At 57.2% G+C, this 57,016-nt stretch carries 58 protein-coding genes and 1 tRNA gene (1 of these 59 cut by a window edge); 48 read left to right on the forward strand and 11 right to left on the reverse strand.

Annotated elements, in window-relative coordinates; all coding sequences use genetic code 11:
* Positions 1-83: 83 nt before the first annotated feature.
* Genes ACFOFO_RS20785 through ACFOFO_RS20800 form a run of 4 tightly spaced genes read right to left on the reverse strand, consistent with a single transcriptional unit; the run spans position 84 to position 2,291 of the window.
* On the reverse strand, positions 84-596 hold the full coding sequence (locus ACFOFO_RS20785) for an RDD family protein (RefSeq protein WP_390325351.1): 513 nt from the start codon (positions 594-596) through the stop codon (positions 84-86).
* Between the two features lie 8 nt (positions 597-604).
* Positions 605-1,303 carry a DUF3106 domain-containing protein gene (locus ACFOFO_RS20790; protein ID WP_390325349.1) on the reverse strand — a complete coding sequence of 233 codons (699 nt, stop codon included), beginning with the start codon at positions 1,301-1,303 and terminating at the stop codon, positions 605-607.
* 11 nt (positions 1,304-1,314) lie between these two features.
* Positions 1,315-1,725 (reverse strand): DUF3619 family protein, encoded by a 411-nt coding sequence (locus ACFOFO_RS20795; RefSeq protein ID WP_390325347.1) that lies wholly within the window; start codon positions 1,723-1,725, stop codon positions 1,315-1,317.
* Positions 1,722-2,291, reverse strand: coding sequence for an RNA polymerase sigma factor (locus tag ACFOFO_RS20800; protein ID WP_390325345.1), 570 nt, complete (start codon positions 2,289-2,291; stop codon positions 1,722-1,724). The genes ACFOFO_RS20795 and ACFOFO_RS20800 overlap by 4 nt, the downstream gene beginning before the upstream one ends.
* A 504-nt stretch (positions 2,292-2,795) precedes the next feature.
* Between ACFOFO_RS20800 and ACFOFO_RS20805 the strand changes: the two genes are divergently transcribed.
* From ACFOFO_RS20805 to pssA, 6 genes are all read left to right on the forward strand, one after another.
* On the forward strand, positions 2,796-4,565 hold the full coding sequence (locus ACFOFO_RS20805; protein ID WP_390325342.1) for an acetolactate synthase 3 catalytic subunit: 1,770 nt from the start codon (positions 2,796-2,798) through the stop codon (positions 4,563-4,565).
* A 2-nt stretch (positions 4,566-4,567) separates the two neighbouring features.
* Positions 4,568-5,059, forward strand: a complete 492-nt coding sequence (ilvN, locus tag ACFOFO_RS20810) for an acetolactate synthase small subunit (protein ID WP_390325340.1) — start codon at positions 4,568-4,570, stop codon at positions 5,057-5,059.
* 61 nt (positions 5,060-5,120) lie between these two features.
* On the forward strand, positions 5,121-6,137 hold the full coding sequence (gene ilvC, locus ACFOFO_RS20815) for a ketol-acid reductoisomerase (RefSeq protein ID WP_390332706.1): 1,017 nt from the start codon (positions 5,121-5,123) through the stop codon (positions 6,135-6,137).
* 248 nt (positions 6,138-6,385) lie between these two features.
* On the forward strand, positions 6,386-7,150 hold the full coding sequence (locus tag ACFOFO_RS20820) for an SIMPL domain-containing protein (protein ID WP_390325337.1): 765 nt from the start codon (positions 6,386-6,388) through the stop codon (positions 7,148-7,150).
* Between the two features lie 6 nt (positions 7,151-7,156).
* Complete coding sequence (locus ACFOFO_RS20825; RefSeq protein WP_390325335.1) at positions 7,157-7,360, forward strand: hypothetical protein; 204 nt, start codon at positions 7,157-7,159, stop codon at positions 7,358-7,360.
* Between the two features lie 271 nt (positions 7,361-7,631).
* Positions 7,632-8,525, forward strand: coding sequence for a CDP-diacylglycerol--serine O-phosphatidyltransferase (gene pssA / locus ACFOFO_RS20830; RefSeq protein WP_390325333.1), 894 nt, complete (start codon positions 7,632-7,634; stop codon positions 8,523-8,525).
* Between the two features lie 248 nt (positions 8,526-8,773).
* Here the strand turns inward: pssA and ACFOFO_RS20835 are convergent, their stop codons facing one another.
* Positions 8,774-9,289, reverse strand: coding sequence for a hypothetical protein (locus ACFOFO_RS20835; RefSeq protein ID WP_390325332.1), 516 nt, complete (start codon positions 9,287-9,289; stop codon positions 8,774-8,776).
* A 168-nt stretch (positions 9,290-9,457) separates the two neighbouring features.
* Here ACFOFO_RS20835 and rpsO point away from each other — a divergent pair, with 168 nt between their 5' ends.
* From rpsO to ACFOFO_RS20960, 25 genes are all read left to right on the forward strand, one after another.
* Complete coding sequence (gene rpsO, locus ACFOFO_RS20840) at positions 9,458-9,727, forward strand: 30S ribosomal protein S15 (protein ID WP_390332708.1); 270 nt, start codon at positions 9,458-9,460, stop codon at positions 9,725-9,727.
* Between the two features lie 234 nt (positions 9,728-9,961).
* Positions 9,962-12,097 carry a polyribonucleotide nucleotidyltransferase gene (pnp, locus tag ACFOFO_RS20845; RefSeq protein WP_390325330.1) on the forward strand — a complete coding sequence of 712 codons (2,136 nt, stop codon included), beginning with the start codon at positions 9,962-9,964 and terminating at the stop codon, positions 12,095-12,097.
* 552 nt (positions 12,098-12,649) lie between these two features.
* Complete coding sequence (locus ACFOFO_RS20850; RefSeq protein ID WP_390328139.1) at positions 12,650-13,894, forward strand: cytochrome P450; 1,245 nt, start codon at positions 12,650-12,652, stop codon at positions 13,892-13,894.
* An 87-nt stretch (positions 13,895-13,981) separates the two neighbouring features.
* Positions 13,982-15,160 (forward strand): ABC transporter substrate-binding protein, encoded by a 1,179-nt coding sequence (locus tag ACFOFO_RS20855; protein WP_390328137.1) that lies wholly within the window; start codon positions 13,982-13,984, stop codon positions 15,158-15,160.
* Positions 15,161-15,404: 244 nt separating this feature from the next.
* Complete coding sequence (locus ACFOFO_RS20860) at positions 15,405-16,685, forward strand: NAD(P)/FAD-dependent oxidoreductase (protein WP_390325328.1); 1,281 nt, start codon at positions 15,405-15,407, stop codon at positions 16,683-16,685.
* Between the two features lie 35 nt (positions 16,686-16,720).
* Complete coding sequence (locus tag ACFOFO_RS20865; RefSeq protein WP_390325326.1) at positions 16,721-17,701, forward strand: NAD(P)H-quinone oxidoreductase; 981 nt, start codon at positions 16,721-16,723, stop codon at positions 17,699-17,701.
* A gap of 80 nt (positions 17,702-17,781) precedes the next feature.
* Positions 17,782-18,528: a triose-phosphate isomerase gene (gene tpiA / locus ACFOFO_RS20870; protein WP_390325323.1), complete on the forward strand. Its 747-nt coding sequence runs from the start codon at positions 17,782-17,784 to the stop codon at positions 18,526-18,528.
* Positions 18,529-18,604: 76 nt separating this feature from the next.
* Positions 18,605-19,039, forward strand: a complete 435-nt coding sequence (gene secG, locus ACFOFO_RS20875; RefSeq protein ID WP_390325320.1) for a preprotein translocase subunit SecG — start codon at positions 18,605-18,607, stop codon at positions 19,037-19,039.
* An 86-nt stretch (positions 19,040-19,125) separates the two neighbouring features.
* Positions 19,126-19,210, forward strand: a tRNA-Leu gene (locus tag ACFOFO_RS20880).
* 118 nt (positions 19,211-19,328) lie between these two features.
* On the forward strand, positions 19,329-19,688 hold the full coding sequence (locus ACFOFO_RS20885) for an NADH-quinone oxidoreductase subunit A (RefSeq protein WP_390332709.1): 360 nt from the start codon (positions 19,329-19,331) through the stop codon (positions 19,686-19,688).
* Between the two features lie 3 nt (positions 19,689-19,691).
* Positions 19,692-20,168: a NuoB/complex I 20 kDa subunit family protein gene (locus tag ACFOFO_RS20890; RefSeq protein ID WP_390325318.1), complete on the forward strand. Its 477-nt coding sequence runs from the start codon at positions 19,692-19,694 to the stop codon at positions 20,166-20,168.
* Between the two features lie 19 nt (positions 20,169-20,187).
* Positions 20,188-20,784, forward strand: coding sequence for an NADH-quinone oxidoreductase subunit C (locus ACFOFO_RS20895; protein WP_390325316.1), 597 nt, complete (start codon positions 20,188-20,190; stop codon positions 20,782-20,784).
* Positions 20,784-22,037: an NADH-quinone oxidoreductase subunit D gene (locus tag ACFOFO_RS20900; RefSeq protein ID WP_390332710.1), complete on the forward strand. Its 1,254-nt coding sequence runs from the start codon at positions 20,784-20,786 to the stop codon at positions 22,035-22,037. The genes ACFOFO_RS20895 and ACFOFO_RS20900 overlap by 1 nt, the downstream gene beginning before the upstream one ends.
* 40 nt (positions 22,038-22,077) lie before the next feature.
* Positions 22,078-22,563, forward strand: a complete 486-nt coding sequence (nuoE, locus tag ACFOFO_RS20905; RefSeq protein ID WP_390325314.1) for an NADH-quinone oxidoreductase subunit NuoE — start codon at positions 22,078-22,080, stop codon at positions 22,561-22,563.
* Positions 22,560-23,855 carry an NADH-quinone oxidoreductase subunit NuoF gene (gene nuoF / locus ACFOFO_RS20910; protein WP_390332713.1) on the forward strand — a complete coding sequence of 432 codons (1,296 nt, stop codon included), beginning with the start codon at positions 22,560-22,562 and terminating at the stop codon, positions 23,853-23,855. Before nuoE ends, nuoF begins: the two co-directional genes overlap by 4 nt.
* 23 nt (positions 23,856-23,878) lie before the next feature.
* Entirely contained in the window at positions 23,879-26,236 is a 2,358-nt protein-coding gene (nuoG, locus tag ACFOFO_RS20915) for an NADH-quinone oxidoreductase subunit NuoG (protein WP_390332715.1), read from the forward strand.
* The gene (gene nuoH, locus ACFOFO_RS20920; protein ID WP_390332717.1) at positions 26,236-27,309 is read left to right on the forward strand and encodes an NADH-quinone oxidoreductase subunit NuoH; all 1,074 of its coding nucleotides are present in this window, start codon (positions 26,236-26,238) and stop codon (positions 27,307-27,309) included. Before nuoG ends, nuoH begins: the two co-directional genes overlap by 1 nt.
* Positions 27,310-27,341: 32 nt before the next feature.
* A complete protein-coding gene (nuoI, locus tag ACFOFO_RS20925) occupies positions 27,342-27,830 on the forward strand; it encodes an NADH-quinone oxidoreductase subunit NuoI (RefSeq protein ID WP_390328134.1) in 489 nt (162 codons plus the stop codon).
* A 57-nt stretch (positions 27,831-27,887) separates the two neighbouring features.
* The gene (locus tag ACFOFO_RS20930) at positions 27,888-28,538 is read left to right on the forward strand and encodes an NADH-quinone oxidoreductase subunit J (protein WP_390332718.1); all 651 of its coding nucleotides are present in this window, start codon (positions 27,888-27,890) and stop codon (positions 28,536-28,538) included.
* A 15-nt stretch (positions 28,539-28,553) separates the two neighbouring features.
* Positions 28,554-28,862: an NADH-quinone oxidoreductase subunit NuoK gene (gene nuoK / locus ACFOFO_RS20935; protein WP_390325312.1), complete on the forward strand. Its 309-nt coding sequence runs from the start codon at positions 28,554-28,556 to the stop codon at positions 28,860-28,862.
* 39 nt (positions 28,863-28,901) lie between these two features.
* Positions 28,902-30,968, forward strand: coding sequence for an NADH-quinone oxidoreductase subunit L (nuoL, locus tag ACFOFO_RS20940; RefSeq protein ID WP_390332720.1), 2,067 nt, complete (start codon positions 28,902-28,904; stop codon positions 30,966-30,968).
* A gap of 26 nt (positions 30,969-30,994) precedes the next feature.
* Positions 30,995-32,485, forward strand: a complete 1,491-nt coding sequence (locus ACFOFO_RS20945; protein ID WP_390332722.1) for an NADH-quinone oxidoreductase subunit M — start codon at positions 30,995-30,997, stop codon at positions 32,483-32,485.
* Positions 32,486-32,536: 51 nt separating this feature from the next.
* On the forward strand, positions 32,537-34,021 hold the full coding sequence (gene nuoN / locus ACFOFO_RS20950; protein WP_390325308.1) for an NADH-quinone oxidoreductase subunit NuoN: 1,485 nt from the start codon (positions 32,537-32,539) through the stop codon (positions 34,019-34,021).
* A gap of 23 nt (positions 34,022-34,044) precedes the next feature.
* Entirely contained in the window at positions 34,045-34,362 is a 318-nt protein-coding gene (locus ACFOFO_RS20955) for a DUF2818 family protein (RefSeq protein WP_390332725.1), read from the forward strand.
* Positions 34,363-34,400: 38 nt separating this feature from the next.
* Positions 34,401-34,955, forward strand: a complete 555-nt coding sequence (locus ACFOFO_RS20960) for an NUDIX domain-containing protein (RefSeq protein ID WP_390325304.1) — start codon at positions 34,401-34,403, stop codon at positions 34,953-34,955.
* A gap of 51 nt (positions 34,956-35,006) precedes the next feature.
* Here the strand turns inward: ACFOFO_RS20960 and ACFOFO_RS20965 are convergent, their stop codons facing one another.
* A complete protein-coding gene (locus ACFOFO_RS20965) occupies positions 35,007-36,689 on the reverse strand; it encodes an electron transfer flavoprotein-ubiquinone oxidoreductase (RefSeq protein WP_390325302.1) in 1,683 nt (560 codons plus the stop codon).
* A gap of 162 nt (positions 36,690-36,851) precedes the next feature.
* Between ACFOFO_RS20965 and ACFOFO_RS20970 the strand changes: the two genes are divergently transcribed.
* From ACFOFO_RS20970 to ACFOFO_RS21000, 7 genes are all read left to right on the forward strand, one after another.
* Positions 36,852-37,628 carry an SDR family oxidoreductase gene (locus tag ACFOFO_RS20970; RefSeq protein ID WP_390328132.1) on the forward strand — a complete coding sequence of 259 codons (777 nt, stop codon included), beginning with the start codon at positions 36,852-36,854 and terminating at the stop codon, positions 37,626-37,628.
* Positions 37,625-38,041, forward strand: a complete 417-nt coding sequence (locus tag ACFOFO_RS20975; protein WP_390325301.1) for an acyl-CoA thioesterase — start codon at positions 37,625-37,627, stop codon at positions 38,039-38,041. The genes ACFOFO_RS20970 and ACFOFO_RS20975 overlap by 4 nt, the downstream gene beginning before the upstream one ends.
* A 246-nt stretch (positions 38,042-38,287) precedes the next feature.
* Positions 38,288-38,986, forward strand: a complete 699-nt coding sequence (locus ACFOFO_RS20980) for a CoA transferase subunit A (RefSeq protein WP_390332727.1) — start codon at positions 38,288-38,290, stop codon at positions 38,984-38,986.
* An 11-nt stretch (positions 38,987-38,997) separates the two neighbouring features.
* On the forward strand, positions 38,998-39,648 hold the full coding sequence (locus ACFOFO_RS20985) for a 3-oxoacid CoA-transferase subunit B (protein ID WP_390325300.1): 651 nt from the start codon (positions 38,998-39,000) through the stop codon (positions 39,646-39,648).
* 438 nt (positions 39,649-40,086) lie between these two features.
* Positions 40,087-40,962, forward strand: a complete 876-nt coding sequence (locus tag ACFOFO_RS20990; protein WP_390325299.1) for an alpha/beta fold hydrolase — start codon at positions 40,087-40,089, stop codon at positions 40,960-40,962.
* 58 nt (positions 40,963-41,020) lie between these two features.
* Positions 41,021-41,371, forward strand: a complete 351-nt coding sequence (locus tag ACFOFO_RS20995) for a RidA family protein (protein WP_390332729.1) — start codon at positions 41,021-41,023, stop codon at positions 41,369-41,371.
* 23 nt (positions 41,372-41,394) lie between these two features.
* Positions 41,395-43,641 carry a RelA/SpoT family protein gene (locus ACFOFO_RS21000; protein WP_390332732.1) on the forward strand — a complete coding sequence of 749 codons (2,247 nt, stop codon included), beginning with the start codon at positions 41,395-41,397 and terminating at the stop codon, positions 43,639-43,641.
* Between the two features lie 126 nt (positions 43,642-43,767).
* Here the strand turns inward: ACFOFO_RS21000 and ACFOFO_RS21005 are convergent, their stop codons facing one another.
* Positions 43,768-44,748 (reverse strand): cation diffusion facilitator family transporter, encoded by a 981-nt coding sequence (locus ACFOFO_RS21005; RefSeq protein WP_390332734.1) that lies wholly within the window; start codon positions 44,746-44,748, stop codon positions 43,768-43,770.
* On the opposite strand from ACFOFO_RS21005, the gene ACFOFO_RS21010 reads away from it, so the two are divergent.
* The 9 genes from ACFOFO_RS21010 (at position 44,680) to iscX (ending at position 51,187) form a co-directional block, all read left to right on the forward strand.
* Positions 44,680-44,919: a hypothetical protein gene (locus ACFOFO_RS21010; protein ID WP_390332777.1), complete on the forward strand. Its 240-nt coding sequence runs from the start codon at positions 44,680-44,682 to the stop codon at positions 44,917-44,919. The two genes, ACFOFO_RS21005 and ACFOFO_RS21010, sit on opposite strands and share 69 nt — an antisense overlap.
* A gap of 337 nt (positions 44,920-45,256) precedes the next feature.
* Positions 45,257-45,757 (forward strand): Fe-S cluster assembly transcriptional regulator IscR, encoded by a 501-nt coding sequence (gene iscR, locus ACFOFO_RS21015; RefSeq protein ID WP_390325297.1) that lies wholly within the window; start codon positions 45,257-45,259, stop codon positions 45,755-45,757.
* 13 nt (positions 45,758-45,770) lie between these two features.
* Complete coding sequence (locus ACFOFO_RS21020) at positions 45,771-47,033, forward strand: IscS subfamily cysteine desulfurase (protein ID WP_390325296.1); 1,263 nt, start codon at positions 45,771-45,773, stop codon at positions 47,031-47,033.
* Between the two features lie 84 nt (positions 47,034-47,117).
* The gene (gene iscU, locus ACFOFO_RS21025; protein ID WP_390332735.1) at positions 47,118-47,546 is read left to right on the forward strand and encodes a Fe-S cluster assembly scaffold IscU; all 429 of its coding nucleotides are present in this window, start codon (positions 47,118-47,120) and stop codon (positions 47,544-47,546) included.
* Positions 47,547-47,596: 50 nt separating this feature from the next.
* A complete protein-coding gene (iscA, locus tag ACFOFO_RS21030; protein WP_390325294.1) occupies positions 47,597-47,920 on the forward strand; it encodes an iron-sulfur cluster assembly protein IscA in 324 nt (107 codons plus the stop codon).
* A 136-nt stretch (positions 47,921-48,056) separates the two neighbouring features.
* Complete coding sequence (gene hscB, locus ACFOFO_RS21035; RefSeq protein ID WP_390332738.1) at positions 48,057-48,572, forward strand: Fe-S protein assembly co-chaperone HscB; 516 nt, start codon at positions 48,057-48,059, stop codon at positions 48,570-48,572.
* Positions 48,573-48,598: 26 nt separating this feature from the next.
* Complete coding sequence (gene hscA, locus ACFOFO_RS21040) at positions 48,599-50,464, forward strand: Fe-S protein assembly chaperone HscA (protein WP_390325291.1); 1,866 nt, start codon at positions 48,599-48,601, stop codon at positions 50,462-50,464.
* Between the two features lie 121 nt (positions 50,465-50,585).
* The gene (gene fdx, locus ACFOFO_RS21045) at positions 50,586-50,924 is read left to right on the forward strand and encodes an ISC system 2Fe-2S type ferredoxin (protein WP_390325290.1); all 339 of its coding nucleotides are present in this window, start codon (positions 50,586-50,588) and stop codon (positions 50,922-50,924) included.
* Positions 50,925-50,992: 68 nt separating this feature from the next.
* Positions 50,993-51,187 (forward strand): Fe-S cluster assembly protein IscX, encoded by a 195-nt coding sequence (gene iscX / locus ACFOFO_RS21050; protein ID WP_390325288.1) that lies wholly within the window; start codon positions 50,993-50,995, stop codon positions 51,185-51,187.
* Positions 51,188-51,297: 110 nt separating this feature from the next.
* Here the strand turns inward: iscX and ACFOFO_RS21055 are convergent, their stop codons facing one another.
* The 3 genes from ACFOFO_RS21055 to prfB form a co-directional block, all read right to left on the reverse strand.
* Positions 51,298-51,990 (reverse strand): outer membrane lipoprotein, encoded by a 693-nt coding sequence (locus ACFOFO_RS21055; RefSeq protein ID WP_390325285.1) that lies wholly within the window; start codon positions 51,988-51,990, stop codon positions 51,298-51,300.
* A gap of 213 nt (positions 51,991-52,203) precedes the next feature.
* Positions 52,204-53,760 (reverse strand): lysine--tRNA ligase, encoded by a 1,557-nt coding sequence (gene lysS / locus ACFOFO_RS21060; RefSeq protein ID WP_390325283.1) that lies wholly within the window; start codon positions 53,758-53,760, stop codon positions 52,204-52,206.
* A gap of 186 nt (positions 53,761-53,946) precedes the next feature.
* Positions 53,947-55,051, reverse strand: a protein-coding gene (gene prfB / locus ACFOFO_RS21065; protein ID WP_390325281.1) for a peptide chain release factor 2 whose coding sequence is annotated in 2 segments (ribosomal slippage) — positions 53,947-54,969 and positions 54,971-55,051 — 1,104 coding nt in all. Because the reading frame shifts where the segments join, the coding sequence is not laid out codon by codon here.
* Positions 55,052-55,277: 226 nt separating this feature from the next.
* Between prfB and ACFOFO_RS21070 the strand changes: the two genes are divergently transcribed.
* The gene (locus ACFOFO_RS21070) at positions 55,278-55,592 is read left to right on the forward strand and encodes an SDR family NAD(P)-dependent oxidoreductase (RefSeq protein ID WP_390325279.1); all 315 of its coding nucleotides are present in this window, start codon (positions 55,278-55,280) and stop codon (positions 55,590-55,592) included.
* Positions 55,593-55,616: 24 nt separating this feature from the next.
* On the opposite strand, the gene recJ is transcribed toward ACFOFO_RS21070, so the two are convergent.
* Positions 55,617-57,016 carry the 3' portion of a single-stranded-DNA-specific exonuclease RecJ gene (recJ, locus tag ACFOFO_RS21075; protein ID WP_390325278.1) on the reverse strand. It continues 295 nt past the right edge of the window, so the window shows 1,400 of its 1,695 coding nt (coding positions 296-1,695); its start codon lies beyond the right edge, outside the window — the gene reads right to left on this strand; it ends in the stop codon at positions 55,617-55,619.

Raw genomic sequence — 57,016 nt, forward strand, 5'->3', positions numbered from 1 at the left:
TGCCATGCAACATTCTTTCATAAAAAATGTTGCACTTGGAATTCGAGCGCGCCGCGGGTAAAAATTATACTGAAGCCAGTATATTATGAGGTCCGCGATGCTTGCGCGGGCACAGCGGTGACGTGAATCAGCCGTGTCCCGGCCAACCTGTCGTGCAGAAACTGGCGTTCCTTGTCGAATAGTGCGGTCATCGCCCATAGCATCAATCCGGCGGCGATCAGTGCCATGCTGGGCCAGCCTTTCAGGTCCAGTGCGTAGTCCAGCACCATCGCCGGCAGGAACCACATCCAGATCAACAAATAACGGACCACCGCCATGCGCAGCGGCAGGCGCGGCAAGCCCGGCGCGACCAGTTTCAGGCGCCAGGTCTTCATCGCCAGAGTTTGCCCACTGCGGCACCAGAAATAAATGAAATACGCACCCAATACCAGGAATAGCCAGAACTGGCGCGCGTTGCGCAGTTTCAGGGCATGCCGGCTCTGGGTCAAGGTGTCGAACAGCCAGCCGGCGATAAAGACGACGCCGAACAGCAGCAGCGCTTCATACACCATGCAGATCAGACGACGGCTTACCTTGGGTATTTCGGTGGGATTCAACGGCGTATTTATTTCGTGACGGGTGGCGCTGGTGGCACCGCTTGTTGTGCTGCCGGTGTCGCAGCCGGCGGATTTTGGACCGGCTGGATCGCCGATGGCCCGATACCTTGCGGCGTCAGGGATTTCTCCAGCAGCGGTTTCGGCGTCGATTTGATCGGTGGCACGGACTTCTGCTTGCTGGAGACTGGTGGCAGGTTGGCCACCTGCTTTTTGTGCTCGCTTTCAGCTGCCAGCTGTTTTTTTTGCTCTTCAGGCAACTGCTGATACTGTTCCCACTTGGCCGATTTCTGGTCAGGATTCAGTTTTTTGGCGCGGGAAAAATTTTCGCGTGCGACGCGGCGCTGCTCAGGCGTGAGTTTCACCCATTCGTGCATCCGTTCCTGCAAGCGCTGCTGATCATCCGGCTTCATTGAGGAGTATTTATTGCTGATCTCCAGCCATTTTTGCTTGCGTATTGGATCAAGCTTGTCCCATTCTGCCGCCAATGGCGCCAGCGCGGTTTGTTGCGCTGACGTCAACTCACGCCATAGCGGCTTGGAACTGATAGGGGCGGCGGTTTTGGCGCTTGTCGCCGCGGTCGTCGGTGCGACCGCAGGCTTGCCATTGTCAGCTGCAAAAGTGGCTGCGCCAGCCGCGCATAGCGCGCCTAAAAGCCATACCGCCCGCAATGGGCGGGCGGTGAGCAACGCATGCAGGCGGGGAATCATTCGCGCCACGCTTATTCGCCCCGCGTGCTGATGAAGGTGTTGAAGCCGTGGTCCAGATAAGCAGACACCGGCAGCTCATCTGACAGGACGGCTGCGTCGATGTCGGCGGTATCGCTGATGTGTTTTTGTTCCTCGAACTGATAAATGCCTATCAGGCCGGCGACCAGTGCCAGCAACGGCAGCGCAATGCCGATTCGGCCGAGCCAATCGAAAGAGTCACCAAAATGCCTGCCGGCGCCACCGGCCACTACTGTCCGCTGCTGCGTCGCCAACAGCCGCGGCGGATTGTCCTGCTTCTTGTGGCTCATCGCAATTTTACGTGCGGAAGCAAGACGATCCGCGGTCGATGCCGGCAGGTTGTCGAGATTTTCATTGAGAGCGTGCCGTACTTTATAGGCAAAATTGAGATCGCTGTTGTTCATAACTGTATTCCTTTTGCTTTTAACGCCTGGGCGAGGGTATGCGTGGCGCGAGAGCAGTGCGTTTTCACGCTTCCCTCGGAACATCCCATCGCAGTAGCCGTTTCGGCCACATCCATATCCTGCCAATAACGCATCAGGAACGCTTCTCGTTGACGCGTCGGCAGCTTTTGTACCTCTGCATCAATCAAGGTCAGGATCTGCGCTCGTTCGATCTTGTCGATGCTCGATTCCGTCGTCTGCGAACCTTCCTCGGACTCGTAGGATTCGAGCAGGTCAAAGTCGTCCTGATCATTGCTGCTGTTGCCCATGCTGGAGAACAGGCTGACCCAGGTGTTGCGTACTTTTTCGCGCCGGAAATAATCGAGGATGGTGTTTTGCAGGATGCGCTGGAATAGCGGCGGCAATTCGGCCGCCGGCCGGTCGCCGTATTTTTCGGCGAGCTTGATCATCGCGTCCTGAACGATGTCGAGCGCGGCTTCGTCCTTGCGCACCGCATAGGCAGCTTGTTTGAATGCGCGACGTTCGACGTTTTCGAGGAAGTCTGAAAGTTCTTTGTCAGTTGCCATGCGGTGCAGCCGCTGATCTTGGCGGCCGGGGGTGCGAGGTTGGAGTCCGGTAAGCTTGCGGCAGAATTCTAAACTGTGCGCATGCTAGCAAAAATAGGCATGTTTGTGGGCAAATTTTGCCTAAATGACTTGATTTTAAAAGGATTTTTAGAAATTTCCTTGACCTGAATGCTGCAATACATTAAGTTAGAAGCCACTTCGCATCCCGAAGATTCTATGGTCTCTTTGTGTCCGGCGCATAATGTCGAATTTCATCGAGACGCGCTTTAATTTGTTTGAAGCTGTTTGTTCTAACCCGCGCCACAAGCGCGAGAAATTGCCGTAGCACGACAGGAACTTTAGCTGAACGAGTTGCGTTTAGCGCCATTTTGTAACGTACCTACCGGGACGCATCGAAGTGACGTGATCGCAAAATAAAGGGACGCCGCCGTACTGTAGTTCTGCGCGATTTCGCCAGGAGAGAACATCCGATCAATTTCCAATGGACCTTGAAAGGAATGTTGTATGAGTAACGGAACCAATTCGCCTGCCAATTCCCCCGGCAGTGCTCCCAGCAATGCCAATACCCCCATCACCGGCGCCGAAATACTGGTGCGCTGCCTGGCCGATGAGGGCGTCCAGCACGTGTTCGGCTACCCCGGCGGCGCGGTGCTGTATATCTACGACGCCATTTACAGTCAGGACAAATTTCAACATATCCTGGTGCGTCACGAGCAGGCTGCGGTTCACGCGGCGGATGCTTATTCCCGTAGTTCGCAGAAGGTTGGCGTCGCCATCGTCACGTCCGGTCCGGGTGTCACCAATGCGGTGACCGGCCTCGCTACTGCCTATATGGATTCGATTCCGATGGTGGTGATCTCCGGCCAGGTGCCGAGTCACGCAATCGGCGAAGATGCCTTTCAGGAGTGCGATACGGTCGGCATCACGCGGCCTTGCGTCAAGCACAATTTCCTGGTCAAGGATGTCAAGGATTTGGCATCGACGATCAAGAAAGCCTTCTATATCGCCACCACCGGCCGACCCGGCCCGGTACTGGTCGATATCCCGAAGGACATTACCATGCACAAGTGCGCATACGATTATCCGAAGGAAGTCGAGATGCGCTCGTACAAACCGGTCGACAAGGGCCATTCGGGTCAGATCCGCAAGGCGGTGCAATTGCTGCTCGGCGCCGAACGGCCGATGATCTATACCGGCGGCGGCGTGATTTTGGCCAATGCATCGGCCGAGCTGAATAAACTGGTCGACCGTCTCGGCTTTCCGTGCACCAATACCCTGATGGGTCTGGGCGGGTACAGGGCGTCCAGCGACAAGTTCGTCGGCATGCCCGGCATGCATGGCACCTACGAAGCAAATATGGCGATGCAGCACTGCGATGTGCTGATCGCGATCGGCGCCCGCTTCGATGACCGCGTGATTGGCAATCCGAAGCATTTTGCGTCGCATCCGCGCAAGATCATCCACATCGACATCGATCCGTCGTCGATTTCCAAGCGGGTCAAGGTCGATATCCCGATCGTTGGCAACGTCAGGGATGTGTTGCAGGAATTTCTGACCCAGCTGGAGACGGCGGACGCGAAATTCAACCCGCGCGGCCTGGCCGACTGGTGGAAGCAGATCAATCAATGGCGTGAGCGCGACTGCCTCAAGTATTCACCGTCGGACGAAGTCATCAAGCCGCAATCGGTGATCGAAAAAGTCTGGCAAATCACCAACGGCGATGCGTTCATCACCTCCGACGTTGGCCAGCATCAGATGTGGGCCGCGCAGTACTACCGCTTCGACAAACCGCGGCGCTGGATCAATTCCGGTGGTCTTGGCACCATGGGCGTAGGGCTGCCGTACGCGATGGGCGTGCAGATGGCCAATCCCGATGCGACCGTCGCCTGTATTACGGGCGAAGGTTCGATCCAGATGTGCATCCAGGAATTGGCGACCTGCAAGCAATATCACCTGACGCCGAAGATCATCATGCTCAACAACCGGGCGCTGGGTATGGTGCGGCAATGGCAGCAGATCGATTACGGCTCGCGGTATTCGGAGTCCTATATGGATTCGCTGCCTGACTTCAATAAACTGGCGGAAGCTTACGGCCACGTCGGCATGAAGATAGAAAACCCGGCCGATGTCGATGGCGCACTGAAGGAAGCATTCGCAATGAAGGATAAATTGGTTTTCATGAACTTCATCACGGATCGCAGCGAAAACGTGTGGCCGATGGTGAAATCCGGCAAGGGGCTGTCTGAAATGTTGCTCGGCGCGGAGGATCTGTAACCATGCGCCATATCATTGCAGTCCTGCTGGAAAACGAAGCCGGCGCCTTGTCGCGCGTGGTCGGCCTGTTTTCGGCCCGCGGCTATAACATCGAAACACTGACCGTCGCGCCGACCGAGGATGCGACCTTGTCGCGGATGACGATCGTCACCAGCGGCTCGGACGACATCATCGAGCAAATCACCAAGCATCTGAACCGCCTGATCGAGGTGGTGAAGGTGGTCGACCTGACCGAAGGGGCGCATATCGAGCGCGAACTGATGCTGATCAAGGTCAGGGCGGTCGGCAAGGAGCGCGAAGAGATGAAACGCACCGCCGATATCTTCCGCGGCCGTATCATCGACGTCACCGAGAAGACCTATACGATGGAGTTGACCGGCAACAAGACCAAGCTCGACGCCTTCATCGATTCGATCGATCGCGCATCGATTCTGGAGACGGTGCGCACCGGCGGCTCCGGTATCGGTCGCGGCGAGCGCATCCTCAAAGTCTGATTTTTCGGCGATCCGCCGGCAACAACGCACAACTCAAACCAACCAATTTCTAGGAAAAATAATGAAAGTTTTTTACGATAAAGATTGCGACCTGTCCCTGATCAAAGGCAAAAACGTGGCGATCATCGGCTACGGCTCGCAAGGCCATGCCCACGCGCAAAATCTGAACGACTCCGGCTGCAAGGTCACCGTCGCATTGCGCAAGAGCGGTGCATCCTGGAACAAGGCCAAGAACGCCGGCCTGAACGTGGCAGAAGTCAACGACGCGGTCAAGGCGGCCGACGTCATCATGATCCTGCTGCCGGACGAGAACATCGCGCAGGTTTATAACGAAAACGTCGCACCGCACGCGAAAGAAGGCGCAGTACTGGCATTCGCGCATGGTTTCAACGTGCACTACGGCCAAGTGGTGCCACGCGCCGACCTCGACGTCATCATGATCGCGCCAAAAGCACCTGGCCACACCGTGCGCGGCACCTACACTCAGGGTGGCGGCGTGCCGCACCTGATCGCCGTGTATCAGGATAAATCCGGTAATGCGCGCAATATCGCCTTGTCGTATGCAATGGCCAATGGCGGCGGCCGCGCCGGCATCATCGAAACCAATTTCCGCGAAGAAACCGAGACCGACCTGTTCGGCGAACAGGCAGTGCTGTGCGGCGGTGCCGTCGAATTGATCAAGGCCGGTTTCGAGACCCTGGTCGAGGGCGGCTACGCACCGGAGATGGCTTACTTCGAATGCCTGCATGAACTCAAGCTGATCGTCGACCTGATCTACGAAGGCGGGATCGCCAACATGAACTACTCGATCTCGAACAACGCCGAGTACGGCGAATATGTGACCGGCCCGAAGATCGTCACCGAGGACACCAAGAACGCGATGCGTCAGTGCCTGAAGGACATCCAGACCGGCGAATACGCGAAGAGTTTCATCCTGGAGAACAAGGCCGGCGCGCCGACCCTGATTTCACGGCGTCGCCTGACCGCAGAACATCAGATCGAAGAAGTGGGCAGCAAGCTGCGGGCGATGATGCCTTGGATCGCCAAAAACAAGTTGGTCGATCAATCGAAAAACTGATCTATCGATTCGAGTTCGCCGGGCATCATCCGGCGTGCGCTGGCAGGCGCACGCACCTCGAGAGCTAAAAGTCGTGCATTTGCACGACTTTTAGCTCTCGAGGTGCGTGGATCGCCAAGAACAAACTGGTCGATCAATCGAAAAATTAATCTGAGTTTGAAATTGCATAGCAAGCAAATGTAATTTCTTGCTGATCAAAATTAATGGGGCGTACACTGGCTGTCGCCCCATTTTTATTGGAGAAATCTATGTCGCGATTCGGGCAAATACTATTGCCATTGCTGCTTTGCATGCCGCTGCTCGGGGCGCAGGCGCAGTCTCAACCATTGCTGCAGACGTCCGGCACCCTGGTCATTGTGCCCGCATTCGGCGAGGTCAAGCACGCCAACGATGAAGCGCACCTGACGCTGATGATCGAAGAGCAGGACAGGGACAAGGCGGCCGCAGCGTCGCGCGTCAATCAGAAAATGAAACAGGGTGTCGAGATCGTCAAGCGCGAGGATCCGCAGGCGACACTGAAGACACGTGGTTACTATACTTATCCGGTGTACCCGGAGGACCAGCCCCAGCCGCGCCCCAACAACAAGGTGCGGCAACCGGCCAGCTGGCGCGTCGGTCAATATCTGGACGTGACGACGACCAATCTGGCGACCCTGCCGAAGACCGTGGCAGCGACCCAGCGGCTGCTGGCGATCAATGGCTTGCGCTTCGGCCTGTCCGACGCCGCCAGTAGAAAACTGGACGAAGCGCGCATCGCCGCTACCTACAAGGATCTGACCGAACGCATTGCGTCGATCGCGAAGGCGATGGGGCGCAATCCTGCCGACGCGATTCTCGACACGGTCGATTTTGAAGGGTCCGGCGCCTATGCGCAGCAGCAGGACGGGTTTAATCCGAAAGTGATGAGCATGGCCGGCCGCGCGGCTGAACCAACACCAATTGAAGTGCCGAGCTTTGAGCCAGGCGAGACCACGCTGCAGATGCGCGTGGTCGGCAAAGTCAAGTTCCGGTAGCGCACGATGGAAAATGTCAAAACTGCCATCTGGACCATCCTGTCCGGCGTGGCCTTCGGCTTGTGCTTGTCCGGCTGCAAGCCTGACGGACCGCCACCCGACCTGCTCAAAACTCAGCGCGAGGCGTTGAACAAGGCCAAGGCGCTGGAGGGCCAGATGCAGCAGCAGGCCGATGAGCGGATGAAGGCGATTGACGACGCGCAGAAATGAGAATGCTTCATGCCGGTGCTAGACGCGTTGGGGGTGGCAGGGGGTTACATTTACCCTGAGCTCGTCTAGAATAGCGACGCTTTCCTAGTGGAATTATCAACTATCATTACCCGGGCGGGCGACCTTTCCGCCGCATCCTCAAGGCTCATGGCGCGATTTCGATCCGTCGTTGACTGCACCGCCAAAGGTCACGGTCGGCGATGAAATGTCGGCGACCGCTACAATTCCGGCCGAAATCCAACTACTGACAGCAGCATAGAACGGAATCCGCATGGCAACTTTCCACCGTCGTAAAAGCAAGAATAACGGAGCGCAATTTCCAAAGAAACCGCGTTTCGGCAAACTCGGGCTGCATCGCCCGCAGCTGGACGATGGCGAGCAGGCTGGACTGCCGCAGCGGCCCACGCTAAGGCGGCGCGGCATCTACCTGTTACCGAACGCGTTTACGACGGCCGCACTGTTTGGCGGCTTTTATGCGATCGTGATGGCGATGAACCTGAAGTTTGACCATGCGACGGTCGCGATTTTTATCGCGATGGTGCTCGACAGCATCGATGGCCGCGTGGCCCGCATGACCAACACTCAGAGCGAATTCGGCGCCCAATACGACAGCCTGTCGGACATGGTGTCGTTCGGTGTGGCGCCAGCGCTGGTGGTTTATGAATGGTCGCTGCGCGGTATGGGCAAGCTGGGCTGGCTCGCCGCCTTCGTGTATTGCGCCGGTGCGGCATTGCGCCTGGCCCGGTTCAATACCAATATCACGGTGGTCGACAAGCGCTATTTCCAGGGGATCCCCAGCCCGGCGGCGGCGGCACTGGTGGCCGGCTTCATTTTCCTGATGGACGATTTGAGGTTTGCCGGTGCCGACCTGCGCTGGGTGTCGTGGGCGATCACGCTGTATGCCGGACTGACGATGGTCAGCAATGTCCCGTTTTACAGTTTCAAGGATGTCAATTTCCGCAAGCCGGTGCCGTTCATCGCGGTGTTTCTGATCGTGGTGACCTTCGTGGTCGTGACGAGCGACCCGCCGAAAGTGCTGTTCGGACTGTTCGTGCTGTATGGGATATCCGGCTACTGTATTTATTTCTGGCGTCTGCTGAAAGGCAAGCCGGTCAGTATCGTGCAAGCCAAACCGGCGCCGGAGGAAGATAAGCCACAGGTGTGAACCGAAAATTGTTTGGAGTAGCGGTACCGCCCGAAGGCCTGCAGTTCTTGGGGGGCATCGAGCGGCATTGCCCATTGCCCATTGCCGTGACTGCCTGGAGCATGGTTGGGAGTATGTGTGAATTGCGTCTGAAATAATTGCGTAATCACGATACTGTCAAGACAGTATATTTCTTCGCATGAACTTTCCCGGGCCAGTCAAGACGCTACAAACAACGACCTTGTTGATGCCGAGTTGCGGTCGTTGCGCTATCGACGTCCGCCATCGGAGGAACGATCATGCTCTTCATAGCGCGGGTCGGGCCCGTTTTGCAGTAGGCGCACGATGCCGGACTTGTCGAAATGCACATGCATCATCGAATTCCAGACGTTGTTTTCCTTGTAACGATAAGACCAGACCTCCAGTTGCGGCAGCGTCAGGGTGGACACTTCGGCCGGTTGTCCGACGCTGCGCAAGACATCGGCCTTGGTCGCTTCACCGACTCTGATCGTGCCGAATTTCTGCATCGTCAGCACTTGCTCGTATGACATCAACCGGCCATCGGCGCCGATGCGCGCCATGTACGTCTGCTGTCCGGCCGGGCCGTGTCGGTATTCCAGCAATTGCTGGCCGCCGTCCTGGTATCGGGCAGTCGGCCGGCCCAGCTTCGAAATGACTTGCGCGTCACTGTCGCCGGGGTTGACCGGGGCCACCACCGAGCAGCCGGTCAGGCATATCAGGGCGGCAAAATGGGACCAAAAATAGGAACAGCACAATTTCTTCATCTCAACTCCGTGGTCAGCCCTGCGTGAGATTTCGAGGATCGCGCCAAGCATTTGAATGCACGCGCTAATTCCGCTATAATGCGCGTCTGGTTGATTTGACCAGTTCATTAACCGTATGTTCACGGTGCGTAGGGTTCAGACTCTGTGCATCGCATGTGAAAGCTTATTATGACAATTGAAAAAACACAGAAGGCCGCTATTGTTGCGGACAATGCTCGTGGCCAGAACGACACCGGCTCCCCGGAAGTCCAAGTTGCGCTGCTGACCGCACGCATTAACGACCTCAACGGTCACTTCAAGGCCCACGCCAAGGATCACCACTCCCGCCGTGGCCTGATCATGATGGTTAACCGTCGTAAGAGCCTGCTGTCCTACCTCAAGGGCAAGGATGCTACCCGTTATCGCGATCTGATCGTCAAACTCGGCCTGCGCAAATAATTGTTGCGATTCCCTGTTTCGGTCCTCCGATAGAAATGCCTGCGCCAGTTCACTGACGCGGGCATTTTTGCATTTTACGTTTTGGCCGGCTTTGCAGTCCGGCGCCAGATCGATAGAGCAGAAGTGCTCAGCAACAAAATTAGCAGTAAGGTCGCACATCATCCGTGACGCGCAGCCTGTGGTGAGGTGAACGACAGCGCCTGAAAATCTGTCGGCAAAATAGAAAGGAACACCATGTTTAACAAAGTTACCAAGACCTTCCAGTACGGCCAGCATCAAGTCACGCTCGAGACCGGCGAAATCGCCCGTCAAGCCTCCGGCGCCGTGCTGGTGTCGATCGAAGATACCGTCGTGCTGGCGACCGTGGTCGCACGCAAGGATGCCAAGCCAGGTCAGGATTTTTTCCCGCTGACCGTCGATTATCTGGAAAAGACCTATGCTGCCGGCCGCATTCCAGGCGGTTTCTTCAAGCGCGAAGGCCGTCCTTCCGAGAAGGAAACACTGACTTCCCGCCTGATCGACCGTCCGATCCGTCCGCTGTTCCCGGAAGGCTATCTGAACGAAGTGCAGGTCGTGATCCACGTACTGTCGGTCAACCCTGAAATCGACCCGGACATCGCGGCGATGATCGGCGCCTCCGCCGCATTGTGCGTTGCCGGCCTGCCGTTCAATGGCCCGATTGGCGCCGCGCGCGTCGGCTATATCGACGGCCAGTACATCCTGAATCCGACCAGCACCCAGCTCAAGTCCTCGCAAATGGACCTGGTAGTGGCCGGTACCGAGCAGGCCGTGTTGATGGTCGAATCCGAAGCCCAGCAATTGTCCGAAGCAATCATGCTCGGCGCCGTGGTCTATGGCCACGAACAGATGCAAACCGTGATCAATGCGATTCACGACCTGGTGCGTGACGGTGGCAAGCCGGAAGTGCAATGGAGCCCGGCACCGAAGAACGAAGCGCTGATCGCCCGTGTCGGCCATTTCGCCGAAGCGAAACTGCGCGAAGCGTATCAAACCAAAGACAAGCAGGCGCGTACCGCCAAGCTGAAAGATGCAACCGTAGAAGTCAACGCTGCATTGGTAGCAGAAGCGGCATCGATCGGTGGCGTAGCACCGGATGCGGCCGACGTCGGCAACATCATGTTCGATCTGGAATCGAAGATCGTGCGTTCGCAAATTCTCGAAGGCGAGCCACGCATTGACGGTCGCGATACCCGCACCGTGCGCCCAATCTCGATCCGCACCGGCGTACTGCCACGCACCCACGGCTCGGCGCTGTTTACCCGCGGCGAAACCCAGGCGCTGGTGGTTGCCACGCTCGGCACCGCGCGCGACAGCCAGAAGATCGACGCATTGATGGGCGAGTTCACCGACTCCTTCATGCTGCATTACAACATGCCTCCGTTCGCCACCGGCGAAACCGGCCGCGTCGGCACCCCGAAGCGTCGTGAAATCGGTCACGGCCGCCTCGCCAAGCGCGCGCTGCTGGCCGCCTTGCCTGCTGCAGAGGACTTCAGCTACGCGATGCGCCTGGTGTCCGAGATCACCGAATCGAACGGCTCGTCGTCGATGGCGTCGGTGTGCGGCGGCTGTCTCGCATTGATGGACGCCGGCGTGCCGATGAAGGCGCACGTGGCCGGTATCGCGATGGGTCTGATCAAGGAAGGCGGCAAATTTGCCGTGCTGACCGACATCCTGGGCGACGAAGATCACCTCGGCGATATGGACTTCAAGGTCGCCGGTACCGCTGGCGGTATCACTGCGCTGCAGATGGATATCAAGATCCAGGGCATCACCAAGGAAATCATGCAGGTCGCGCTGGCGCAAGCCCAGGAAGGCCGTATGCACATCCTGGCCAAGATGCAGGAAGCGATGCCTCATGTCAAAACCGAGCTGTCCGACTTCGCACCGCGCCTGATCACCGTCAAGATCAATCCGGAAAAAATCCGTGATGTGATCGGCAAGGGCGGCGCCGTGATTCGCGCGCTGACTGAAGAAACCGGCACCCAAATCGACATCAGCGACGAAGGCGTGGTGACCATCGCTTCCGTCGATGCCGCCGCCGGTCAGGAAGCCAAGCGTCGCATCGAAGAGCTGACCGCGTCGGTTGAAGTCGGCAAGGTGTACGAAGGTACGGTTCTGAAGCTGCTCGACTTCGGCGCGATCGTTCAGGTCATGCCGGGCAAAGACGGTCTGCTGCACATCAGCCAGATCGCCAACGAGCGTGTGAATGCGGTGGCCGACTACCTGAAAGAAGGTCAGCAAGTGCGCGTCAAGGTTCTGGAAACCGATGACCGCGGCCGTCTGAAGCTGTCGATGAAGGCAGCGGCAGCCGACGAAGGTAGCGAGCAGCCACAGCAATTGGAGCATTAATTCAGCCCAGGAGCCTGTCGGACTTACGGAATCGAAGCGAAAACACGCTGAGCGAGGACAGATTTTGCCGGATTCGCAGCGTCAATAGCGAGCTATTGACCAAGAAGCTGGCAAAATTTGGACCGTTCAGGTAATTTTGCAGCCGATTCTCCGGGGGCGCCGAGCCGTAGGTCCGGCAGGCTCCTATACTGAGAACTGGCCAGGATCAAACCGCCCGAGGTGTAAACCCGGGCGTTTTTTTTGCGCCCTTGGTCCACTTCCACATCAAACTTGCGCTTTATTGTCGGCCCTTGCCTGATTAACGTAATGACTGCGAGCGTCCGCCGCGTTCACCCTTGATTTGGAAATGGAATTACCAGCGGCGCCACACTGCACCTTCCGCGAGGAAAGGGCGTCAAGGCGCTGCATTAAAACAATTTCTGCCAGTATAGATAAATCGTCCAATAATTTAATGCACAATTGGCCATCTGTTTGTGGAGTATATCGGCGCATGGCCACGGTATGGAGCGCACATGGTATAAATCGGTCACTATCTTGCTCAAATTCATGCCCATGGACCAGCCGAGGTTTTCTGACGAAGATGTGGCCGACATGCTGCAATCCTTCGATTTGCGTCACCTGCCGCCCGATTTTTACGCCAATCCGTTCCCGTACTACCACGCGCTGCGCCGCCATCAGCCGATCAAACGGATGCCGGACGACTCCTATCTGCTGACCCGCTACACCGATATCCAGGCAGTCTACAAGGACACCAAGACCTTCAGCTCCGACAAACGGGTCGAGTTCAAACCGAAGTACGGCGATTCGCTGCTGTACCAGCATCACACCACCAGTCTGGTGTTCAACGATCCGCCGCTGCATACGCGCGTGCGCCGACTGATCATGGACGGCCTGACACCGGCCGCGATGGCGGAAACCGAGCCGGGCCTGATTGTGTTGGTCGATCAGTTACTGGAGCGGATGGCGCATCAAGACAAGGTCGACCTGATTGCCGATTTCGCATCCGCGATCCCGGTCGAAATCATCGGCAACTTGCTCGCCGTGCCGCACGACGAGCGCGCGCCGCTGCGCGCATGGTCGCTGGCGATTCTGGGGGCGCTGGAGCCGAACATCAACAGTGAATTTTTCAAGTATGCGAATCGCTGCGTGCGGGATTTTCTGGCCTATCTGCAAGGATTGGTGGCCGAGCGGCGCCGTCATCCGGGCGATCCGCACAAGGACATGCTGACACGGCTGATCCAGGGCGAGCCGGACGGCGAGAAATTGACCGAAACCGAATTGCTGCAGAACTGCATCTTCCTGCTCAATGCCGGCCACGAAACGACCACCAACCTGATCGGCAACGGTCTGGTCGCGCTGCTCGCATGGCCGCAAGAGAAAGCCACACTGATCGCCGAGCCGACGCTGATCAATGCCGCGATCGAAGAATTCCTGCGCTACGAGAGTTCCAACCAACTCGGCAACCGCATTACCACCGTGGCTACGAGCATCGGCGGCGTTGCGATGCCGGCCGGCACCCGCATCACGCTCTGTATCGGCGCGGCCAATCGCGACCCGGCCCAGTTTCCCGATCCGGACCGGCTCGACCTCCGCCGCACACCGAATCGTCATCTTGCTTTCGGTTCCGGCATCCATCAGTGCGCCGGCATGTTTCTGGCGCGGCTGGAGGCGCGGGTGGCGATCTCGCGTTTTCTGCAGCGCTTTCCGCAGTACGCATTAGCCGGCAGGCCGCAGCGCGGCGGCCGCGCCCGGTTTCGCGGTTTCTTGTCGGTGCCGGTCGCGCTCCGGCAAAGTTAGTGCAGTCCATCGATTCGCATAATGACAAAGGGAGAAAATATGCAGCACATCAAGCAGCAGGTCGAGCAGCAGATCGAGCAGCGCAACATGCAGCGCAATAAGAAGCGCAACCAGACACGCACGTTCGCATTGGCGCTGGCGGCGGCAACCCTGTTCGGCGCGGTGCTGCCGGCGCAGGCGCAGATCAAGGTTGGCGTCACGATCTCATCGACCGGGCCGGCGGCGTCGCTCGGCATTCCGGAAAAAAATGCCATCGCGATGCTGCCGCGTGAAATTGCCGGCAACAAGGTGGAGTACGTGCTGCTGGATGACGCCTCCGACACGACTCAGACCGTGACCAATACCCGCAAGCTGATTTCGGAAGAGAAGGTCGATGTGATTATCGGCTCCACCACGACGCCCAATTCGCTGGCAATGCTGGGCGTAATCGGCGAGGGCAAGACGCCAACCATCAGCCTGGCGTCGTCAAACCGTATCATTGAGCCGATGGACGTGAACCGGGCGTGGATGTTCAAGACGCCGCAGACCGATACCATGATGGCGATTGCGATTGCGGAAGACATGGCGCGTGCCGGCGTCAAGACAGTTGGCTTCATCGGATTCTCGGACGCGCTGGGCGAGTCGTTTCGCGTCGAAGTGAGCAAATTTGCCGAGTTGAAGAAAATCAAGGTGGTTGCGACCGAACATTACAGTCGCAACGACACCAGCGTGGTCGGTCAGGTGCTGAAACTGATGGCCGCCAATCCGGATGCGATCGTGGTCGGGGCATCCGGCACACCGGCTGCGTTGCCGCCGAAGACGCTGGTCGAGCGCGGCTACAAGGGCCGCATTTATCACAATCACGGCGTCGCCAACAGCGATTTCCTGCGCGTCTGCGGCAAGGATTGTGAAGGCACCTTCCTGCCGACCGGGCCGGTGATGGTCGCGAAACAATTGGCCGACGCCAATCCGATCAAGAAGGCGGCGCTCGATTTCTCGAAGAAATACGAAGCCGCCAATGGTGCCGGCAGCGTCTCTGCTTTCGCCTCGTACGCTTGGGATGCCGGCCTGTTGCTGCAGAATGCGATTCCGGTTGCGCTGAAGCACGCGAAGCCCGGCACCGCCGAGTTTCGTGCGGCGTTGCGCGATGCGCTGGAAGGCATCCATGGTGCCGCGACCACCAACGGTATCGTCAACATGAGTCGCAGCGACCATCTCGGGTTGGATCAACGGGCGCGCGTGATGGTGCAGATCAAGGGTGGCAACTGGAAATATTTTTCCGATTGAGTGGTGCGCCGATCCATCCCGGCGCAGGCGACTGTGCCGCACATGCAGGCACACATGCCGCCAGTGATGAATATACTCCTTCCAATGAATTTTCAATGCATAAATAAATGAACGGGTATTGACATATACTCCCAATGAAATTGCTTAATGACGGAGGACGCGTCACGACCTTGCGCGCGGTCCGGCCCGGTCTTTTCCGGGCCACTGGATTACACTGAACGGTCCCAACGACATCAGGGTCACCATGACGCATATCATCATCCTCGGCTGCGGTTTCGGTGGCCTCTCGGCTGCACGTGAACTGGCATCGGCCGATGTCCGCATCACCTTGATCGATCGCAGCAATCACCATCTGTTTCAACCCCTGCTGTATCAGGTCGCGACCGCCGGTTTGTCGGCGCCGGCAATTGCGGCGCCGATCCGTCACATCCTTGCCCGGCAACACAATCTGACCACGTTGATGGCCGAAGTCACCGCGGTCGAACCGGCACGACGCGTCGTCGTGCTCGATGATGGCAGCGAACTGGCCTTCGACTACCTGATCGTCGCGACCGGCTCGCGACACAGTTATTTTGGCCACGATGAATGGGCCAACGTCGCGCCCGGTCTGAAGACGCTGGAAGATGCATTTGAGCTGCGCCGCCGCAGCTTGCTCGCGTTTGAATATGCGGAACGCGAGACCGACGAGAGCAGGCGTGCCGCGTGGTTGACGTTCGCAGTGATCGGGGCCGGCGCGACCGGCGTCGAGATGGCAGGCACGCTGGCGGAGATTGCGCGGCACACGCTGCATGGCGAGTTCCGCCGCATCGATTCACGGCATGCGCGCGTGGTACTGATCGAGGGTAGCGACCGGGTCCTGCCGCCTTTTCCTGCCGACCTGTCTGAGCAGGCGCGGCGGCAGCTGGTCAAGCTCGGGGTCGAGGTCCGCACCGGATGTCGCGTCACCGGCATCGACGCCGATGGCGTGACATTTTCCAGCGCCGGCGGCGAAGAAACGCTGGCATCGAAAACCGTGGTCTGGGCCGCAGGCGTCGAAGCGTCGCCGCTCGGTAAATCGCTCGGCGTCCCACTCGACCGCGCGGGCAGGGTCGTGGTGGCGCCCGATCTATCGATTCCGGAGCATGCCGAGATCTTCGTGATCGGCGATCTGGCCGCGGCGGTGTCCGACGGCAAGCCGGTACCCGGCGTGTCGCCGGCGGCCAAACAGATGGGCCGCACGGCGGCGCGCAATATCCTGCATCGGGTCAGGGGTGAGGCTACGGTTCCTTTCAAATATGCCGATTACGGTTCGCTGGCCACGATCGGACGCAAGTCGGCAGTGGCGATGCTGGGCAGGATCAAGTTCTCGGGTTATCCGGCCTGGCTGTTCTGGCTGTTCGTTCATATTTATTTTTTGATCGGCTTTCGCAGTCGTTTGATGGTGATGACGGATTGGGCCTGGTCCTACTTCACCTTCGCGCGCAATGCGCGCATCGTGGTCGGGCCGGATGATCGGACCGGGCCCAAAACCGATCCAAAGCAATAGGTCAATATTGATTATTTTCAAGAAGGAATTCCATCATGCGCGCAATTGAAATCACGCAGCCGGGCGCTCCGGAGGCCTTGCAAGTCCGTGAGCGTCCGATGCCGATACTGAAACCGGGCGAAATCCTGATCAAGGTCCACGCGGCCGGTGTCAACCGGCCCGATGTACTGCAGCGCACCGGGCATTACCCGGTGCCGCCCGGCGCATCGGATTTGCCGGGGCTCGAAGTGGCCGGCGAGATCGTTGACGGCGACCTCGCGGGCTCGGATTTCCAACAAGGCGACCTGGTGTGCGCGCTGGCGCAGGGCGGCGGTTATGCCGAGTATTGCGCTGTGCCGCTGGCCCAGTGCCTGCCGGTACCGAAGGGCTGGAGCGCGCTGGAGGCGGCTTCGCTGCCCGAGACTTTCTTCACGGTCTGGAGCAACGTGTTCGACCGTAACCATTTGTCTGCCGGCGAAACCCTGCTGGTGCAGGGCGGCAGTTCGGGTATCGGCGTAACGGCGATCCAGCTCGCGACCGCGCTCGGCCATCGGGTATTTGCCACCGCCGGCTCCGACGAAAAGTGCCGCGCCTGCGAAATGCTGGGCGCAGAGCGCGGCATCAATTACCGGACCGCAGATTTTGTTGAGGTGGTCAAGACCTTGACCGCCGGCCAAGGCGTCGATGTGATTCTGGACATGGTTGGCGGCGATTATGTTGCACGCGAGATCGATTGTCTGGCCGACGACGGCAGAATCGGCCTGATCGCCTTGCTGGGCGGTTCCAAGGCAAGCCTGGATCTGGGCCAGATTCTGCGGCGGCGGCTGACCATCAGCGGTTCCACGCTGCGGCCGCGCCCGGTCGCATTCAAGGCCGCGATCGTCGCCAAATTGCGCCAGCATGTATGGCCTTTGCTCGAATCCGGCAAAATCAGGCCGGTCATATTTCGGACCTTTCCGCTAGAGCAGGCCGCCCAGGCGCACGCGTTGATGGAGTCCAGCGCGCACGTCGGAAAAATCATGCTTCAGGTGATTTGAAAATGCCGTATTGGCGCTGTTGGTTTGACCAGCATTGCCGGGTCCGTTAGAATAGTCGGTTATTCGAATTTCGGGCCCATATGCGTCGCAAACTAATCGTCGGCAACTGGAAAATGAACGGCAACCGTGTTGCCAATGCCGCTCTGCTGGCAGCTATCCAATCCGGTCTGGACCAGGCCGCCTGTGATGTTGCGGTCTGCGTTCCGGCTCCTTACCTGGCGCAGTGCCAGGCGGCTTTGGCCGATGGTCCGATCGCGTGGGGCGCGCAGGATTTGTCGGCGCAGGAATCGGGTGCTTACACTGGCGAAGTGGCGGCCGCGATGCTGAGCGACTTTGCATGTGCTTTTGTCATCATCGGCCATTCCGAACGCCGTGCCTACCATGCTGAGAGCGACGAGTTGGTCGCGCAAAAGACACGGCGCGCGTTGAGCGCAGGATTGACGCCCATCGTCTGTGTCGGCGAAACGTTGGCAGAGCGCGAATCCGGTCAGACCAGTGCGATAGTCGGGCGCCAGGTCGATGCGGTGCTGGCTGCCATCGATGCATCGGATCTGGACAAATTGGTCATCGCCTATGAGCCGGTGTGGGCGATCGGCACCGGCAAGACTGCCACGCCGCAAATGGCGCAGGATGTGCACGCGCTGGTGCGTGCCAGACTGGCCGAGAAAAGTGTCGACGCAGCCGCCAAAGTGCGAATTTTATACGGTGGCAGCATGAAACCCGATAATGCGCGCCAACTGCTGGCGATGCCTGATATCGATGGCGGATTGATTGGTGGCGCGGCGTTGAAGGCAACAGATTTCCTGGCAATTATTCAGTCTGCATGAGGGACTGGACGCAGAGCAGAAGCCGAATCAGCACGGTATTGAAAAGTAGAATTAACCTCGGATTGGAATTGATTAAATGAATACATTTTTTACCGTTATTGTTGTGGTTCAGGTCCTGGCAGCATTGACCATCATTGGTCTCGTTCTATTGCAGCACGGCAAAGGCGCGGACATGGGGGCAGCGTTCGGCTCCGGTGCCTCCGGTAGTCTGTTCGGTGCAACCGGTTCTTCCAATTTCTTGTCCAAATCGACCGGCGTCGCGGCAGCAATCTTCTTCGCCGCGACCCTGGCATTGGCATTTGTTGGTAGCAAGCGTCCTGCCAGCACTGGCGGCGTGATGGAAAGCCTGCCAGCAGCATCGGCTGCCGCTGCGGCATCAGCCTCAGTGGCGCCCGCGTCCGTGCCGGCGGCGACCGCTGCAACATCGGCACCGGTTGCGCCATCTGCGCCAACCGTTGCGGCAGCAGCAGGCAAGGCGTCCGCCGGGCAGTCGAGCCAAATCCCAAAATAATTGCACCTTTATTCGGGTGATACCTTGTTTTAGTGCAATTGTGCATTGAGTAAAAGCGCTGAAACGAGGTAGAATATTGGTCTTATGCCGACGTGGTGAAATTGGTAGACACGCTATCTTGAGGGGGTAGTGGCGAAAGCTGTGCGAGTTCGAGTCTCGCCGTCGGCACCAAAAATAATAGAGCCAGCAAGGGGTACCAAGCTGGCTTTTTATCGAGAATGATTTTGAATTGATCGGTCAGTTTGAAGTCCATCATTCAATCGGTAGTTCAACACACTTGCGCGTAACCGTGAACCTCGAAAATTATTTCCCCATCCTTCTGTTCATCCTCGTTGGTATCGGCGTGGGTATCGTGCCTCAGGTGCTTGGTCGTGTGCTGGCACCGTTCAAGCCCGATGTCGCAAAACTATCGCCGTACGAGTGCGGTTTTGAGGCGTTCGAAGATGCGCGCATGAAGTTCGACGTGCGGTATTACCTCGTCGCCATCCTGTTTATTTTATTCGATCTGGAAACTGCGTTCTTCTTTCCGTGGGGCGTCGCGATGCGCGATCTCGGCTGGTACGGTTTCCTCGTGATGCTGAGTTTCATTGTCGAACTCGTCGTCGGATTCTGGTACATCTGGAAGAAAGGTGCCCTGGATTGGGAGTGAGCCATGTCAATTGAAGGTGTATTAAATCAAGGTTTTGTCACCACCAGCGCTGACAAGCTGATCAACTGGACTCGTACCGGCTCACTGTGGCCGATGACATTCGGTCTGGCTTGCTGTGCGGTGGAAATGATGCATGCCGGCGCATCGCGCTACGATATGGATCGTTTCGGCGTGGTGTTTCGCGCGTCGCCGCGCCAATCGGACGTGATGATCGTGGCTGGCACGCTATGCAACAAGATGGCGCCGGCGCTACGCAAGGTGTACGACCAGATGGCGGAGCCACGTTGGGTGATTTCGATGGGTTCCTGCGCCAATGGCGGAGGTTATTACCATTATTCGTATTCGGTAGTGCGCGGTTGTGATCGTATTGTGCCCGTCGATGTCTATGTGCCCGGCTGCCCGCCAACGGCAGAGGCGTTGTTGTACGGCATCATGCAATTGCAGAACAAGATCAAACGTACCAATACGATCGCACGCTGAAAAGGCCGCTTAGTAAAAAATGACGACCAAACTGGAAACTCTCGAAGCATCCTTGCGTGCTGTTCTAGGTGAACAGATTCAGGACTTGACGCTCGCCCTCGGTGAGCTCACTCTGCGAGTCAAACCTGAGGATTATCTGTCGGTCATGCGCGCGCTGCGCGACCATGCGGATTTGCGTTTTGAAGAGTTGATCGATCTTTGTGGCGTCGACTATTCAACCTATGGCGAAGGTGCGTGGGACGGTGCGCGTTTCGCTGTAGTATCCCACCTGCTGTCGATGACACATAACTGGCGTTTGCGCGTGCGCGTATTCGCGGTTGATGATGAGTTACCGGTGCTCGCTTCGCTGATCGATGTCTGGCCCAGCGCCAACTGGTACGAGCGTGAGGCGTTCGATTTCTTCGGCATCCTGTTCGAAGGCCACAATGACTTGCGTCGTATCCTGACCGACTACGGTTTCATCGGTCATCCATTCCGAAAAGATTTCCCGGTGTCCGGTTACGTCGAGATGCGCTACGACCCCGAGCAAAAACGCGTAATTTATCAACCCGTGACGATCGAGCCACGCGAAATCGTGCCACGCGTGATTCGCGAAGAACATTACGGGATCAAATAATGGCTGAAATCAAGAATTACACGCTCAACTTCGGTCCGCAACATCCGGCCGCGCATGGCGTGTTGCGCCTGGTGCTGGAGCTGGATGGCGAGGTGATTCAGCGCGCCGATCCGCATATCGGTCTGCTGCATCGCGCAACCGAGAAGCTGGCCGAAACAAAAACCTATCTGCAATCCGTCCCCTACATGGACCGCCTCGACTACGTGTCGATGATGTCCAATGAGCACGCGTACGTGATGGCGATCGAGAAGCTGCTCGGTCTCGAAGTGCCGCTGCGGGCGCAGTACATTCGTGTGATGTTCGATGAAATCACTCGTCTGCTGAACCATTTGTTGTGGTTGGGCGCGCACGCGCTGGACGTCGGCGCGATGGCCGTGTTCCTGTATGCGTTCCGGGAACGTGAAGACCTGATGGATTGTTATGAAGCAGTGTCGGGCGCGCGTCTGCATGCGGCGTACTATCGTCCGGGCGGCGTGTATCGCGATCTGCCGGATTCGATGCCGCAGTACAAGCCGTCGCCGCTGCGCAATGCAAAGGCGATCAAGCGATTGAACGAAAATCGCCAAGGTTCGCTGCTCGATTTCATCGAGGATTTCACCAATCGTTTCCCGACCTACGTCGATGAATATGAAACGCTGCTGACCGACAATCGGATCTGGAAGCAGCGCCTGGTCGGAATTGGTGTGGTATCGCCGGAGCGCGCCAAGGCAATGGGCTTTACCGGCCCGATGCTGCGCGGTTCCGGTGTCGAGTGGGATCTGCGCAAGAAGCAGCCATACGAAGTCTACGATCTAATGGATTTTGATATTCCGGTTGGTGTCAATGGCGACTGCTATGACCGTTATCTGGTGCGTGTCGAAGAGATGCGGCAGTCGAATCGCATCATCAAGCAATGCGTGGAATGGTTGCGTAACAATGCCGGTCCTGTGATGACTGATAATCACAAGGTCGCGCCGCCGAGCCGCGTCGACATGAAGTCGAACATGGAAGAATTGATTCATCACTTCAAGCTATTCACCGAAGGTTTCCATGTGCCGCCGGGCGAAGCCTATTCCGCAGTCGAGCATCCGAAGGGCGAGTTCGGTATTTACCTGGTGTCGGATGGCGCCAATAAACCGTACCGGATGAAGATTCGCGCGCCAGGTTTCGCGCATCTGCAAGCTTTGGACGAGATGGCGAAGGGCCACATGATTGCCGACGCGGTGACCATCATTGGTACGCAGGATATTGTGTTTGGCGAGATTGATAGATAAGTTGACCGCCCGATGCGCGTCCTTACTTGAGGCAAAACGAATGTTGTTATCAGAGCAAACATACAAGAAAATCGATCGCGAAGTCGCGAAATTCCCTGCGGATCATAAACAATCCGCGGTGATGGCCGCGCTCGCCATTGCGCAGGACGAAACCGGCTGGCTGGCGCCCGACGTGATGCAGGTCGTTGCCGATTATCTCGGCATGCCGGCAATTGCCGTGCAGGAAGTGGCCACGTTCTACAATATGTACAACCTCAAACCGGTCGGCAAGTTCAAGATCTCGGTTTGCACCAACCTTCCATGCGCTTTGTCCGGCGGTGAGAAGGCAGCTGAATACCTCAAGCACAAACTCGGCGTCAACTACAAGGAAACCACTGCAGATGGGCAATTCACTGTGCTGGAAGGCGAGTGCATGGGTGCCTGCGGCGATGCTCCAGTAATGCTGGTCAACAACAAGCGCATGTGCAGCTGGATGTCGAATGAAAAGATCGACGAGCTGGTGTCCGAGCTGGGAGCGTCGAAATGACCAGTCTGCACAATCGCCATATCAATCCGCTGATTCTTGCGAATCTCGACGGGCAGAACTGGCATCTGGCCGACTACGTCAAGCGCGGCGGTTATGAAGCGCTGAAGCGCATTCTGAACGAGAAAATCACGCCGGAACAGGTCATCGCCGAATTGAAAACGTCGTCGCTGCGTGGACGCGGCGGCGCAGGGTTTCCGACCGGTTTGAAGTGGAGCTTCATGCCGCGCCAGTTCCCGGGGCAGAAATACCTGGTCTGCAATACCGATGAAGGCGAACCTGGTACCTTCAAGGATCGCGACATCATTCGCTACAACCCGCATGCACTGATTGAAGGCATGGCAATTGGCGCGTATGCGATGGGCATCACGGTCGGTTACAACTACATTCACGGTGAAATCTGGGCCGATTACGATCGCTTTGAAGAAGCGATTGACGAGGCGCGTGCCGCCGGCATGTTGGGCGACCGGATCCTCGGCACCGACTTCAGTTTTCAGCTGCACGCATTCCATGGCTACGGCGCCTACATCTGCGGCGAAGAGACTGCCCTGTTGGAGTCACTGGAAGGCAAAAAGGGTCAGCCGCGCTTCAAACCACCGTTCCCGGCCAGCTTTGGCCTGTATGGCAAGCCAACCACAATCAACAACACCGAGACTTTTGCCGCGGTACCATTCGTGCTGAACATGGGGGGCGAGAAGTACGCGGCGCTGGGCAAGCCGAACAACGGCGGCACCAAGATTTTTTCGATGTCGGGCGACGTTGCCAAGCCAGGCAATTATGAAGTGCCGCTCGGTACCCCATTCGCGACCCTGTTGGAATTGGCGGGCGGTATGCGCGACGGCAAGAAGATCAAAGCGGTCATCCCGGGCGGTTCGTCGATGCCGGTGCTGACTGGCGACGTGATGATGGCGACCGACATGGATTATGACTCGATCGCCAAAGCCGGTTCGATGCTCGGTTCCGGCGCCGTGATCGTGATGGATGAGACGCGCTGCATGGTGAAGTCATTGCTGCGTCTGTCCTATTTCTATTTTGAAGAATCCTGCGGTCAATGCACGCCCTGCCGCGAAGGTACCGGCTGGTTGTATCGTATGGTGCATCGGATCGAGCATGGCCAAGGCCGTGCGGATGACCTCGATATGCTCAATTCGATCGCCGACAATATCCAGGGCCGTACGATTTGTGCGTTGGGCGACGCCGCGGCGATGCCGGTGCGCGCCTTCATCAAGAATTTCCGCGATGAATTTGAATATCACATTGAGCACAAGCATTGCTTGGTGCCCGCTTACGTTTAAGCCAGGTCAGGTCAAGAGAAACCATGGTTGAAATCGAAATAGACGGTAAAAAAGTCGAAGTGCCGGCCGGCAGTATGGTGATGGACGCCGCCAACAAGCTTGGCACCTACATCCCGCATTTTTGCTATCACAAAAAATTGTCGATCGCGGCCAATTGCCGCATGTGTCTGGTCGAGGTTGAAAAAGCACCGAAGCCATTGCCCGCCTGCGCCACCCCGGTCAGCGCCGGGATGATCGTGCGCTCCAATAGTGACAAGGCTGTGCAGGCGCAAAAGGGGGTGATGGAGTTTTTGCTGATCAATCACCCGCTGGATTGTCCAATTTGCGATCAGGGCGGCGAATGCCAGCTGCAGGACCTGGCGGTCGGCTACGGCAAGTCGGCGTCACGCTATGAAGAAGAAAAGCGCGTGGTGTTCCAGAAGGATGCCGGGCCGCTGATTTCGATGCAGGAAATGACGCGCTGCATCCATTGCACCCGTTGCGTGCGTTTTGGCCAGGAAATTGCCGGTGTGATGGAGCTGGGCATGCTGGGACGTGGCGAGCATGCTGAAATTACCTCGTTTGTCGGCAAGACGGTCGACTCCGAGCTGTCCGGCAATATGATCGATCTGTGTCCGGTCGGTGCGCTTACCTCCAAACCGTTCCGCTATAGTGCACGGACCTGGGAATTGTCACGCCGCAAATCCGTGAGCCCGCATGATGGCTTGGGAGCGAACCTGATCGTTCAGGTAAAAAACAACAAAGTGATGCGTGTGCTGCCGTTCGAAAATGAAGCGATCAATGAATGCTGGCTGTCCGATAAAGATCGTTTTTCTTATGAAGGCCTCAACAGCGAGCAGCGGCTGACTCAGCCGATGATCAAGCAGGGTGGCCAATGGCGCGAGACTGACTGGCAAACTGCGCTGGAATATGTCGCTCACGGTTTAAAAAACATCAAGCACGAGTACGGTGCCGATGCGATTGCTGCACTGGCGACGCCCCATTCGACGCTGGAAGAACTCTCGTTGCTGCAAAAGCTGGTAAGAGGTCTGGGTTCGCAGAATGTCGATTTCCGCCTGCGTCAATCGGACTTTGCCCTGGACGGCAATGTCACACCGTGGCTGGGCATGTCGATTGCCGAATTCGGCCAACTGAAGCGTGCCTTCGTGATTGGTTCATTCTTGCGCAAGGATCACCCATTGCTCGCGGCGCGCATGCGCCAGGCAGTGAAAATGGGCGCGAAACTCAACATCCTGCATGGCTCCGACGACGATCTGCTGATGCCAGTCGCCAACAAGATGATCAAGGCGCCTTCGGCTTGGCTCGCTGCACTAAACGAAGTGGTCGCGGCAGTGGCGAAGGCCAAAGGGATTGCAATCCCGGCTGGCCTGGAAAATATCGAACCATCGACTGACGCGGTGCAAACTGCCGCCAGTCTGATGGGGGACGAACCGAAAGCTGTCCTTCTCGGCAACGCTGCAGCCCAACATCCGCAAGCTTCACTGTTGCATGCTGCGGCACAATGGATTGCCGAGAACACCGGCGCGAAAATCGGCTATCTGACCGAGGCAGCAAATACGGTCGGCGGCTACCTCGCGAATGCGACCCCGGGCGCCGGCGGCAATGCGCAGCAAGTGTTCGCACAGGCGCGCAAGGCGTATCTGCTGTTCAACGCGGAACCTGAACTGGACTGCGCCAATCCGCAGCTTGCACGTGCGGCGCTCGATCAGGCCGAGATGGTGGTTGCGTTTTCCGCCTACCAGCATGGCATCGACTACGCTGATGTGCTGCTGCCGATTGCGCCATTCACCGAAACTTCAGGCACCTTCGTCAGCTGCGAAGGTCGGGTCCAAAGTTTCAACGGCACCGTCAAACCTTTAGGAGAAACCCGTCCGGGCTGGAAGGTATTGCGGGTGCTGGCCAACGTATTGAGTCTCGCAGGATTCGATTACGAAACCTCGGAAGCCATTCGTGATGAAGTCATCGGCGCGCAACACGCGGCAGACGGCGATGTGACAGCGCGCCTGAATAATATCGCGCCGCACTTGCCGCAGTTTGCCGGTGTATCGGCGCCCGCAGGCCAAGGTCTGGAGCGACTTGCCGATGTGCCGATCTACTTTTCCGATGCCACGGTGCGCCGCGCTGCTTCATTGCAAAAAACGGCGGATGCGAAACCGCCGAAGGCATGGATGTCAGCCAGTTTGTTGCAGCAATTGGGTGTCGCGACAGGTGACAAGGTGACAGTCAGACAGGGTACCGGCACAACCGTCGTAAACGCCGGACTCGACAATAGTCTGCCGGCGACTGTGGTGAAGCTCGCCGCTGCTCATGCGTCGACCGCAGCACTGGGGGCGATGTTCGGCCCGATCTCGGTAGAGAAATTTGCTGGGGAGCGTGCCTGATGGATCAGCTATTGTTGGGCATTCAGACTACTGGTCAGCACTGGTTTGGTTTTGTATGGCCGCTCGTCTGGAATCTGGTCAAAATCGTTTGCATGGTGCTCCCGATCATGGGTTGCGTCGCCTACTTGACCTTGTGGGAACGCAAGATGATCGGCTGGATGCACGTTCGTATCGGCCCCAATCGCGTCGGTCCCGCCGGCTTGCTGCAACCGATTGCCGATGCACTGAAGCTGCTGCTCAAGGAAATCATTATTCCGGCGAAGGCAAACAAGGTCCTGTTTGTGATTGCGCCGATTATGACCATCATGCCTGCACTGGCAGCGTGGGCAGTAATACCTTTCGGCCCTGAGACTGTGCTGGCCAACGTCAATGCCGGCTTGCTGTTCGTGATGGCGATCACCTCGATGGAGGTGTATGGCGTGATCATCGCCGGTTGGGCTTCCAATTCGAAATACGCATTCATTGGTGCGATGCGCGCCTCGGCACAAATGGTGTCGTATGAAATCGCGATGGGCTTCGTCCTCGTGATCGTACTGATGGTATCCGGCAGTCTGAACTTCACCGACATCGTGATGGCACAGTCAAAAGGGTATTTTTATAGCAAAGGCATTAATTTCCTGTCGTGGAACTGGTTGCCATTGCTGCCGATGTTTGTTGTGTATGTGATCTCCGGTATCGCTGAAACTAACCGTCATCCGTTTGACGTGGTTGAAGGGGAATCGGAAATTGTGGCGGGTCACATGGTGGAATATTCCGGGATGTCGTTCGCCATGTTCTTCCTGGCCGAATACGCGAACATGATCCTGATTTCGGCATTGGCTTCGCTGATGTTCCTGGGCGGCTGGGCGGCACCGATCGATTCAATCGTGTTCACCTGGGTGCCAGGATGGATCTGGCTGGGACTGAAAACATTTGTAGTGGTATCGATGTTTATTTGGGCGCGCGCTTCATTCCCACGCTATCGCTACGACCAGATCATGCGTTTGGGCTGGAAAGTGTTCATTCCGCTGACGCTCGGATACCTGGTCATCGTGGCTGCCTGGATGCAGACATCATGGAATATTTGGAAGTAATGAAAGCAGGCTGATAGCAGATGGAAGCCAAGATGGAAGCAATTAAGGATTTTTTTGGCAGTTTGATGCTGCGGGAACTGATCAAAGGCCTGGCATTGACTGGCCGGTACATGTTCGCCCGTAAAATCACGGTCCAATATCCGGAGGAAAAAACGCCGCAATCGCCACGTTTTCGCGGCTTGCACGCGTTACGTCGTTATCCGAACGGGGAAGAGCGCTGCATCGCCTGCAAGTTATGTGAAGCCGTTTGCCCAGCGATGGCGATCACCATCGAATCGGAGCAACGAGATGACGGTACGCGTCGCACGACACGTTACGACATTGATCTGACCAAATGTATTTTCTGCGGCTTCTGTGAAGAATCGTGTCCGGTGGATTCGATCGTCGAGACCCACATCCTTGAATATCATGGCGAAAAGCGTGGTGACTTGTACTACACCAAGGAAATGTTGCTCGCTGTTGGCGATCGCTATGAAAAAGAAATCGCAGAGGCTCGCGCTGCGGATGCCGCATATCGTTGATTAAGTCTCTTTGGGCCCGAAATCGGGTCTGTATATTGCTGCCTTTTTTGGTCTCCTATGGAATTTAAAACTGCGTTGTTCTATGTGTTCTCGACGATTCTGGTTCTCGCCGCAACACGTGTCATCACCGCTCGCAATCCGGTGCATGCTGCACTGTTCCTCGTTCTGTCGTTTTTCTCGGCGGCGGCAGTCTGGATGTTGTTGAAAGCCGAGTTTCTGGCGATTATCCTGGTGCTGGTTTACGTAGGCGCCGTCATGGTGTTGTTCCTGTTTGTCGTGATGATGCTGGACATAAATATCGACAAGATGCGGGAAGGTTTTTGGGGCTATTTCCCTCTCGCTGCGACCGTAGGGGCGGTGATCGTACTGGAGATGGCCGCTGTGCTGTTGCGCGGCTTCTGGATGCCGGACACGCAAGCGGTAATTTCGACCGCCAATATCGGCGGCACCAAGGAGCTCGGCAAATTGATCTACACGCAGTATGTATATGCGTTTGAAATCGCTGGGGTCGTGCTGCTGGTGGCGATCGTCGCCGCGGTCGCATTGACATTGCGTCGGCGCAAGGATAGCAAGTATTTTTCCCCTGCCGATGCCGTAAAAGTCAAGCGTAGTGACCGTGTACGCATAGTGAGCATGAAGGCCGAATCGGAGCGTGCCCGGGGTATTTCTGGTAACGGACAAGCGGCACCTGTCCCGCCTGCTGAATAAAAAAGAAAGAACACTGTGACGTTATCACTCGCACACTACCTGATTCTCGGCGCGATACTGTTCGCGATTTCGATCGTCGGAATTTTTTTGAACCGTAAGAACATTATCGTTTTGCTGATGGCAATCGAATTGATGCTATTGGCGGTCAATATGAATTTCATTGCGTTCTCGCACTATCTCGGCGACGCCGCGGGCCAGGTATTCGTCTTCTTCATTCTGACCGTGGCGGCCGCTGAATCGGCGATCGGCCTGGCAATCCTGGTGGTTCTGTTCCGTAATCTGGATACCATCAATGTAGAAGATCTGGATAGCCTCAAGGGCTAGTCAGCAAGCGTACTCACAAAACAAACAACAAGGTTCATTATGGCGGGGCAACTTAACCCTAACCTTCTTCTGGCCGTACCATTGGCGCCGCTTGCGGGCTCGGTCATTGCCGGCTTGTTCGGCACCAAATTTTTGGGCAATAAAATCGGTCGCGGCACCTCGCACACCGTAACGATTCTCGGCGTCCTGATCGCCTTCATCATTTCGCTCCAGACCTTGATGGCGGTGATGGATGGCGCCCGTTTTGACGGTGTGATTTATAACTGGATGACGGTGGCTGGCCTGAAGCTGGAAATCGGTTTTCTGATCGACAGTCTGACCGCGATGATGATGTGCGTGGTCACGTTCGTCTCGCTGATGGTGCATATCTATACCATCGGTTACATGAAAGACGATGAAGGCTATAACCGCTTCTTCTCGTATATTTCCCTGTTTACTTTCTCGATGCTGATGCTAGTCATGAGCAACAACTTCCTGCAACTGTTCTTCGGCTGGGAAGCTGTTGGCCTGGTGTCTTATTTGCTGATCGGGTTCTGGTACACGCGGCCGACTGCCATTTTCGCCAACATGAAGGCATTCCTGGTCAATCGCGTTGGCGATTTCGGCTTCATCCTCGGCATCGGCCTCTTGCTGGCCTATGCCGGTTCGATGAACTACGCTGAAGTGTTCGCCAAGAAGGAAGAACTGGCACTGTTGTCGTTACCAGGTACCGACTGGATGCTGTTGACGGTGGCATGCATTTGCCTGTTCATCGGCGCGATGGGTAAGTCGGCACAGTTTCCCTTGCATGTCTGGCTGCCTGATTCGATGGAAGGCCCGACGCCGATTTCGGCCCTGATTCACGCCGCGACGATGGTCACTGCCGGCATTTTCATGGTCGCGCGCATGTCGCCATTGTTCGAATTGTCCGATACCGCGTTGTCGTTCGTGATGGTCATCGGTTCGATCACGGCCTTGTTCATGGGCTTCCTTGGCATCATCCAGAACGATATCAAACGAGTGGTGGCCTATTCGACCCTGTCGCAACTCGGTTACATGACGGTGGCGCTCGGCGCATCAGCCTATTCGGTCGCGGTGTTTCACCTGATGACACACGCCTTCTTCAAGGCCCTGCTGTTCCTCGCCGCGGGCTCGGTAATCATCGGTTTGCATCATGATCAGGACATCCGGAATATGGGTGGCCTGCGCAAGTACATGCCGATCACCTGGCTGACATCGTTGGTCGGTTCATTGGCGTTGATCGGTACGCCGTTTTTCTCTGGCTTTTATTCGAAAGACAGCATTATCGAGGCGGTCCATAGCAGTCATATTGCCGGCGCCGGATTTGCGAATTTTGCTGTGCTGGCCGGCGTGTTTGTGACAGCCTTCTATTCGTTCCGCATGTATTTCCTGGTGTTTCATGGCGAAGAGCGTTTCGGCCAGGCGCATGATGCGCATCACGCAGAAAACGGCAATGACGATCACGAAACCGGACATACTGCCGGCGATGAGCCTGGCCATCATGGTCTGGCTGCTGGTGAGAAACCGCACGAATCGCCTTTGGTTGTGACCTTACCTCTGATCCTGCTGGCGATTCCGTCCGCAATCATCGGTTTCTTTACCATCGGACCGATGCTGTTCGGCGAATTTTTCAAGGGCGTGATTTTTGTCGGCGAGTCGCATCTTGCGATGGAAGAGTTGACCAAGGACTTCCACGGCCCGCTGAAGATGGCAGTGCACGCACTAACTTCGGCGCCGTTCTGGCTGGCATTGGCAGGTGTGGCGTCCTCGTATTATTTCTACCTGGTCAATCCACGCATTCCAGCGGCGATCAAGGAAAAATTCAGTGCTGTCTATGTGTTGCTCGACAATAAGTACTATATGGACAAGTTCAACCAGCAGGTATTTGCTGGTGGTGCGCGTATGCTTGGCGGCGGCTTGTGGAATGCCGGCGACAAAGGCCTGATCGACGGCCTGATCGTCAATGGCAGCGCAAAAGTGGTGGCCTGGCTCTCGACGATTGTCCGGCTGCTGCAGTCGGGCTACATCTATCATTACGCGTTCGTGATGATCCTCGGCGTGCTGGGTTTCCTGACCTATTTCCTGCCTTTTCCGTTCGCTAAATAAGCTGACAACGCAAACCAACAATAACCATGATGCAGTCAACTTCTTCTCTTTTAAGTCTCGCGATTTGGTGTCCGGTCATATTCGGCGTTCTGATTCTTGCGTTTGGCAGCGATGCCAATGCTCGTTTGGTTCGTATCGTTTCATTGCTAGGATCAATCGCCAGTTTTCTGGTCACGTTGCCCCTGATCCAGCGTTTCGACAATGCCGCACATGAGATGCAATTCGTCGAAAAAACGATGTGGATTGATCGTTTCAACGTCAATTATCACCTCGGTATCGATGGTCTATCGCTGTGGCTGGTGATCCTGACCGCTTTCATGACGGTGCTGGTTGTCATCGCCGGTTGGGAAGTGATTGAAAAGAAGGTTGCGCAGTACATGGGTGCCTTTTTGATCATGTCCGGTCTCATGATCGGCGTGTTCTGCGCGCTCGACGGCTTGCTGTTTTATGTGTTTTTCGAAGCGAACCTGATTCCGATGTTTATCATCATCGGCGTGTGGGGCGGGGCCAATCGCGTCTATGCGGCGTTCAAATTTTTTCTGTACACGCTCGTCGGCTCGCTGTTGACGCTGGTGGCGATCATTTATCTGTACTTCAAGTCGGGCGGCAGTTTTGATATCCTGACCTGGCATCAATTGCCGCTGTCGTTGAATGTGCAGATCATGGTCTTCCTGGCGTTCCTGATGGCGTTCGCGGTCAAGGTGCCAATGTGGCCAGTACATACCTGGTTGCCGGATGCTCACGTCGAGGCGCCGACCGGTGGCTCCGTGGTGCTGGCTGCGATCATGCTGAAACTGGGTGCCTACGGTTTCCTTCGGTTCTCGTTGCCGATTGCCCCCGACGCCAGTCACTATCTTTCTGGCTTCATGATTACCTTGTCGTTGATTGCCGTGATCTACATCGGTCTTGTGGCCCTGGTGCAGGACGATATGAAGAAGCTGGTTGCGTATTCTTCGATTGCTCACATGGGCTTCGTTACCCTCGGATTCTTTGCGTTCAATGACATGGCGATGCAGGGTGGTATCGTTCAGATGATCTCGCACGGTTTTGTATCCGGTGCGATGTTCCTGTGTATCGGAGTGCTGTATGACCGCATGCACACCCGTCAAATCGCCGATTACGGCGGTGTTGTGAACAAAATGCCGAAATTCGCTGCCTTGTTCGTGCTGTTTTCGATGGCGAACTGCGGTCTGCCGGCGACCTCCGGCTTCGTTGGCGAATTCATGGTGATACTGGGTGCGGTCAAATTCAATTTCTGGATAGGTCTGCTGGCTGCGACCGCGCTGATTTTTGGCGCTGCATATTCGTTATGGATGGTGAAACGCGTGGTGTTCGGCGCAGTCGCGAATGACAATGTGGCTCAGTTGCAGGATCTCAATAAACGCGAATTTTTCATGCTGTCCGTGCTTGCCGTCGCAGTGATCGCTATGGGTCTTTATCCCGCGCCGTTCACCGATGCGATGCAGACTTCCGTGACTGACTTGCTCAAGCATGTCGCTATTTCCAAAGCGATCTAATACGCACTTACACCGGACGCCGAAAGCGACCGCAAACCAGCGGCGACATAAATGAATAATATGAACCTGATCCCGGTCTATCCTGAAATTTTCCTGCTGATCGCCAGCTGCGCGATTCTGCTGATTGACATGTTCCTGTCCGATGCCAAGCGTCATGTGACGTATGCGCTGTCGATTCTGACGCTGCTGGTCTGCGGCGTTCTGACATTCATTTCAATGAATGATGGAGCGACCTACTATACTTTCCACAACATGTTCGTTTCGGATCCGATGTCGGACCTGTTGAAGCTGTGCTCATATGTCGCGGTCGGTCTCACCTTGATTTATTCTCGCCAATACGCGGAGCAGCGCGGCATGCTGAGCGACAATCTGGGTGGTGAGTTCTATGTATTGGCGCTGTTTGCGTTGCTGGGACAGATGGTGATGATTTCGGGAAACAATTTCCTGATCATTTATCTGGGCCTCGAATTAATGTCCTTGTCCCTGTATGCACTGGTTGCATTGCGCCGCAATCATGCCGTGGCGACCGAGGCGGCAATGAAATATTTCATTCTCGGTGCGCTAGCTTCCGGCTTCCTGTTGTACGGCATATCGATGCTGTACGGCGCGACCGGCTCACTCGATCTGACCGAAGTCGCGAAAGCGACCGCATCGGGTACCGTGAATAAAACCGTACTGATATTCGGCGTGGTGTTCCTGGTGTGCGGCCTGGCGTTCAAGCTTGGCGTGGTTCCATTCCACATGTGGGTGCCGGACGTATACCAGGGTGCTCCCACGGCTGTGACCTTGTTGTTGGGCGGTGCGCCCAAGCTCGCGGCGTTTGCAATCTGCATCCGCCTGCTGGTGGAGGGCTTGTTGCCGCTGGCGGTAGACTGGCAGCAGATGTTGATCGTGCTCGCGGTGATGTCGATGGCGATTGGGAATATCACCGCGATTGCCCAGAGCAATCTAAAGCGGATGCTGGCGTATTCGACCATTTCGCAAATGGGTTTCATGTTGCTGGGGCTGCTGTCGGGCGTGGTGAATGGCAACATTTTCTCTGCTGCCAACGCATACAGCTCAGCCATGTTTTATTCGATTACTTATGTCCTGACCACCCTGGGCACGTTCGGCGTGATCATGCTGTTGTCCCGCGCCGGGTTCGAAGCGGAAAATCTGGAAGACTTCAAGGGGCTGAACCAGCGCAGCCCATGGTTCGCTTTCGTGATGCTGGTCTTGATGTTTTCGCTCGCAGGCATCCCGCCGATGATGGGCTTCTACGCCAAGCTGTCGGTGCTGCAGGCGGTGCTGGGCACGGGGCAGGTCTGGCTTGCCATCGTGGCCGTGTTGTTCTCGCTGGTCGGTGCGTTTTATTATTTGCGGGTGGTCAAATTGATGTATTTTGACGATCCACAAGATAGTTCCAAGATCGCCGTGAACGGTGATATGCGCGTCGCATTAAGCGTCAACGGTGCCGCGGTGCTGTTGTTGGGCCTGATTCCTGGGCCTCTGATGACGGCGTGCGCGACCGCCATCGTCAAGACACTCGCCTCTTGACCTGACCAGACTGGCGTCTCACTGTGAATGTTTCTTTTTCAAGCTGGTTCGTCATTGCGTTGGCGCTACTCGCCGCCAACCTGCCGTTCCTGAACGAACGTCTGTTTGCGCTCGTGCCGTTGAAAGGCAGCGATGCGGCAGGCGGAAAGCCCCTGTGGCTCCGTTTGATCGAAGTGCTGGTGATGTACTTGCTGGTTGGTGCTGTTGCCTATCTGCTTGAGTCGCGGGCCGGCAACACATTCGCGCAAGGATGGGAATTTTATGCCATCACGCTGTTTCTATTTGTAGTGTTGGCGTATCCAGGCTTCGTCTGGCGCTATTTGCGCAAACGGCACGGTTGACTCAGCCGTTGGTGTCCCCAAAGCCCATGGAGATCGCGATGGATTTGCATTTGAAAGAAAGCCGCGTCACGGGAGAACTCGTGTACGACGGCCATTTCCTGAAGGTCCAGCGCGATACGGTCCGCCTCCCCGACGGCAAAAATACCACCCGTGAATATATCAAGCACCCGGGTGCGGTCGTCATTCTGCCGCTTTTTGACGACGGAACGGTATTGCTGGAGCGCCAATTCCGTTATCCGCTGGATCAAGTATTTATTGAGTTTCCTGCCGGCAAAATCGATCCGAACGAAGATCCGCTCGTATGCGCAAAACGTGAATTGCAGGAAGAAACCGGCTATAGCGGGACCGACTGGACTTTCCTGTGCACTATTCACAACGCGATCGCCTACTCGAACGAACATCTCGACATTTACCTCGCACGCGGACTGACCGCAGGTGATAGCAAGCTCGATGATGGCGAATTTCTGGAGACGTTTCGGGCCAGCGTCGCAGAGGTGATGACGTGGGTGCGGGAAGGCAAGATCACCGATGTGAAAACCGTGATCGCCGCATTTTGGCTGGAGAAAATCGTTACAGGGCAGTGGACTCCATGATTCAAGGGAGTCTGACGACAATAAAAAAGCCGCTTTCGAGCGGCTTTTTTATTACATATTCGGATAGTTGGGCCCGCCGCCGCCTTCTGGCGTGACCCAGACGATATTCTGGGTCGGGTCCTTGATGTCACAAGTCTTGCAATGCACGCAGTTCTGCGCATTGATCTGCAGCCGGTCCGCGCCGTCATCAGTCTTCACGAATTCATACACCCCGGCCGGACAATAACGGGCTTCCGGGCCAGCGTATTTCGCAAGATTGATGTCCACCGGTACGGCTGGATTCTTCAACGTCAGGTGGATCGGCTGGTCTTCCGCGTGATTGGTGTTGGAGATGAAGACGGACGACAGGCGGTCGAACGTCAGTTTGCCGTCCGGCTTCGGGTAGCTGATCGGCGCAAATTCGGCTGCCGGTCGCAGGCACTCGTGATCTGCATGTGTGTGATGAAAAGTCCATGGCGCCTTGCCGCCAAACACGACCTGATCGATGCCGACCATCAGCGTGCCGGTATACAGGCCCTTGCTCATCAATGGCTTGAAATTGCGCGCCTTGTGCAATTCTTCATGCAGCCACGATTGTTCGAATGCGCTCGAATAGGCAGTCAACTCGTCATGCTGGCGATCGGTGCCGAGCGCGTCGAACGCCGCCGTGGCGGCCAGCATGCCGGACTTGATTGCCGCGTGACTGCCCTTGATGCGGCTGGCGTTCAGGAAGCCGGCATCGCAACCGATCAGCGCGCCGCCCGGAAACGTGAGTTTTGGCAGCGATTGCAGACCGCCGGCGGTGATGGCACGCGCACCGTAGGCGATGCGTTTGCCGCCTTCGAGGAAGTGCCGGATTTCAGGATGCGTCTTGTAGCGCTGGAATTCCTCATACGGCGACAGGTATGGGTTCTCGTAACCGAGGCCGACCACGTAACCGATCGCAACCTGGTTGTCTTCCAGGTGATACAGGAAAGATCCGCCATACGTCTTGCGGTCCAGCGGCCAGCCGGCGGTATGGATGACCAGTCCCGGCTGGTGCTTGGCCGGATCGATATCCCACAGTTCCTTGATGCCGATACCATAAGTCTGCGGATCCTTGCCCTTGTTCAGGTCATATTTGTCCATCAGCTGCTTGCCCAGATGGCCGCGCGCGCCCTCGGCAAACAGCGTGTATTTGGCGTGCAGCTCCATCCCAAGCTGGAACGCGGGCGTTGGTTCGCCGTCGCGGCCAACGCCCATATTGCCGGTGGCGACACCTTTGACCGCACCGTCTTCGTCGTACAGGACCTCGGCTGCAGCAAAACCGGGGAAAATCTCCACGCCCAGCGCTTCGGCCTGCTGGCCCAGCCAGCGCACCACATTGGCCAGCGATATGACGTAATTGCCGTGGTTCTGGAAGCATTTTGGCAGCATCCAGTTCGGCGTTTTGTAGGATTTGGTTTCGGTCAGAAACAGAAAACGATCTTCGCTGACTGCGGTTTTTAGCGGTGCACCGAGCTCTTGCCAGTTCGGGAATAATTCGGTCAGGGCGTGCGGATCCATGACGGCGCCGGAGAGGATGTGGGCACCCAGCTCACCACCTTTTTCCAGTACGCAGACCGACACTTCATTGCCTTTTTCTGCGGCCAGTTGCTTCAATTTGATCGCGGCTGACAAGCCGGCAGGACCGCCACCGACGATCACGACATCGTATTCCATCGCATCGCGCGGGCCGTATTGTTCTAGGATGTTCTGGGTCTGGCTTTGCGTCATGGTCTCACCACCGTAAATGTATTTATCGAACGACTGTGCTAATTGCCTTGGATTTTGCTGCAGTTTGTTAGATACCGCAATCTAAACTCGACTTATTCGTATAATGATAACGGTTTTGACCTGACAGGATTGTCAATTGCTGGACAAAAACAAGGAGCCGACGTGGGTATCGAAGTCAATTTTGAAGGGAAGGTCGCTCTGATTACAGGCGCCTCCAGCGGATTGGGCGCGCGTTTCGCCAAGGTGCTGGCACATGCTGGCGCGCAAGTCGTGCTGGCGTCGCGTCGCATCGAGCGTCTGAAGGAACTGCGTGCCGAGATCGAAGCCGACGGCGGTGCTGCACACGTGGTGGCGCTCGATGTTACCGACTACGGCAGCATCAAGTCGGCGATTGCGCATGCGGAAACCGAGGCTGGGCCGATCGATATCCTGGTCAATAATTCCGGCGTCTCGACCACGCAGCGGTTGCTCGATGTGACGCCGGAGGACTACGCGTTCGTCATGGATACCAACCAGCGCGGCGCGTTTTTTGTGGCGCAGGAGACCGCTAAACGGATGGTCGCACGCGCCAAAGGCAACCCGAAAAAACAGCATCGGATCATCAATATCGCGTCGGTCGCCGGCTTGCGTGTGCTGCCGCAAATCGGCATCTACTGCATGAGCAAGGCCGCGGTGGTGCAAATGACGAAGGCCATGGCGCTGGAGTGGGGCAAGTACGGGATTAACGTCAATGCGATTTGTCCCGGTTATATCTCGACCGAAATCAACGAAGAGTATTTTTCCAGTGAACAAGGGCAGAAACTGGTCGATATGTTGCCGCGCAAACGTACCGGCAAGCCCGAAGATCTGGACGGTTTATTGTTGCTGCTGGCGGCCGAGGAATCCCATTTCATCAATGGCGCGATCATTACCGCGGATGATGGAATGAGCGTGCAATGATCGATCGAAAGCTGGTACATGCCTGCCGCATGCCAATCCGCTGGGGCGATATGGATGCGATGGGCCATGTCAACAATGCGGTCTATTTTCGCTACATCGAGCAGGCACGGATTGAATGGCTGACTGCGATCGACTGTACCCCGGACCCGACCGGACAGGGGCCGGTCATTATTAATGCTCGCTGTACGTTTTTGAAGCAGTTGAAATATCCGGGCGACATCGAGATACTGAGCTATGTTGGTCCGGCCGGGCGCTCCAGCTTTGAAACCTACCAGGAAATTCGGCGCGTCGATCAGCCCGCCGTGCTATGCGCCGAAGGTGCCGCGAAAGTGGTGTGGGTCGATTTCCCTTCCGAGAAATCGGTGCTCTTGCCCGATCGGGTCCGTGCTCTGCTGGCACAGCAGGCATCCTGAGCCGGGTGTATGCAGCGTGAAGGCAATACACGGTCAGCGAAAACCTGCCCATCGTCGAAATGAACGATCGCGGTTGGCAGCGAGGGTGCGCCAATTTGGTTAAGGTTTGAGTTTTTCGGGTGCATGGGGTTGATGCTGAATACCCGATCTGCCCGCAGCAATGCAGCAATGCAGCAATGTAACAATGCAACAGTGCAACAGTGCAACAATCGTTGATGATTCTCCTTCACAAGAAAAGGGATTGGTATGAATAAAGTTTATCCTGATGCGGCGACTGCGCTTGCCGGTGTCGTCAGTGACGGCCAGACCATCGCAGTCGGGGGCTTCGGCCTGTGTGGTATTCCGGAAGCCTTGATTGCCGCACTGCGCGACTCGGGCGTGAAAAATCTGACCGCCATTTCCAACAACGCCGGCGTGGATGGCTTCGGCCTCGGGCAGTTGTTGACGACGCGACAGATCAAGAAAATGATCGCGTCCTACGTCGGTGAAAACAAGGAATTCGAGCGTCAGTACCTGGCTGGTGAGCTGGAACTGGAGTTCACGCCACAAGGCACGCTGGCCGAAAAGCTGCGTGCCGGCGGCGCCGGGATTCCCGCATTTTTCACCAAGACGGGAGTCGGTACGATCGTCGCAGAGGGTAAGGAAATCCGCGAATTCGACGGCCAGCAATACGTGATGGAGCGTTCGCTGGTCGCCGACGTAGCGCTGGTCAAGGCCTACAAGGCCGACAAGTCCGGTAATCTGGTGTACCGCAAGACCGCGCGCAACTTCAATCCCAATGCGGCGATGGCCGGCAAGATCACCATCGTCGAAGTCGAGGTGCTGGTCGAGACCGGCGAAATCGACCCGGACGACGTGCATACGCCCGGTATCTTCGTACATCGGATCGTGGTCAACGCGACGCCCGAGAAACGCATCGAACAACGCACCTTGCGTGCACAATAACGGGGAATGACATGGCTTGGACGCGTGATGAAATGGCCGCGATTGCGGCGAAAGAATTGCAGGATGGCTTTTACGTGAACCTCGGCATCGGCTTGCCGACCATGGTCGCCAATTATGTGCCGCCAGGCATGGACGTCTGGCTGCAATCGGAGAACGGCCTGCTCGGCATCGGTCCTTTTCCGACCGCAGACCAAGTCGACCCCGACTTGATCAATGCCGGCAAGCAGACCATAACGACCTTGCCGGGATCGTCGATCTTCTCGTCGGCCGATTCGTTCGCGATGATTCGCGGCGGCAAGATCAATCTGGCGATCCTGGGAGCGATGCAGGTTTCCGAGAAGGGCGATCTGGCCAACTGGATGATTCCGGGCAAGATGGTCAAGGGGATGGGCGGCGCGATGGACCTGGTGGCCGGCGTCAAGCGCGTCGTGGTGCTGATGGAGCACGTCGCGAAGGCAAAGGATGGTTCGACTACCCACAAGATATTGAAGTCCTGTACCTTGCCGCTGACCGGTGTCGGCGTGGTTGACCGCATCATCACCGATCTGGGCGTGATCGACGTGACGCCGAACGGTCTGAAACTGGTGGCGTTGGCGCCAGGGGTCACGAAGCAAGAGATCGCCGAAAACACCGGCGTCGCGCTGGACATGAGCGCGGTCTGATTGTCCTGCGGAGGCAATGATGTACGGCACCGCGAGGTGCCGTGTACATTTCGAGTCATTTAGTTATGTCGGTCGAGGCTCGGAACCCGGATCAATAATTGAAATGATTGAATATTTATTGTCTGAGTATGGCGCAATTGCTTAATGATTGCGGTGGTATCCTTGGCACTGCACCAAGAGTATATTGTCTGCTTCCACACCTCAGCGGCTGATAAACGGGATGCTTGCCTGGGCACGTTTTGATGCATTATCCCAGTCGGGCGGTGGCCCCTTGCGCGGCATGCGAGTGCCGCCGCTCCGGTGCGCGCTCGCGACAGCAATGCCATGCCTTCGTAACAATTCGTATCGGCGGCGCCCAGTCTGCGCAAGCCCGGTAAAATAGCTGATTTTGCGCCGGCCGGCCAACGCTCTTCTGTGCTGAAACAAGGGGAAACCATCATGCAAGCCAGACTCAACTCGGTTCAGTGTATTTCGCCAGCCGGGTTGCACCGGATGGTCTACAAGGAATGGGGCGCCCCGACCAATTCGAAGGTGCTGGTCTGCGTCCATGGCGTGACGCGCGTTTCTGACGATTTCGATAGTCTGGCACGCGAGCTGAGCGCCGATTACCGCGTGGTTTGTCCCGATGTGGTCGGTCGCGGCCGCTCGGACCGGTTGCGCAATCCGCAGTTCTATCGCGTGCCGCAATACGTCAGCGATATGGTCACACTGCTGGCGCGGGTGCTGGCCAACTCGACGCTGCAAACGGTCGACTGGTTCGGGACCTCGATGGGCGGCTTGATCGGGATGGGCCTGGCCTCGTTGGCGGACAGCCCGATTCGTAAATTGATACTGAACGATATTGGTCCGACCCTGGATGCCACCGCGCTGGCACGGATCGGCGACTACATCGGCCAGGACGTCCGCTTTCCCAGCTTTGAGTCGGGCGCGGCGTTCATCCGCGAAATTTCCGCGTCGTTCGGCGAGCACACGGACGAGGAGTGGCGCAAGCTGGCATCCGATGTGCTGCAGCAGGACCATGACGGTCAGTGGGTCCGGCACTACGATCTTGGGCTTGCAGTGCCGTTCAAGTCGACCACGCCCGAGATGGTGAAAGCCGATCAAGCGCTGCTGTGGGCGGCCTACGACGCGATCAAATGCCCGACCCTCGTGGTACGCGGCGCCCAATCCGATTTGCTGTCGGCGGCCACCGCGCAGGCAATGACCGAGCGCGGCCCGAGAGCGAAACTGGTGGAGCTCCCCGATGTCGGCCACGCGCCGACGTTCATTCGTGCCGATCAGATTGCCGTCGCCAGGGATTTTTTATTGAGTTGAGCGGCGGCTGGACGCTGTCGTGTCCGAAGTAATCTTTTATCTTATTTTTAGGCAAAATATGGAAATCAAACGGCTGCATGTTGGAAAAAGACTGTCGGATGTTGCGATTCATCAACAGACGATCTATCTGGCCGGGCAAATTGCCGACGATTTGTCGCAAGATATCAAGGGGCAGACCCGCGAAGTGCTAGGGCACATCGATCGCTTGCTGGCCGAGGCGGGTAGCGACAAGACGCGGATCCTGATGTGCCAGATTTACATCTCCGATCTGAAGAATTTTGATGGCATGAACGCCGCTTGGGACGAATGGGTCGCCGAAGGCCATGCGCCGCCACGCGCCACGGTGGAGGCAAGACTGGCCAAGCCGGAATGGCTGATCGAAATGGTAGTGACCGCCGCACAGCAGTAGAAATTCAGAGATTCAGAGATTCGATGGTTTCGATAACCGCAATACATGTTGACACGCAGGATCGCTTGATCGTCGATCTGGCGCCGGCGGATGGCGCGCGCGTGATTAATGCGCTGGAATATGTGGCGCCGCTGTATGCCGGCAAAACGGTGGAAACTGGGCAAGATGCTTTGACTTTCTCGCAAGGCGTGGCCGGCACGCTGGCCTTGCTCAATACCGATGCCGAGACTCGCATCGCCGCGCTGCTGTTCGAGCTGCCGCAGCTCGACCCGAAGGCGGCCGAAGGCATCGAAGCGCGCTTCGGTCGCGAGGTGGTCGAACTGGTGAGCGGAATTCGGCAGTTGATCAAACTGCGCGAACTGACCTTCGGACAGCGGGAAGTTGCGCGTGGCAAGAATGCGGCGCAGCAGGCCGTCGCGCAAGTCGAGACGCTGCGCAAGATGCTGCTGGCGATGGCGTCCGATATGCGCGTGGTGCTGGTCCGGCTGGCGTCGCGCGTGACCACGCTGCGCTATTTTGCCGACCTCAGGCTGGAAAACGATACTACCTACCTGTATGCTCGCGAGACGCTGGATTTATATGCGCCACTGGCTAATCGTCTTGGAATTTGGCAGCTGAAATGGGAGCTGGAGGACCTGTCGTTCCGCTTTCTGGCACCGGATGATTACAAGCGCATCGCCAAAATGCTGGAAGAAAAACGCATCGAGCGTGAAGGTTTTGTCGAAGCTGCGATCCTGCGTCTGAAGACCGAACTGGCGGCAGCCGGCATCAAGGCTGAGGTGTTCGGCCGACCGAAACATATTTACAGCATCTGGAACAAGATGCGCGGCAAGGAGATCGATTTTTCCGAGCTGTACGATGTGCGCGCGTTTCGCGTGATCGTCGATGACGTCAAGACCTGCTACACCGTACTCGGGCTGGTGCACAACATCTGGACCCCGTTGCCGACCGAATTCGACGACTATATATCGCGGCCCAAGCCGAACGGTTATCGCTCCTTGCATACCGTGGTGCTGGGCGAGGATCAACGTCCGCTCGAAGTGCAGATCCGCACCAAGGAGATGCACAGTTTTGCCGAATACGGGGTGGCGGCGCACTGGCGCTACAAGGAAAGCGGCGGTTCGAATTTTTCGGCGCAAAAATACGACGAAAAAATCGCCTGGCTGCGACAGCTGCTGGCCTGGAAAACCGAGGTTGCCGAAACGGTGGTCGGTCAGGAAGAAATCCGCCGCGAATGGGTGGAAAAGCTGAAATCCGCCTCGCTGGACGACCGTATTTTTGTACTGACACCGCAGGCCCGGGTAATCGAACTGCCGAGCGGCGCGACGCCGATCGATTTTGCCTACCACCTACACAGCGACGTCGGCCATCGCTGCCGCGGCGCGCGCATCGATGGCGTCATGGTGCCACTCAACACGGCACTGAAGAACGGTCAGACGGTCGAGATCATTACCGCAAAAGGTGCGCCTGGCAGCGCCGGCCCGTCGCGCGACTGGCTTAGTCCCGAATACACGGCCAGCACGCGCGCGCGTACCAAGGTGCGCGCCTGGTTCAATGCGATCGACCAGCAGGAGACGCTCGCCAGCGGCCGCAGCCAGCTCGAAAAGACGCTGCAGCGCGAAGGAAAGACCGCAGTCAATCTGGAGGAACTGGCGCACAAACTCGGTTTTGCGAAACTCGATGAATTGTTCCTCGCGGTCGGCAAGGACGAGTTCAGCCTGCGCCATGTCGAGCAGGCGTTACACGCGGATGACAGCGTCAAGGCGGCGGACAAGGACGAACTGGTCGCCAACAAGAGCCGCGCATCGAGCGTGGCGCAGGGCGCCAAGTCGGGTGTGCTGGTGGTCGGCACCGAAGGATTGCTGACGCAACTGGCACGATGCTGCAAACCGGCACCGCCGGATGACATCATCGGTTTTGTGACGCGCGGCAAGGGCGTGTCGATTCATCGCAGCAATTGCAAGAATTTTGTCGAGATGCGCGCCAAGGCGCCGGAGCGGGTGATTCAATGTGCGTGGGGGCAGGCCGGTACTGAAACCGTGTATCCGGTCGATATTTTCGTGCTGGCCGGCGACCGCCAGGGATTGCTGCGGGATATCTCCGAGATTTTCCTGCGCGAAAAAATCAATGTGATCGGCGTCAATACGCAGAGCACAAAAGGGCAGGCGCGGATGGCATTCACCGCCGAAATTGGCTCCACCGCGCAGTTGCAAAAGGCGCTCAACGTGATCCGCGATGTCAACGGCGTACTCGAGGCCCGCCGGCAGTGATCCGGTTTTGTCATTATCGCCAGTATGTGCCAATTCCTCTTTATTTTATTGCGGGACGAGGTATCTGCTAGCCGGAGTATGTCTGTGCGCAAAGGCTACATGTGGCATGCGGCCCGGGACCGACGACTAGTGATGATGGTGGTGACCCGATTCTGCCGGTTGTGTCAGCACACAGACATGGCCGACCGCCATATCCGGTAGTTCCGGCTGCATCGTCACATGGTCGATCCCATGCCGCTCCAGCAGCATCGTCTTGATCTCATGCAGTACTTGCGGCCACTGGCGCAGGTCGCCGATCTCGACATGCCCGATCAGCGCCGGATGACCGGGTGACATTTCCCACACATGCAGATCATGCACCGACAGCACGCCGTCAATATCGGCCAGATGGTCGCCCACTTCCACATAGTCGATATGATGCGGCACCCCCTGCATCAGGAAGTGATAGGACTGGGCCAGGATGCTGATGGTGGATTTCAGAATCAGTAACGATACGCAGATAGATAGCAGCGGATCGATCTGCATCCACCCGGTTTGAAAAATCACCGCGCCCGCCACGATCGCGGCGACCGAACCGAGCAGATCCCCCATCACATGAAGCAGTGCCGCCTTGGTGTTCAGGCTTTCCTTGTCGTGCGACAGCACCCAGGCGACAACCAGATTGATCGCCAGCCCGATCGCGGCAACCACCAAAACCATCGCGCCCTTGACCGACTCCGGCTTCGCAAATCTTTGCACCGCCTCAAAGATGATCCAGCTCACCAGCGCCAGCATCGCAATCGCATTGATGAACGCCGCCAGCGCCTCGGCGCGACCGAACCCGAAAGAATGCTTGGCCGAAGGTGGCCGCCTGGAGATGATTTGCGCCAGCAGCGCCAAGCCGAGCGCCGCCGCGTCGGTCACCATGTGTCCGGCGTCCGAAATCAGTGCCAGCGAATTGGACGCGAATCCGGCGATCACCTCGACGATGGCAAAACACAGCGTCAGTACCAGCGACCAGCTCAAAATTTTCTGGCTGCGATTTTCAAAAAAATGCGCATGAGCGGCATCGCCGGCGTGATGGGCGTGCAGATGGCTGGATTCGGCGGGTTGATGGCTGTTTGGCATTGCTTGAGCGAAAATCAAAATAAATCAATAAAATGGCGGGATTTGCGCTGCCAAGAAACGGGTTTCTGCATTGCGATCGGCCACCACTGGTCAGGCTGCGAGTGTACTGGAATTGCACGCGAAAGCGCGGTGTTACTCCTGCTTTACTACTGGATATTGCCTCTGACTTGAAAGAAAGCCAAGTCCCTGCTCGATGATCTACCTCTGGTTTTAATTTTGAAGGAGTATAAATCAATGGCCGTTTGTTTTATTGGTGTTGAGCTATTCATTTCTTGGAGTATTTAAGTTTTCGGCCGTATTGCGGTAATTCCGCGCGCGGCCGATCTCTGCCGTGGGACCTGGTCCGGCGGCTTCCCAGCGGACCATTGCAACCCGAGCGGCGCAATCGACAGCCTGTCTGACAAACTCTCGCGATTTTGTTATACTTGACTAAAATATTCAACTACTCGGAATGTGCGAAGCAGTAAGGTGAGCAGTGCAACAAATTTGTCTTTGATCTGGGGTTGTGATGCGTCTGACTACTAAAGGCCGTTTTGCCGTAACTGCGATGATTGATCTGGCCATGCGCGAAAGCAAGGGTCCGGTCACGCTGGCCGGCATTAGCCAGCGGCAAGAGATTTCGCTGTCCTATCTGGAGCAGCTATTCGGCAAGTTGCGCCGTCACCAGATCGTTGAATCGGTGCGCGGACCAGGTGGCGGCTACAGTCTGGCGCGCAAAGCCGAAAATGTATCGGTGGCCGACATCATTATCGCAGTAGACGAGCCGCTCGATGCGACCCAATGTGGCGGCAAGGAAAACTGTCACGGCGCCGACCATGAAGCCGGCAGCCGCTGCATGACGCATGAATTATGGGCAACGCTGAACGCGAAGATGGTTGGTTACCTCGACTCCGTTTCACTGCAGGACCTGGTCGACCAGCAGAACCAGAAGCATGCAGAACAAAGCGTGGTCGTGATGCACTCAACCGCAAGTGGCGCAATGCGCCCGCTATCAAATTTGCAAGATTAATTGGAGTAACTAGATGAACGCACCTGACAAGAGTCTCGAAAAAAGCCTGATGGACACCATCGAGGCACCGCACTTCCCGATCTACATGGATTATTCGGCGACCACGCCGATCGATCCGCGCGTCGCCGACAAGATGATTCCGTACCTGCGCGAGCAATTCGGTAATCCCGCTTCGCGTAGCCACATGTACGGCTGGACCGCAGAAAAGGCGGTAGAGGAGGCGCGCGCGCAAGTCGCCGACCTGGTCCACGCCGACCCCCGGGAAATCATCTGGACTTCTGGCGCAACCGAAGGCAACAACCTTGCGATCAAGGGCGCCGCGCAGTTTTACAAGACCAAGGGCAAGCACATCATTACCGTCAAGACCGAGCACAAGGCCGTGCTCGACACCGTGCGCGAACTGGAACGTCAGGGTTTCGAGGCAACATATCTGCAGCCGCAGGACAATGGTCTGATCACGATCGAGCAACTCAATGCAGCGATCCGGCCAGATACGATCCTGGTTTCTGTCATGCTGGTCAACAATGAAATCGGCGTAATCCAGCCGATCGATGAAATCGGCGAATTGTGCCGCGCCAAAGGGATTATTTTCCACTGCGACGCTGCACAGGCGACCGGCAAGATTGAAATCGATCTCGAGAAGACCAAGGTCGATCTGATGACCTTCACCGCGCACAAAACCTACGGGCCGAAGGGCATCGGTGCATTGTATGTGCGCCGCAAGCCGCGCGTACGGATCGAGGCGCAGATGCACGGCGGTGGTCACGAGCGTGGCCTGCGCTCGGGCACCTTGCCGACCCATCAGATAGTGGGCATGGGCGAAGCGTTCCGCATTGCCAAGGAAGAAATGGCGTCCGAAGTCGCTCGCGTCAAGACCCTGCGGGATCGCTTGGCCAAGGGTTTGCAGGATATTGAAGAGGTTTATATCAACGGTGACATGGCGCATCGCGTGCCGCACAACCTCAACGTCAGCTTCAACTTTGTCGAAGGCGAATCGCTGATCATGGCGATCAAGGACATTGCGGTATCGTCCGGTTCGGCCTGTACTTCGGCCAGCCTGGAGCCGTCGTATGTGCTGCGCGCGTTGGGACGCAGCGACGAACTGGCGCATAGCTCGATTCGCTTCACGATCGGCCGTTTTACGACCGAAGAGGACATCGATTTCACGATCAACCTGCTCCACACCAAGGTTGCGAAACTGCGTGAACTGTCGCCGCTGTGGGATATGTACAAGGAAGGGATCGACATCAGCACGATCCAGTGGGCTGCGCATTAAATCGAAAGATGGCAGAAAAATACACGACTTAACTATTCCTGGACAGCGCGGCATTGGATCCGGGGTTTTAACAAGGAGCATTAAATGTCTTACTCAGCAAAAGTATTGGACCACTACGAAAATCCACGTAATGTCGGCGCTTTCGAGAAGGGCGACGAGTCGGTCGGCACCGGTATGGTGGGTGCCCCAGCGTGCGGCGACGTGATGAAATTGCAGATCAAGGTTGGCGCCGATGGATTGATCGAGGACGCAAAGTTCAAGACCTACGGCTGCGGCTCCGCGATCGCATCGAGCTCACTGGTGACCGAATGGGTCAAAGGCAAGACGCTGGATCAAGCCTTGTCGATCAAGAACACGCAGATCGCCGAAGAGCTGGCATTGCCGCCAGTCAAGATTCACTGCTCGATCCTGGCGGAAGATGCGATCAAGGCCGCTGTCCTGGATTACCAGACCAAGCACGCGACCGCGCCGGTAGCAAAATCGGCAGCAGAATCGACCACGCAGGCAGCATAAAGTCTGGATGAATGTTCTTTCCCTGAAGTGGGGAAGGGACGGAGGAAACAATGGCAATCACACTTACGGAAAAAGCGGCGAAGCATATCAATCGCTACATCGAGCGTCGCGGCAAGGGCGTCGGCCTGCGTTTCGGCGTACGCACCACCGGTTGCTCCGGATTGGCGTACAAGCTCGAATATGTCGATGAGGTGGCTACCGAAGACAGTGTGTTCGAGTCGCATGGCGTCAAGGTTTTCGTCGATCCGAAGAGCCTGCCGTATATCGACGGCACCGAGCTCGATTTCGCGCGCGAGGGTTTGAATGAGGGTTTCAAGTTCTACAACCCGAACGTCAAGGATGAATGTGGTTGCGGCGAAAGCTTTACTATTTGAGGCGACCACCAACCGCAGCGTGGTTCGGTTGTACGCTTGTGATTTGCGCCGAATCAGCATCGGCCTGATCGAGCCTGTTGCAGCATGACAGGCTTTATTTTTGAGCGCGGACACTCCGTCAATATCCGATTTTCTTATGCAGAATCATTTCGAATTATTTCATCTGGCACCACAGTTTGCGCTCGACATGAGTGCGCTCGATGCTGCGTATCGCGAAGTGCAAAACCGTGTCCACCCGGATAAATTCGTGAGCGCCAGCGATGCAGAAAAACGGGTGGCAATGCAGTGGGCTACCCGCGCCAATGAGGCTTATCAGACGCTGAAAAACCCGCTCAAACGCGCCGCATACCTCTGCGAGTTGAATGGGGCCGATCTGCGGACCGAGTCGAACACAGCGATGCCGATGGCTTTCTTGATGCAGCAGATGGAATGGCGCGAGGCGCTGGAAGATGCGCGGATGCAGAAGGATGTCGCGGCACTGGAGCTGCTGGAGTTGCAATTACATCAGCAACGCGCCGCGCTACTGACGCAGATAAACGCCGTGCTCGATTCGGGCGACTACCATCAGGCGGCACAGGACGTGCGGCAATTGATGTTCCTGGAGAAATTCGGAGAAGACGTTAGCTTCGCTTTCGAAGCATCAGAGGTTTAACCGGTTCCAAAGAATCAGACAACGAGATGGCACTACTTCAAATCGCAGAACCCGGTATGGCGACCGCGCCGCACCAACATCGGCTGGCGGTCGGCATCGACCTCGGCACCACCAATTCGCTGGTCGCCAGCGTCCGCAACAGCATTCCTGAAGTATTGAACGACGAGGAGGGGCGGCCGTTGCTGCCGTCGATCGTGCGCTACCTGCCGAATGGCAACGCCAATATCGGCTACAAGGCGCAAGCGGCGCAGACCACCGACCCGAAGAATACGATCGTCTCGGTCAAGCGCTTCATGGGACGCGGTCTGAAGGATATTGCCTACGTCGAGAATCTGCCTTACGATTTTCAGGATACGCCCGGTATGGTGCAACTGAAAACTGTCGCCGGGGTGAAGAGTCCGGTCGAGATTTCGGCCGAAATTCTGGCAACCTTGCGCCAGCGCGCCGAAGACACACTGGGCGATGAACTGGTCGGCGCGGTAATTACCGTGCCCGCCTATTTCGATGAAGCCCAGCGCCAGGCGACGAAGGATGCGGCGCAGTTAGCCGGATTGAACGTGCTGCGGCTGTTGAGCGAGCCCACTGCCGCCGCGATTGCTTACGGCCTCGACAATGCGTCGCAAGGCATCTACGCGGTGTACGACCTGGGTGGCGGCACCTTCGATATTTCGATATTGAAGCTGACCAAGGGCGTGTTCGAGGTGCTGTCTACCGGCGGCGACTCCGCGCTCGGCGGCGACGATTTTGATCAACGCGTATTTTGCTGGATCAGCGAACAAGCGGGTCTGGCGCCGCTGTCGGATGAAGATACGCGGCACCTGTTGGTGAAGGCGCGCGAAGCCAAAGAATTTTTGTCGACCAACGCCGAAGCGCAGATCGACGCCGCGCTCAATTCCGGCGAAGAGGTGCATTTGACGCTCAGCGCCGCGAGCTTCACAGAGATTACCAAACACCTGGTCGCCAAGACCATGACGTCGATCAGGAAGGCGCTGCGCGATGCCGATCTGACGGTCGACGATATCGACGGTGTGGTGCTGGTCGGGGGTGCGACGCGCATGCCACACGTACGCAAGGCGGTGGGTGATTTCTTTCACACCATTCCCCACGCTAACATCGACCCGGACAAAGTGGTGGCGCTCGGCGCCGCGATTCAGGCCAACCTGCTGGCCGGCAATCGGGCCGCCGGCGACGACTGGCTGTTGCTTGACGTCATTCCGCTGTCGCTCGGGATCGAGACGATGGGTGGACTGGTTGAAAAAATCATACCGCGCAATTCAACGATTCCTTGCGCCCGCGCGCAGGAATTCACGACCTTCAAGGATGGTCAGACCGCGTTGGCGGTGCATGTGCTGCAGGGTGAGCGCGAACTGGTGAGCGACTGTCGCTCGCTGGCGCGTTTCGAGCTGCGCGGCATCCCGCCGATGGTGGCCGGTGCGGCCCGTATCCGGATTACCTATCAGGTCGACGCCGATGGCCTGCTGTCGGTGTCTGCGCGCGAGTTACGCTCCGGCGTTGAGGCATCGATCACCGTCAAGCCATCGTACGGCTTGGGCGATGACGAGGTGGCACGCATGCTGCAGGAGTCGTTCTCGTCGGCCGAAGTCGATATGCAGGCGCGCGCGCTGCGTGAAGAGCAAGTCGAGGCGCAACGGATGTTGCTGGCAACCCAATCGGCGCTGGATGCTGATGGCAACCTGTTGTCAGAGGCCGAACGCGCAGCGGTCGATGCGCTGATGAATGACGTGCGCGAACAGGTCAAGGGCCAGGATCACCATGCGATTAAAGCAGCGGTAAGTGCGCTGGCGGACGGCACCGAAGAGTTCGCGGCGCGACGAATGGACCGCAGTGTGCGCAGTGCGCTGTCCGGCAAACGCGTGGACCAACTAGTGTAACGACATCGACATGTATCGCGCTGCCTGAGTCTCGTGACACGCCGTCGCGCGGGCAAAGCTTCGGCGAAATCATAGCTTCAGCGAAATCAAGTAACCACTATTAACTTTCTAGGTGAATCAAGTGCCGCAAATCGTCGTTCTTCCCCATCACCTGTTATGTCCTGAAGGCGCGGTGATCGATGCCCCGGCAGGTAAGTCCTTGTGCGACGCGATGCTCGACAGCGATGTCGACATCGAACACGCCTGCGAAAAATCCTGTGCCTGCACCACCTGCCACGTGGTCATCCGTGAGGGCTTTGAATCGCTGGCCGAGGCCGAAGAAAAGGAAGAGGATCTGCTCGACAAGGCGTGGGGTCTGGAAGCCACTTCCCGCTTGTCGTGCCAAGTGATCCTGGGCGAGGATGATCTGGTGATCGAGATCCCGAAATACACGATCAATCAAGTCAGCGAAGGCCACTGATCACACGCAGCGACGGTGCGAGCGACACACTATCAACGAAGCATCCAGCCACAACAAGGATAATTGCCATGAAATGGATCGACATTCAAGTTATCGCCGACGCGCTGTACGAGAAGTTTCCGGATATCGACCCACTGACGGTCAACTTCGTCGATTTGCACAACTGGGTCGTCGACCTCGACGGCTTTGACGATGATCATAAACGTACCGGTGAGAAAATTCTGGAAGCGATACAGGCTGCCTGGATTGAAGAGGCACGCTGAGATTGTCCGATGATTGTCCTGGTGCGCACGTAGTGCCATGAAAAGCAAAAAAGCGGCGATGCCGCTTTTTTTCTTTTGCTGCCGATCATCAATCGGCGCCGATGCTGTGATTAACCTTGCGAAGTGAGTGCGCCGTTGACTACCCGTACGCGATCGCCGGCGCGCCAGCCGTTTTGGCTACTTTGCGGGAAGCTGCGTACGCTGCCGTCTTCCATCCGTACCCGGACGTCATAGGTTGCCGTGGTGTGGGTACGTTTCTCCACTTCATTTCCAGCAAAACCGCCGCCAACCGCGCCGGCGACTGTCGCCAGTTTGCGGCCGTCACCGCCACCAACCTGATTACCCAAGACACCGCCCAGTACCGCGCCGGCCACTGCGCCGATACCGCTCGGTTTCGCTGCCTGCTGGATCACCTGTACCGACTCAACGGTGCCGCAGTCATAGCAAATCTGACGCGGAGGTTCAGCCGCTGCAACGCGAACCGGTTCGCTGCGTGCACGACTTCTCTCTTCGACCACGCGTGGGTGATGTTGGACCTTGGCCGGTACTGCGACGCGCTTCTCCGTATTCTCTGCTGGCGCGGGGGTGTTGTCAGCCACCGGGTTGGTTTCTGGTGGGATGGACGTCGGGTTCGACGGCGCTGCAGCCAATGATGTCGGCGGTGCGACCGATGCGCCGGTGCCATGCGAATTCGGCAAAATACCGGTGATCGCTGCCACACCGATCAGGCTGACGAGAACCACCGATACTGCCGCGGCAGCCATGAGGGGGTGAATTCGCTTGTTCGATGGTGTTGTTTCCATGATTTGCTCCCAATAAAAATCAACAATCTTTTTAGTAATGCCGGGTTCATTATCGACGGTCCATTGCCGCAGAGCTATGCTGAAACTGTGTCAGATGTAATCTTTTGTAACCTGTTTTTTGAATAATCCGGATCAGGAATCTCAGAGAACAAAAAAATGGGACCGCATCTGCGGTCCCATTTTTATTTGGACGATTAAGAGTCGGGTTCAGCTTCAGTCTTCGCGTCGCAGATGAGGGAACAGAATCACGTCGCGAATATTCGGCGAATCGGTGATCAGCATGATCAGACGATCGATCCCGATACCGCAACCTCCCGCTGGCGGCATGCCATACTCCAACGCGCGGATGTAGTCGGCGTCGTAATACATCGCCTCTTCATCGCCGGCGTCCTTGGCCGCGACTTGGGCCTGGAAGCGTGCGGCCTGATCTTCTGCATCGTTCAACTCGGAGAAGCCGTTGGCGATCTCACGGCCGACGATGAACAATTCGAAGCGTTCGGTAATTCCCGGTACGCTATCGGAAGCGCGCGCCAGCGGCGAAACCTCGACCGGATAATCCACGATATAGGTTGGCTCCCACAATTGCGCTTCGGCGGTTTCTTCGAACAGCGCCAGTTGCAGAGCGCCGAGACCAGAGATCACGTGCGGTTTAACGCCGAATTTCGCCAGCTCTGCCTTCAGGAATACTGCGTCGTGCAGTTGCTCATTGGTATAGTGGGGCGCGTATTTGTTGATCGCACCGATGATGGTCAGCCGGTGGAACGGCTTGGACAGATCGAGCTCGCGTCCCTGGTAGGTCAGCGACGCGGTGCCGTGTGCATCGATCGCGGCCTGGCGAATGACCGCTTCGGTGAAGTCCATCAGCCACTGATAATCAGTGTAGGCCGCGTAGAACTCCATCATCGTGAATTCCGGATTGTGGCGTGGCGATACGCCCTCATTGCGGAAGTTGCGATTGACTTCAAAAACGCGCTCAAATCCGCCGACCACCAGGCGTTTCAAATACAGCTCCGGCGCGATACGCAGGAACATCTGCATGTCGAGCGCGTTGTGATGTGTGATGAACGGCTTGGCTGCCGCGCCGCCAGGAATCGCATGCAACATCGGCGTTTCGACCTCGAGGAAGTCGTTTTTTTCCATGAATCGGCGGATCGACGACAGCGTAGCGGTGCGCGCCTTGAAAGTGCGGCGAGTGTCCTCGCTCATGATCAGATCGACGTAACGCTGACGATACTTGGTTTCCTGATCCGCCAGGCCATGGAACTTGTCCGGCAGCGGGCGCAACGATTTGGTGAGCAAGCGCAGCTTCGTGACCTTGACCGACAGTTCGCCGGTCTTGGTCATGAACAGCGTACCTTCGGCGCCGAGAATGTCGCCCAGGTCGTAATGCTTGAACGCGTCATGCGCGTCGGCGCCGGCCAGTTCGCTGGTGATATACAACTGGATGCGGCCATCGGCCTTCGGGCCAGACGCATCCTGGATGGTGGCGAAGGAGGCCTTGCCCATCACCCGTTTCAACATCATGCGACCAGCCACGACGACATTCATCGCAACGGCTTCCAGCGCTTCACGTTCGAACGCGCCGTATTGCAGCTGCAGTTGCGCCGCCTTGTGCTGCGGCCGGAAATCGTTCGGGAACGCGACACCTTGGGTACGGATCGCGGCAAGTTTTGCGCGACGCTCGGCGATGATCGAGTTTTCGTCTAACGTTGGCGTTGTTGGCGTTGTTGGTGTTGTTGGCGTTGTTGGTGTTGTTGATGTATCCGACATAAGAAACCTTTTCACTGATTAACTGGTACCGCCGACAAAGCCTGGATCTGCAGGGTGCGCCATGCGCACCGATCTTCGCTCACCGGAGACTGCAGGGTGCCGACAGCGCACCTTGCTGCTACTTGTAACGATTGAGTGTTCGCCTGAGTTGCTGATTGCGACTTGGGCTGGCGCCATCACACGCTGTTACACGCCTTGCTTTAACGAGGCCGCAATGAAATCGTCCAGATCGCCGTCCAGCACCGCCTTGGTATTACCCATTTCAAAGTTGGTACGAAGATCCTTGATGCGCGACTGGTCCAATACATAGGAGCGAATCTGGTGACCCCAGCCGACGTCGGTCTTGGAGTCTTCCAGCTTTTGTTGCTCGCTCATCCGGTTGCGCAGTTCCAGTTCGTACAGCTTCGCTTTCAGCATGTCCCACGCTTCAGCGCGGTTGCGGTGTTGGCTGCGGTCGTTCTGGCATTGCACCACGATACCGGTCGGCGCATGCGTCAGACGCACTGCCGAGTCGGTCTTGTTGATGTGCTGGCCGCCAGCGCCGGATGCGCGGTAAGTATCGACCCGCACATCGGCCGGGTTGATGTCGATCTCGATCGAATCATCCACCTCCGGATACACAAACAGGCTGGAAAACGACGTATGGCGGCCGTTCGCTGAGTCGAACGGCGATTTGCGCACCAGCCGATGGACGCCGGTTTCGGTGCGCAGGAAGCCGTAGGCGTAATCACCCTCGACCTTGATGGTAGCGGTCTTGATGCCGGCGACTTCGCCGTCGGACTGTTCCAGGATTTCGGCCTTGAAGCCCTTGCGCTCGCAGTAGCGCAGGTATTGGCGCAGCAACATCGATGCCCAGTCCTGCGCTTCGGTGCCGCCGGCGCCGGCCTGGATATCGATGAAGCAGTTGTTCGGATCCATCGGATTGTTGAACATCCGCCGAAACTCCATGCCCTCGACCATTAATTTCAGGTTCTGTGCGTCGGCTTCGATCGCCTCCAGCGTGTCGTCATCCTGCTCTTCGCGCGCCATGGCGAACAGGTCGCTGGCATCGCGCAGGTCGGTTTCGATCTTCGTCAGCGAATGGACGATATTTTCGAGTGATTTCTTTTCCTTGCCGAGATCCTGGGCGCGTTTGGGTTCATTCCAAACGGTCGGGTCTTCCAGTTCGGCGTTGACTTGCTCAAGTTTCTCCGACTTCAGATCGAAGTCAAAGATACCTCCGAAGTTCGGCTTCCCGAACCGTGAGGTCCGCGAGCAGGGCTGACAGGGAATTGAGGCGTTCTGCTTCCATGATGGTTTCTTCTGCGATCAAACCCTAGATTATACCCGAGCGATCGCATAGCGCGCTTATACGGCCCGGTTTGCACGGCCCAGATCCATTGTGTTGGCTCTAGCGCGCTGGCCGCCGGCCCGGCTTGCGGCTATGTGTCGGAACCTGGCAGACGCTAGCGGCAATATCTTGTCATCATGGCCATGATTTGGCAATTCAGACATTTTGTTTATTGGAGAATATTTCGTTGGCGCAATTTTCGGGCAAGGTGGCATTGATCACGGGCGGCACGGAAGGCATCGGCCTGGCCACGGCGATGGCATTCGCCTGCAGAGGCGCTAGCGTCGTCATCGCTGCGCGCGATCAGGCGAAGGGACAGGATGCGGAGCGCGAGCTACAGTCGCGCGGCTCGCAGCAAGGCCAGGTGCTATTCGTCCGGGCTGATGTCGGCGAACCGGCGGATATAGCACGGCTGATCGCGGCAACGCTTGACCGTTTCGGCAGGATCGACTGTGCGGTGAACAGCGCTGCCGCCACCGCGCACCAACCGGGGCGCGCCTGATTGCCGGGACGGTGGCACCGCGGTTCACGCCGGTTCGGCATGCTCCACCAGCAACTGCACCCGCGTGGTCCCGTTGAATTCATTGGCGTCGAGCCGGAATGCGACCCGGGCGCGATCGGTCAGGCTGTCGACGTGACCGAACCAGATCGCGTCGTAGCGCTGGCCGTTTTTTTCCAGCGCCAGCTTCAGATGTCTTTCCTTCAGCACGCGCTGGCTGACGACGCGGAACTCGTCGCAAAACAGCGGCGGTGGAAAGCCCTGGCCCCAGACTTGCGACGCGAGCAGCTCGATGAACTGGACTGAGTAAAACGCATCTTCCAGCGCGCCGTCCGTTTCGACCACGCGTTCGAGCTGGTTTTGGCTGAGCCAGTCGCGCCCGACCGCCTCGAATGCAGTCTTGAATGCCTCGAATGCGTCGGCGCGTATCGTCAGCCCAGCCGCCATCGCATGACCGCCGAATTTGTCGATCAGGGTCGGCGCATGCTTGGACACCAGATCGAGCGCGTCGCGCAGGTGAAAGCCGGGGATCGAACGGCCGGAGCCCTTGATCCAGCCATCGGCGCCGGGTGCGAAGGTAATGGTTGGGCGATAGAACTTTTCTTTCAGGCGGGAAGCGACGATACCGATCACGCCCTGATGCCAGCTGTCATCGAACACGCTGATGGTCGCACTGTCCTGCGGCTGGAAGGCATCGAGTTTGAGCAGTGCGGTGTCCTGCATGTCGGCTTCGATTTCGCGCCGCTTGATATTGATCTCGTTCAGTTGCTGCGCGATGGCCCAGGCACGGCCTTCGTCGTCGGTGGTCAGGCATTCGATGCCGAGCGACATGTCTTCCAGACGGCCGGCCGCATTCAGGCGCGGGCCGACCGCAAAGCCGAGATCGAATGGCGACGCGCTTCGTGCCTCGCGTCCCGCGACCCGGAACAATGCGGCGATGCCGACGTGCATGCGGCCGGCGCGCATCCGTTTCAAGCCTTGCGCCACCAGGATCCGGTTGTTGGCATCGAGTTTGACCACGTCGGCGACGGTGCCGAGCGCGACCAGATCGAGCAGCGTATCGAGCTTGGGCTGGGTCTGGGCGTCGAAGATGCCGCGTTTGCGCATTTCGGCGCGCAGTGCCAGCAATACATAAAACATCACGCCGACGCCGGCCAGGTTTTTGCTCGGGAAGCCGCAGGCCGGCTGATTCGGATTGACGATGACGCGGGCCGCGGGCAGGGTGTCGGCCGGCAGATGGTGGTCGGTGACGACCACCTCGATGCCGCGCCGGTTCGCTTCGGCCACGCCGTCGATGCTTGCGATGCCGTTGTCGACCGTGATGATGATGTCGGGCGATTTTTCGGTGGCGGTCAGCGCGACGATTTCCGGGGTCAACCCATAACCGTATTCAAACCGGTTCGGCACGATGTAATCGACCCTGGCGC

This window comes from Pseudundibacterium arcticum (assembly GCF_042646465.1).
In the GTDB taxonomy this organism is placed as follows: Bacteria; Pseudomonadota; Gammaproteobacteria; order Burkholderiales; family Burkholderiaceae_D; genus Undibacterium_A; species Undibacterium_A arcticum.

Coding starts and splice junctions, on each gene's coding strand:
- ACFOFO_RS20790 (WP_390325349.1), bottom strand. CDS start 1,303: ATGATTCCCCGCCTGCATGCGTTGCTCACCGCCCGCCCATTGCGGGCG.
- ACFOFO_RS20795 (WP_390325347.1), bottom strand. CDS start 1,725: ATGAACAACAGCGATCTCAATTTTGCCTATAAAGTACGGCACGCTCTC.
- ACFOFO_RS20800 (WP_390325345.1), bottom strand. CDS start 2,291: ATGGCAACTGACAAAGAACTTTCAGACTTCCTCGAAAACGTCGAACGT.
- ACFOFO_RS20805 (WP_390325342.1), top strand. CDS start 2,796: ATGAGTAACGGAACCAATTCGCCTGCCAATTCCCCCGGCAGTGCTCCC.
- ilvN (WP_390325340.1), top strand. CDS start 4,568: ATGCGCCATATCATTGCAGTCCTGCTGGAAAACGAAGCCGGCGCCTTG.
- ilvC (WP_390332706.1), top strand. CDS start 5,121: ATGAAAGTTTTTTACGATAAAGATTGCGACCTGTCCCTGATCAAAGGC.
- ACFOFO_RS20820 (WP_390325337.1), top strand. CDS start 6,386: ATGTCGCGATTCGGGCAAATACTATTGCCATTGCTGCTTTGCATGCCG.
- ACFOFO_RS20825 (WP_390325335.1), top strand. CDS start 7,157: ATGGAAAATGTCAAAACTGCCATCTGGACCATCCTGTCCGGCGTGGCC.
- pssA (WP_390325333.1), top strand. CDS start 7,632: ATGGCAACTTTCCACCGTCGTAAAAGCAAGAATAACGGAGCGCAATTT.
- ACFOFO_RS20835 (WP_390325332.1), bottom strand. CDS start 9,289: ATGAAGAAATTGTGCTGTTCCTATTTTTGGTCCCATTTTGCCGCCCTG.
- rpsO (WP_390332708.1), top strand. CDS start 9,458: ATGACAATTGAAAAAACACAGAAGGCCGCTATTGTTGCGGACAATGCT.
- pnp (WP_390325330.1), top strand. CDS start 9,962: ATGTTTAACAAAGTTACCAAGACCTTCCAGTACGGCCAGCATCAAGTC.
- ACFOFO_RS20850 (WP_390328139.1), top strand. CDS start 12,650: ATGGACCAGCCGAGGTTTTCTGACGAAGATGTGGCCGACATGCTGCAA.
- ACFOFO_RS20855 (WP_390328137.1), top strand. CDS start 13,982: ATGCAGCGCAATAAGAAGCGCAACCAGACACGCACGTTCGCATTGGCG.
- ACFOFO_RS20860 (WP_390325328.1), top strand. CDS start 15,405: ATGACGCATATCATCATCCTCGGCTGCGGTTTCGGTGGCCTCTCGGCT.
- ACFOFO_RS20865 (WP_390325326.1), top strand. CDS start 16,721: ATGCGCGCAATTGAAATCACGCAGCCGGGCGCTCCGGAGGCCTTGCAA.
- tpiA (WP_390325323.1), top strand. CDS start 17,782: ATGCGTCGCAAACTAATCGTCGGCAACTGGAAAATGAACGGCAACCGT.
- secG (WP_390325320.1), top strand. CDS start 18,605: ATGAATACATTTTTTACCGTTATTGTTGTGGTTCAGGTCCTGGCAGCA.
- ACFOFO_RS20890 (WP_390325318.1), top strand. CDS start 19,692: ATGTCAATTGAAGGTGTATTAAATCAAGGTTTTGTCACCACCAGCGCT.
- ACFOFO_RS20895 (WP_390325316.1), top strand. CDS start 20,188: ATGACGACCAAACTGGAAACTCTCGAAGCATCCTTGCGTGCTGTTCTA.
- ACFOFO_RS20900 (WP_390332710.1), top strand. CDS start 20,784: ATGGCTGAAATCAAGAATTACACGCTCAACTTCGGTCCGCAACATCCG.
- nuoE (WP_390325314.1), top strand. CDS start 22,078: ATGTTGTTATCAGAGCAAACATACAAGAAAATCGATCGCGAAGTCGCG.
- nuoF (WP_390332713.1), top strand. CDS start 22,560: ATGACCAGTCTGCACAATCGCCATATCAATCCGCTGATTCTTGCGAAT.
- nuoG (WP_390332715.1), top strand. CDS start 23,879: ATGGTTGAAATCGAAATAGACGGTAAAAAAGTCGAAGTGCCGGCCGGC.
- nuoH (WP_390332717.1), top strand. CDS start 26,236: ATGGATCAGCTATTGTTGGGCATTCAGACTACTGGTCAGCACTGGTTT.
- nuoI (WP_390328134.1), top strand. CDS start 27,342: ATGGAAGCAATTAAGGATTTTTTTGGCAGTTTGATGCTGCGGGAACTG.
- ACFOFO_RS20930 (WP_390332718.1), top strand. CDS start 27,888: ATGGAATTTAAAACTGCGTTGTTCTATGTGTTCTCGACGATTCTGGTT.
- nuoL (WP_390332720.1), top strand. CDS start 28,902: ATGGCGGGGCAACTTAACCCTAACCTTCTTCTGGCCGTACCATTGGCG.
- ACFOFO_RS20945 (WP_390332722.1), top strand. CDS start 30,995: ATGATGCAGTCAACTTCTTCTCTTTTAAGTCTCGCGATTTGGTGTCCG.
- nuoN (WP_390325308.1), top strand. CDS start 32,537: ATGAATAATATGAACCTGATCCCGGTCTATCCTGAAATTTTCCTGCTG.
- ACFOFO_RS20960 (WP_390325304.1), top strand. CDS start 34,401: ATGGATTTGCATTTGAAAGAAAGCCGCGTCACGGGAGAACTCGTGTAC.
- ACFOFO_RS20965 (WP_390325302.1), bottom strand. CDS start 36,689: ATGACGCAAAGCCAGACCCAGAACATCCTAGAACAATACGGCCCGCGC.
- ACFOFO_RS20975 (WP_390325301.1), top strand. CDS start 37,625: ATGATCGATCGAAAGCTGGTACATGCCTGCCGCATGCCAATCCGCTGG.
- ACFOFO_RS20980 (WP_390332727.1), top strand. CDS start 38,288: ATGAATAAAGTTTATCCTGATGCGGCGACTGCGCTTGCCGGTGTCGTC.
- ACFOFO_RS20985 (WP_390325300.1), top strand. CDS start 38,998: ATGGCTTGGACGCGTGATGAAATGGCCGCGATTGCGGCGAAAGAATTG.
- ACFOFO_RS20990 (WP_390325299.1), top strand. CDS start 40,087: ATGCAAGCCAGACTCAACTCGGTTCAGTGTATTTCGCCAGCCGGGTTG.
- ACFOFO_RS20995 (WP_390332729.1), top strand. CDS start 41,021: ATGGAAATCAAACGGCTGCATGTTGGAAAAAGACTGTCGGATGTTGCG.
- ACFOFO_RS21000 (WP_390332732.1), top strand. CDS start 41,395: ATGGTTTCGATAACCGCAATACATGTTGACACGCAGGATCGCTTGATC.
- ACFOFO_RS21010 (WP_390332777.1), top strand. CDS start 44,680: ATGAGCGGCATCGCCGGCGTGATGGGCGTGCAGATGGCTGGATTCGGC.
- ACFOFO_RS21005 (WP_390332734.1), bottom strand. CDS start 44,748: ATGCCAAACAGCCATCAACCCGCCGAATCCAGCCATCTGCACGCCCAT.
- iscR (WP_390325297.1), top strand. CDS start 45,257: ATGCGTCTGACTACTAAAGGCCGTTTTGCCGTAACTGCGATGATTGAT.
- ACFOFO_RS21020 (WP_390325296.1), top strand. CDS start 45,771: ATGAACGCACCTGACAAGAGTCTCGAAAAAAGCCTGATGGACACCATC.
- iscU (WP_390332735.1), top strand. CDS start 47,118: ATGTCTTACTCAGCAAAAGTATTGGACCACTACGAAAATCCACGTAAT.
- iscA (WP_390325294.1), top strand. CDS start 47,597: ATGGCAATCACACTTACGGAAAAAGCGGCGAAGCATATCAATCGCTAC.
- hscB (WP_390332738.1), top strand. CDS start 48,057: ATGCAGAATCATTTCGAATTATTTCATCTGGCACCACAGTTTGCGCTC.
- hscA (WP_390325291.1), top strand. CDS start 48,599: ATGGCACTACTTCAAATCGCAGAACCCGGTATGGCGACCGCGCCGCAC.
- iscX (WP_390325288.1), top strand. CDS start 50,993: ATGAAATGGATCGACATTCAAGTTATCGCCGACGCGCTGTACGAGAAG.
- ACFOFO_RS21055 (WP_390325285.1), bottom strand. CDS start 51,990: ATGGAAACAACACCATCGAACAAGCGAATTCACCCCCTCATGGCTGCC.
- lysS (WP_390325283.1), bottom strand. CDS start 53,760: ATGTCGGATACATCAACAACACCAACAACGCCAACAACACCAACAACG.